The 57,671-nt window shown below is 55.4% G+C and carries 51 protein-coding genes and 1 tRNA gene (1 of these 52 running past the window's edge); 40 read left to right on the forward strand and 12 right to left on the reverse strand.

Annotation, left to right across the window (positions count from 1 at the left end; genetic code table 11):
* The 7 genes from HCR00_RS00005 to HCR00_RS00035 form a co-directional block, all read left to right on the forward strand.
* Positions 1-644: LmeA family phospholipid-binding protein (locus tag HCR00_RS00005; protein WP_167141729.1), on the forward strand; the 644-nt coding region annotated here is incomplete at its 5' end.
* A gap of 32 nt (positions 645-676) precedes the next feature.
* Positions 677-2,059 carry a diaminopimelate decarboxylase gene (lysA, locus tag HCR00_RS00010; protein WP_243854466.1) on the forward strand — a complete coding sequence of 461 codons (1,383 nt, stop codon included), beginning with the start codon at positions 677-679 and terminating at the stop codon, positions 2,057-2,059.
* Positions 2,060-2,112: 53 nt separating this feature from the next.
* The gene (locus HCR00_RS00015; RefSeq protein WP_167141734.1) at positions 2,113-3,426 is read left to right on the forward strand and encodes a homoserine dehydrogenase; all 1,314 of its coding nucleotides are present in this window, start codon (positions 2,113-2,115) and stop codon (positions 3,424-3,426) included.
* On the forward strand, positions 3,426-4,334 hold the full coding sequence (thrB, locus tag HCR00_RS00020) for a homoserine kinase (RefSeq protein WP_166985522.1): 909 nt from the start codon (positions 3,426-3,428) through the stop codon (positions 4,332-4,334). The genes HCR00_RS00015 and thrB overlap by 1 nt, the downstream gene beginning before the upstream one ends.
* Before the next feature lie 120 nt (positions 4,335-4,454).
* Entirely contained in the window at positions 4,455-6,299 is a 1,845-nt protein-coding gene (locus HCR00_RS00025; protein ID WP_167141737.1) for a transcription termination factor Rho, read from the forward strand.
* Between the two features lie 19 nt (positions 6,300-6,318).
* Positions 6,319-7,392, forward strand: a complete 1,074-nt coding sequence (gene prfA, locus HCR00_RS00030) for a peptide chain release factor 1 (RefSeq protein WP_166985516.1) — start codon at positions 6,319-6,321, stop codon at positions 7,390-7,392.
* 39 nt (positions 7,393-7,431) lie between these two features.
* A complete protein-coding gene (locus HCR00_RS00035) occupies positions 7,432-8,802 on the forward strand; it encodes an MFS transporter (protein ID WP_167141740.1) in 1,371 nt (456 codons plus the stop codon).
* 19 nt (positions 8,803-8,821) lie between these two features.
* Here HCR00_RS00035 and epsC read toward each other — a convergent pair whose 3' ends face one another.
* Together epsC and cysK are read right to left on the reverse strand one after the other, a co-directional pair.
* On the reverse strand, positions 8,822-9,394 hold the full coding sequence (epsC, locus tag HCR00_RS00040) for a serine O-acetyltransferase EpsC (RefSeq protein ID WP_166985510.1): 573 nt from the start codon (positions 9,392-9,394) through the stop codon (positions 8,822-8,824).
* A 9-nt stretch (positions 9,395-9,403) separates the two neighbouring features.
* Positions 9,404-10,339, reverse strand: coding sequence for a cysteine synthase A (gene cysK, locus HCR00_RS00045; protein ID WP_166985507.1), 936 nt, complete (start codon positions 10,337-10,339; stop codon positions 9,404-9,406).
* Positions 10,340-10,532: 193 nt separating this feature from the next.
* On the opposite strand from cysK, the gene prmC reads away from it, so the two are divergent.
* The 15 genes from prmC (at position 10,533) to ypfJ (ending at position 23,577) form a co-directional block, all read left to right on the forward strand.
* The gene (gene prmC / locus HCR00_RS00050) at positions 10,533-11,405 is read left to right on the forward strand and encodes a peptide chain release factor N(5)-glutamine methyltransferase (RefSeq protein WP_166985504.1); all 873 of its coding nucleotides are present in this window, start codon (positions 10,533-10,535) and stop codon (positions 11,403-11,405) included.
* A 3-nt stretch (positions 11,406-11,408) separates the two neighbouring features.
* Positions 11,409-12,074: an L-threonylcarbamoyladenylate synthase gene (locus HCR00_RS00055; protein WP_166985501.1), complete on the forward strand. Its 666-nt coding sequence runs from the start codon at positions 11,409-11,411 to the stop codon at positions 12,072-12,074.
* 3 nt (positions 12,075-12,077) lie between these two features.
* Positions 12,078-13,193: an MraY family glycosyltransferase gene (locus HCR00_RS00060; RefSeq protein ID WP_166985499.1), complete on the forward strand. Its 1,116-nt coding sequence runs from the start codon at positions 12,078-12,080 to the stop codon at positions 13,191-13,193.
* 18 nt (positions 13,194-13,211) lie between these two features.
* Complete coding sequence (locus tag HCR00_RS00065; RefSeq protein WP_166985497.1) at positions 13,212-13,673, forward strand: Cg1360 family ATP-synthase-associated protein; 462 nt, start codon at positions 13,212-13,214, stop codon at positions 13,671-13,673.
* Positions 13,674-13,814: 141 nt separating this feature from the next.
* Positions 13,815-14,636 carry a F0F1 ATP synthase subunit A gene (gene atpB, locus HCR00_RS00070; protein ID WP_166985494.1) on the forward strand — a complete coding sequence of 274 codons (822 nt, stop codon included), beginning with the start codon at positions 13,815-13,817 and terminating at the stop codon, positions 14,634-14,636.
* A gap of 61 nt (positions 14,637-14,697) precedes the next feature.
* On the forward strand, positions 14,698-14,919 hold the full coding sequence (gene atpE / locus HCR00_RS00075; protein WP_166985491.1) for an ATP synthase F0 subunit C: 222 nt from the start codon (positions 14,698-14,700) through the stop codon (positions 14,917-14,919).
* Between the two features lie 41 nt (positions 14,920-14,960).
* Positions 14,961-15,527, forward strand: coding sequence for a F0F1 ATP synthase subunit B (locus HCR00_RS00080; protein ID WP_166985488.1), 567 nt, complete (start codon positions 14,961-14,963; stop codon positions 15,525-15,527).
* A 2-nt stretch (positions 15,528-15,529) separates the two neighbouring features.
* Entirely contained in the window at positions 15,530-16,306 is a 777-nt protein-coding gene (gene atpH / locus HCR00_RS00085) for an ATP synthase F1 subunit delta (RefSeq protein ID WP_167141743.1), read from the forward strand.
* 51 nt (positions 16,307-16,357) lie between these two features.
* A complete protein-coding gene (gene atpA / locus HCR00_RS00090; protein WP_166985481.1) occupies positions 16,358-17,986 on the forward strand; it encodes a F0F1 ATP synthase subunit alpha in 1,629 nt (542 codons plus the stop codon).
* 74 nt (positions 17,987-18,060) lie between these two features.
* Complete coding sequence (locus tag HCR00_RS00095) at positions 18,061-18,945, forward strand: F0F1 ATP synthase subunit gamma (RefSeq protein WP_166985478.1); 885 nt, start codon at positions 18,061-18,063, stop codon at positions 18,943-18,945.
* A 23-nt stretch (positions 18,946-18,968) separates the two neighbouring features.
* Entirely contained in the window at positions 18,969-20,417 is a 1,449-nt protein-coding gene (atpD, locus tag HCR00_RS00100; protein ID WP_166985475.1) for a F0F1 ATP synthase subunit beta, read from the forward strand.
* Positions 20,418-20,419: 2 nt separating this feature from the next.
* On the forward strand, positions 20,420-20,683 hold the full coding sequence (locus HCR00_RS00105) for a F0F1 ATP synthase subunit epsilon (RefSeq protein ID WP_167141746.1): 264 nt from the start codon (positions 20,420-20,422) through the stop codon (positions 20,681-20,683).
* Between the two features lie 114 nt (positions 20,684-20,797).
* Positions 20,798-21,634: a YaaA family protein gene (locus HCR00_RS00110; protein ID WP_167141749.1), complete on the forward strand. Its 837-nt coding sequence runs from the start codon at positions 20,798-20,800 to the stop codon at positions 21,632-21,634.
* Between the two features lie 35 nt (positions 21,635-21,669).
* A complete protein-coding gene (locus HCR00_RS00115) occupies positions 21,670-22,638 on the forward strand; it encodes a PP2C family protein-serine/threonine phosphatase (protein WP_243854467.1) in 969 nt (322 codons plus the stop codon).
* Between the two features lie 18 nt (positions 22,639-22,656).
* On the forward strand, positions 22,657-23,577 hold the full coding sequence (gene ypfJ / locus HCR00_RS00120) for a KPN_02809 family neutral zinc metallopeptidase (protein WP_243854468.1): 921 nt from the start codon (positions 22,657-22,659) through the stop codon (positions 23,575-23,577).
* Positions 23,578-23,637: 60 nt separating this feature from the next.
* On the opposite strand, the gene HCR00_RS00125 is transcribed toward ypfJ, so the two are convergent.
* Together HCR00_RS00125 and HCR00_RS00130 are read right to left on the reverse strand one after the other, a co-directional pair.
* Positions 23,638-24,657: an asparaginase gene (locus HCR00_RS00125; protein ID WP_167141752.1), complete on the reverse strand. Its 1,020-nt coding sequence runs from the start codon at positions 24,655-24,657 to the stop codon at positions 23,638-23,640.
* 68 nt (positions 24,658-24,725) lie between these two features.
* Entirely contained in the window at positions 24,726-26,063 is a 1,338-nt protein-coding gene (locus HCR00_RS00130) for an aminotransferase class III-fold pyridoxal phosphate-dependent enzyme (RefSeq protein ID WP_166985460.1), read from the reverse strand.
* 179 nt (positions 26,064-26,242) lie between these two features.
* On the opposite strand from HCR00_RS00130, the gene metG reads away from it, so the two are divergent.
* Genes metG through rsmA form a run of 3 tightly spaced genes read left to right on the forward strand, consistent with a single transcriptional unit; the run spans position 26,243 to position 29,720 of the window.
* On the forward strand, positions 26,243-27,826 hold the full coding sequence (metG, locus tag HCR00_RS00135) for a methionine--tRNA ligase (RefSeq protein WP_166985457.1): 1,584 nt from the start codon (positions 26,243-26,245) through the stop codon (positions 27,824-27,826).
* A 56-nt stretch (positions 27,827-27,882) separates the two neighbouring features.
* Positions 27,883-28,782: a TatD family hydrolase gene (locus tag HCR00_RS00140; protein ID WP_208317293.1), complete on the forward strand. Its 900-nt coding sequence runs from the start codon at positions 27,883-27,885 to the stop codon at positions 28,780-28,782.
* Positions 28,782-29,720, forward strand: a complete 939-nt coding sequence (rsmA, locus tag HCR00_RS00145) for a 16S rRNA (adenine(1518)-N(6)/adenine(1519)-N(6))-dimethyltransferase RsmA (protein ID WP_208317150.1) — start codon at positions 28,782-28,784, stop codon at positions 29,718-29,720. The genes HCR00_RS00140 and rsmA overlap by 1 nt, the downstream gene beginning before the upstream one ends.
* A 19-nt stretch (positions 29,721-29,739) precedes the next feature.
* On the opposite strand, the gene HCR00_RS00150 is transcribed toward rsmA, so the two are convergent.
* From HCR00_RS00150 to HCR00_RS00180, 7 genes are all read right to left on the reverse strand, one after another.
* Positions 29,740-30,600: a metal ABC transporter permease gene (locus HCR00_RS00150; RefSeq protein WP_167141755.1), complete on the reverse strand. Its 861-nt coding sequence runs from the start codon at positions 30,598-30,600 to the stop codon at positions 29,740-29,742.
* Positions 30,597-31,481 (reverse strand): metal ABC transporter permease, encoded by an 885-nt coding sequence (locus tag HCR00_RS00155; protein WP_166985451.1) that lies wholly within the window; start codon positions 31,479-31,481, stop codon positions 30,597-30,599. Before HCR00_RS00155 ends, HCR00_RS00150 begins: the two co-directional genes overlap by 4 nt.
* A complete protein-coding gene (locus HCR00_RS00160) occupies positions 31,468-32,274 on the reverse strand; it encodes a metal ABC transporter ATP-binding protein (RefSeq protein WP_167141758.1) in 807 nt (268 codons plus the stop codon). The genes HCR00_RS00155 and HCR00_RS00160 overlap by 14 nt, the downstream gene beginning before the upstream one ends.
* A 4-nt stretch (positions 32,275-32,278) precedes the next feature.
* A complete protein-coding gene (locus tag HCR00_RS00165; RefSeq protein WP_166985445.1) occupies positions 32,279-33,226 on the reverse strand; it encodes a metal ABC transporter substrate-binding protein in 948 nt (315 codons plus the stop codon).
* 159 nt (positions 33,227-33,385) lie between these two features.
* Positions 33,386-35,206, reverse strand: a complete 1,821-nt coding sequence (locus HCR00_RS00170) for an ABC-F family ATP-binding cassette domain-containing protein (RefSeq protein WP_167141761.1) — start codon at positions 35,204-35,206, stop codon at positions 33,386-33,388.
* Positions 35,207-35,241: 35 nt separating this feature from the next.
* Complete coding sequence (locus HCR00_RS00175; protein WP_166985439.1) at positions 35,242-36,663, reverse strand: amino acid permease; 1,422 nt, start codon at positions 36,661-36,663, stop codon at positions 35,242-35,244.
* A gap of 48 nt (positions 36,664-36,711) precedes the next feature.
* Positions 36,712-38,220, reverse strand: coding sequence for an aminotransferase class I/II-fold pyridoxal phosphate-dependent enzyme (locus HCR00_RS00180; RefSeq protein ID WP_166985437.1), 1,509 nt, complete (start codon positions 38,218-38,220; stop codon positions 36,712-36,714).
* 99 nt (positions 38,221-38,319) lie between these two features.
* Between HCR00_RS00180 and HCR00_RS00185 the strand changes: the two genes are divergently transcribed.
* Together HCR00_RS00185 and HCR00_RS00190 are read left to right on the forward strand one after the other, a co-directional pair.
* Positions 38,320-39,213 carry a LysR family transcriptional regulator gene (locus HCR00_RS00185; protein WP_166985434.1) on the forward strand — a complete coding sequence of 298 codons (894 nt, stop codon included), beginning with the start codon at positions 38,320-38,322 and terminating at the stop codon, positions 39,211-39,213.
* Between the two features lie 3 nt (positions 39,214-39,216).
* Positions 39,217-41,211, forward strand: a complete 1,995-nt coding sequence (locus tag HCR00_RS00190) for an amidase (RefSeq protein ID WP_243854469.1) — start codon at positions 39,217-39,219, stop codon at positions 41,209-41,211.
* Here the strand turns inward: HCR00_RS00190 and HCR00_RS00195 are convergent.
* The gene (locus HCR00_RS00195; protein WP_167141763.1) at positions 41,185-41,685 is read right to left on the reverse strand and encodes a MarR family winged helix-turn-helix transcriptional regulator; all 501 of its coding nucleotides are present in this window, start codon (positions 41,683-41,685) and stop codon (positions 41,185-41,187) included. The two genes, HCR00_RS00190 and HCR00_RS00195, sit on opposite strands and share 27 nt — an antisense overlap.
* Before the next feature lie 87 nt (positions 41,686-41,772).
* Between HCR00_RS00195 and HCR00_RS00200 the strand changes: the two genes are divergently transcribed.
* From HCR00_RS00200 to HCR00_RS00260, 13 genes are all read left to right on the forward strand, one after another.
* Positions 41,773-41,844, forward strand: a tRNA-Gln gene (locus tag HCR00_RS00200).
* Between the two features lie 48 nt (positions 41,845-41,892).
* Complete coding sequence (gene glmU, locus HCR00_RS00205) at positions 41,893-43,338, forward strand: bifunctional UDP-N-acetylglucosamine diphosphorylase/glucosamine-1-phosphate N-acetyltransferase GlmU (RefSeq protein WP_167141765.1); 1,446 nt, start codon at positions 41,893-41,895, stop codon at positions 43,336-43,338.
* Positions 43,339-43,343: 5 nt separating this feature from the next.
* A complete protein-coding gene (locus HCR00_RS00210; RefSeq protein ID WP_167141767.1) occupies positions 43,344-44,324 on the forward strand; it encodes a ribose-phosphate diphosphokinase in 981 nt (326 codons plus the stop codon).
* 241 nt (positions 44,325-44,565) lie between these two features.
* On the forward strand, positions 44,566-45,207 hold the full coding sequence (locus HCR00_RS00215) for a 50S ribosomal protein L25/general stress protein Ctc (RefSeq protein ID WP_166985425.1): 642 nt from the start codon (positions 44,566-44,568) through the stop codon (positions 45,205-45,207).
* A 111-nt stretch (positions 45,208-45,318) separates the two neighbouring features.
* The gene (pth, locus tag HCR00_RS00220) at positions 45,319-45,900 is read left to right on the forward strand and encodes an aminoacyl-tRNA hydrolase (RefSeq protein WP_167141771.1); all 582 of its coding nucleotides are present in this window, start codon (positions 45,319-45,321) and stop codon (positions 45,898-45,900) included.
* 18 nt (positions 45,901-45,918) lie between these two features.
* On the forward strand, positions 45,919-49,512 hold the full coding sequence (mfd, locus tag HCR00_RS00225) for a transcription-repair coupling factor (protein WP_167141774.1): 3,594 nt from the start codon (positions 45,919-45,921) through the stop codon (positions 49,510-49,512).
* A 105-nt stretch (positions 49,513-49,617) separates the two neighbouring features.
* The gene (dhaK, locus tag HCR00_RS00230; protein WP_167141777.1) at positions 49,618-50,616 is read left to right on the forward strand and encodes a dihydroxyacetone kinase subunit DhaK; all 999 of its coding nucleotides are present in this window, start codon (positions 49,618-49,620) and stop codon (positions 50,614-50,616) included.
* Positions 50,616-51,251, forward strand: a complete 636-nt coding sequence (gene dhaL / locus HCR00_RS00235) for a dihydroxyacetone kinase subunit DhaL (protein WP_167141780.1) — start codon at positions 50,616-50,618, stop codon at positions 51,249-51,251. The genes dhaK and dhaL overlap by 1 nt, the downstream gene beginning before the upstream one ends.
* 113 nt (positions 51,252-51,364) lie before the next feature.
* Positions 51,365-53,821 carry a phosphoenolpyruvate--protein phosphotransferase gene (gene ptsP / locus HCR00_RS00240; RefSeq protein ID WP_167141783.1) on the forward strand — a complete coding sequence of 819 codons (2,457 nt, stop codon included), beginning with the start codon at positions 51,365-51,367 and terminating at the stop codon, positions 53,819-53,821.
* Positions 53,818-54,540: a MazG nucleotide pyrophosphohydrolase domain-containing protein gene (locus HCR00_RS00245; RefSeq protein WP_243854471.1), complete on the forward strand. Its 723-nt coding sequence runs from the start codon at positions 53,818-53,820 to the stop codon at positions 54,538-54,540. The genes ptsP and HCR00_RS00245 overlap by 4 nt, the downstream gene beginning before the upstream one ends.
* 5 nt (positions 54,541-54,545) lie before the next feature.
* On the forward strand, positions 54,546-55,856 hold the full coding sequence (locus HCR00_RS00250) for a histidine--tRNA ligase (RefSeq protein ID WP_167141785.1): 1,311 nt from the start codon (positions 54,546-54,548) through the stop codon (positions 55,854-55,856).
* Positions 55,857-55,927: 71 nt separating this feature from the next.
* Positions 55,928-57,208 carry a phosphopyruvate hydratase gene (gene eno, locus HCR00_RS00255; RefSeq protein WP_167141787.1) on the forward strand — a complete coding sequence of 427 codons (1,281 nt, stop codon included), beginning with the start codon at positions 55,928-55,930 and terminating at the stop codon, positions 57,206-57,208.
* Between the two features lie 134 nt (positions 57,209-57,342).
* Positions 57,343-57,671, forward strand: the 5' portion of a protein-coding gene (locus tag HCR00_RS00260; RefSeq protein WP_166985396.1) for an FtsB family cell division protein. 199 nt of this gene lie beyond the right edge of the window; 329 of the gene's 528 nt are visible here — the first part of the coding sequence; its start codon is at positions 57,343-57,345; its stop codon lies beyond the right edge, outside the window.

The raw sequence follows: 57,671 nt of genomic DNA on the forward strand, positions 1-57,671 counted from the left end.
TGCACATACCTGCGACAGTTCCTGTTGAGGTGGATCTCGATGGTTCGCTGACATGGCAGCTGCTGACCGGAAAATTTCGCAATGTGGGTCTGCAGGTGCCAAACTACACCGTTGCTGACGGTGTTACTGTCAACGTGAACGCAACCTTTGCTGGAATCGGAGTAAACCCAACTGCGAGCACGCTAGATAACGGGTGGGCGTATGTGAGTATGACTCACGAACAGTTCCGTGAAATGGCAAAAACCCTGGCCGGTGACTGGGTTGATGACGTTGAATTTCATGACAACCGCATTATCGTGCATAAGTCTTTGACCGCTTTTGGCTCAAGCGTCGATGCGAGTGTTGAGGTGCAACCCTTAGCCGGTGCGGGGCAGACTCTGCTGCTGAACCCGGTGCAGATTAGCGCCGGCGGGATCACAACAACCCCAGAACAGCTGAGCCACCTCTCTGGCGGCCTACTCGGTGAAGTCGCATCCAGCTTCATTGAGCCTTACGATATTTGCTTTATCAACTACATCCCACAGGGTTTGCAGCTGCGTCGCGTAGCTGTGACAGAGAAAGAGGTGCGGGCGAGTTTCCAAATTGATCCGGAGTTTCTCCGCGATCCGCAGAAAAGACAACCCGGCACCTGCGCTGAGCACTAATTTCAACACCAGCCACAACCATGAGGAGCACCATGAGCACCGACCTCAACGCTATCAATCAGGCGATATTCCCCAGCACCGCAGCCCGCAATGCCGAAGGTGAGTTGGAGATTGGGGGAGTGGCAGCAACCGCGCTCGCATCTGACTACGGCACTCCGCTGTTTGTGTTTGATGAGCGAGAGTTTCGTGCCCGCGCGAAGAACACCGTCACAGCGCTGCGGTCTGAGTTTCAGCGTATTGGTGCGGACGCAAAAGTCTACTACTCAAGCAAAGCATTTTTGTGTGTTGAGGTTGCACGCTGGGCGATAGAAGAGGGGCTCCACATTGATGTTGCCAGTGGCGGTGAGCTTGCTGTTGTGTTGGCGGCGGGTATCGACCCGAAGCTTATTGCCATGCAGGGCAACAACAAGTCGCGTGCAGAGCTGCGTGAAGCGATCGAAATTGGTATCGGCAGCATCGTCATTGATAGCGCGCATGAGATTGAGCGGCTGAGTGAGGAGGCTGCGAAGCTTGGCAAGACAGTGCGTGTTTTCTTGCGGGTCAACAGCGGTGTGCACGCAACAACCCACAGTTTCCTAGCAACCGCGCATGAGGATCAAAAATTTGGGGTACCGCTGACGCAGGCAGCTGAGTTGATCGAGCGTATTCGCTCTGATGCAAACATGGATCTGCGCGGTGTGCACTGCCACATTGGCTCTCAAATTCACGCGGTTGATGGATTTGTTGAATCGGCTGCCCGCATGACTGAGCTGGTTGCCGAGCTGAGCAAAACGGGCCCGGTGCCAGAGCTGAATCTCGGCGGCGGTTTTGGTATTGCCTACAATGAGGCTGAGGTAGAGAGCGCGCCAAACATTTTCGAGCTTGCCAAGCAGCTGGCAGATACAGTTGCTGTCGCCTGTGAACGCGCCGGCATTCCGGTGCCGCTCTTAAGCTTTGAGCCGGGTCGTTCAATTGCCGCCCCAGCGGGAGTCACCCTCTATGCGGTAGGAAATATTAAAACCGTTGACCTCACCGTTAGTGACAAGGCAGCTGACCCGGCAGATTTGGGTTATACCGAACGTCGCTACATCAGTATCGACGGCGGTATGAGTGACAACCTTCGCCCGGCTTTCTACAACGCCACCTACACTGCACGCCTCGCAAACCGGACAAGCAGTGCGCCACCCGCCCTGTCTCGTGTTGTTGGTAAACACTGTGAAACGGGCGATATCGTGCTGCACCGCGCGCTTTTGCAGAGTGATATTAGTGAAGGGGATCTGCTCGCGTTTGCGGCAACAGGCGCTTATGGCTGGGTGCTTGCGAGCAACTACAACTATGTGCCGCGCCCGGCAGTGGTTGCTGTGCGAGACGGTGAATCACGCTTGATAGTGCGCGGAGAAACAATTAAAGACTTGGTGGCGCGCAGCGTCTACTAAACTTTTAACATTGACTTTTACCCAAATAAACGAATCAGAAAAGAGTGAGTTTCGTGAGCGAATTGCGCAATCTTCGGGTGGCTCTGTTGGGAAGCGGATCGGTTGGTTCTCAAGTGGCGAGGTTGCTGCTTGAACACAGCGAAGAGCTCTCCGCTCGGATCGGTGCAAAGCTGGAGCTCGCCGGAATTGCCGTGCGCAACCTGGATGCTAAGCGGGATGTTGAATTGCCGCAGGAGCTTTACACAACCGACGCCGAGCGGCTGATCCTCGGCGCAGATATTGTTGTGGAGGTTATGGGCGGTATTGAGCCGGCAAGAACCCTGATCCTTACCGCACTGCAGCAGGGTTCAGATGTGATCACCGCCAATAAGGCTCTGCTTGCGGCGCACGGGGAAGAGCTGCAGGCAGCCGCTGATCGTGTTGGCGCGCAGCTGTCTTATGAGGCAGCGGTTGCGGGGGCGATTCCGATCATTCGACCGCTTTTGAACAGCCTCGCAGGCGACAATATTAAGCGTGCAATGGGGATCGTAAACGGATCAACTAACTATATTCTCGACAGCATGGATCGCTTTGGGCAGACCACAGAGGAGGCAATGCAGATTGCCAGCGACCTTGGCTATCTGGAAGCGGATCCGACCCTCGACGTCGAAGGCTATGACGCCGCACAGAAGGCAGCAATTCTGGCGCGTATTGCCTTCCACACGGAGCTGCCCGCAGACGCAGTTTATCGTGAGGGAATCACGAAGATAACCGCTGAAGATATCGCGACAGCAAAACAGAACGGGCAGACTATTAAACTGCTCGCGGTGGTTGAGCGTGTCGAGCGCGAAGACGGATCTGAGGGCGTATCAGCGCGTGTTTATCCGGCGCTAATCTCCCGTGAGCATCCGCTGGCTGCTGTGCACGGCGGAAAGAATGCGATCTTTGTCGAAGCTGAGAGCGCCGGCGAGCTAATGTTTTACGGTGCGGGAGCCGGCGGTGTGGAAACCGCCTCTGCTGTGCTGGGTGATCTGGTTTCCGCTGCGCGCCGCCATGTAGCAGGCGGGCCGGGTGTCTCGTTTAAGAGTTACGCAAATCTGCCGGTGCTTACGATCGGGGAGATTCTCACCGCATATCAGCTGCGGCTGACAGTTGCCGATCAACCTGGTGTGCTGCAACAGATCGCCGGTGTGTTTGCTGAGAATAACGTCTCGCTTGCGACGGTGCAGCAGAGCCCGAGCAAAGATACTGCAGACGCCGCAACTCTTGTTATCGGAACCTATCGTGCGCGCGAGGCGGAGCTAAAAGCAACCCTAGAAAGAATCGCTGCGCTTGATGCTGTGTTGTCTGTCGACAGCACTCTGCGTGTTGCTGAGGTCTCTGCATAATGCGCAAAGTACGGGTGCGTGTGCCCGCCACGAGCGCTAACTTAGGGCCGGGCTTTGACACATTTGGACTGGGGCTCTCATACGCTGACGAGCACACCGCTGAGGTGCTACCGGCAGGCTCTGAAACAGTTGTGCGGATCAGCGGTAACGGTGCTGGAGAGCTTCCCACCGATGCCAGCAACCTGATGGCAAAGTCGGTTGCGCATGTGTTCAAACGGGTGGGTCGGGAAGTGCCGCCGCTTGAAATTCATGCGCACAACCGGATCCCGCACGGACGCGGTATGGGATCTTCTGGCGCCGCAATTGTTGCGGGTGTGATGATGGCGAAGGGTTTGCTTGCTGGCGAGGTGGAGCTTTCGGATCAGGCTCTGTTGGATTACGCAACAGAGCTGGAAGGGCATCCTGACAATGTTGCGCCGGCTCTTATGGGCGGGTTAACTATTGCTTGGACGAGCGAGAACGGCCCGCGGGCAAAAAAACTTGCTGTGCACAGGAGTATCGCGCCGTTGGTTTTGGTGCCAGATTTTCAAGTCTCAACTAAACTTGCCCGCTCCCTGCAGCCGGACAGTGTGCCCCACGTTGACGCTGTGTTTAACGTTTCGCGCTCCTCACTGTTGGTGGCAGCGCTGACTCAAAGCCCGGATCTTTTGTTTGCCGCGACAGAAGACAAACTGCATCAAAACTATCGTGGCGAGGCTATGCCACGCACCCGAGATCTGGTTGCTGCGCTGCGTGCACAAGGGTTCCCATCGGTAGTTTCAGGTGCTGGCCCGTCAATTTTGGTGTTGAACGAAAGTTCAAGTCAGAGGCTTGAAGCGGTCGATTATGTTACTGAAAACGCGCCCGATTGGCAGCGTTTAGTGCTGGCTGTCGATATTCAAGGTGCTACAGTAGAAGAAGTTGTTTAGCAATTTGCGCAGTCGCGCGGTTAACTGGCTAACACTATTTACTACGGAATAACACGCAGTTTGGAATGTGCTCAGCTGAGCATTTGCGTGATTTACTATCCCGTCTGGAAGGACTGAAAAATGGTTGAAGAAACAACCGAGACCGAAACTCCGAAGCGTCGCAGCCGTCGCGTTTCAACACCAACTGTTGACACAGCGGCCGCAGTTGATGCTGCTACCGCAGCACCAACTGATTCTGCCGCAGTGGTTGAGGAGGCGCCGAAGAAGACTACGCGTCGTCGCACCACTAAGAAGGCTGATGCTGAAGCGCCTGCGGCTGATGCTGCTGTTGTAGCGGAGGAAGCTGCTGTGGTTGAGGAGGCGCCGAAGAAGACTACGCGTCGTCGCACCACTAAAAAGACTGCTGCTGCAAGCAGTGAAGCACCAGCTGCAGAAAACGCCGAGACAGGTGCGGCTCCGGCGCAAAAAGACGCTGACGCGTCTGAAGCAGCCGACGCGGCGGAAAAACCGAAGCGCGGTCGCCGTCGTGCAACTGCAAGCAGCACTAAAGCTAACGCAAAGCAAGAAGAGACGGCGGAAAGCGAGAAAAACGAAGATGCTGTCGAGAGCACCAACACTGTCGAGAGTGCCGCAGCTGATGCCGACAAGCACGGTGATGTAGATAAGTCGAGTGACGCTGCGAAGTTGGGTGACAGTGAGAAACCCGGTGACACAGACGGCGACAATCAAAAATCAGACCGCGAGATGCGCAATGGACGGCAGCGCACGCGGCAACGCGACCGCAAGCGTCGCAACACTGATGACAGCGAAGAGCTGACTGAATCAGACGTGCTGCTGCCGATTGCGGGGATTCTTGACGTGCTCGACAATTACGCATTCGTGCGCACCACCGGTTACCTGCCGGGCGCCACAGACGTGTATGTGTCACTGAGCCAGGTTAAGCGGCACAACCTCCGCAAGGGTGACGCAATAGTTGGTGCCATTCGGCAGCCACGTGAGGGTGAAAACGGCGGCCGTCAGAAGTACAACGCACTTATTAAAATTGATACCATCAACGGCCAGTCTGTTGAAGAGGCGGCAAGTCGCGGTGAATTCAGCAGCCTGACTCCGATATCGCCCGATCAGACCGTGGTAGCCAGTTCTGCAAACAACTCCGTTGTGTCCCGGTTATTTGACCTGTTTGCACCCCTCGCTCTCGGTCAGCGTGGGCTCATTGAAGCACAGAGCGGTACTGGAGCAACTGAAACACTGTTAGAAATTGGGAAGAGCTTCGGCGCTGCATCACCAGAAACTCACGTTATGCACGTCTTAGTGAGTGCGCGACCTGAGGAAGTAACAGAACTCAGCCGTCGTGTTGACGGCGAGCTTATCGCCGCAGCCGCAGATAGCCCGACCGACGATAAACTCACTGTTGTTGAACTCGCTCTCGAACGCGCCAAGCGACTTGTGGAGCTCGGTCACGATGTTGTGCTGCTGATTGACCGTTTGTCTGATCTTGCTATTGCACACGAGTCAGCGTTGATGATGGGCAAAAATTCAACCGCTCTTATGATCGGTGGAAACCCCACCTCACCCGGAAACCAGTTGATCCGGCAGGTGTTTGCGACCGCTCGCAACGTTGAAAACGGCGGTTCCCTGGCAATTTATGCTGCGGTGGATACGCTGAGCGCCTTCGGAATCGACCTGCCAAGTCTCGCCAACTGGCAGATCAGCCTCGATGAAGGTCGCGCACTCCTAGGTAACTTCCCAAATATTAGTGTGTCGCGCGCTAAGGTTCGCGGTGCGGCCGCTCTGCAGGGTGAAAATGTGTACCACACCGTAAAGAGCGCAATCAAAGCCGTGTCACCCGCAGAAGGGCCCGGAGATGCTTTCTTCGGAGATCCGACAGCTGACATCGAGCTCACCGATATTGTTGCAAACGCGAAGACTCTTGACGACGCCCTGATCGCGCTCGCTAAGCGTTAATTAGGTAACAGGAGAAAGCATGTTTGAACAGGTTGAAGTGCTCCTGGTAGAGCACGCTGACTTGCAGGAGCAGCTTGCCGATCCGGAGCTGCACGCAGATCAGGCGCGCGCAAAAAAGGTTAATCGCCGCTACGCTGAGCTGTCAAAGATTAAGGCCGCTTACGAAGCTTGGCAGCAGCTGGGGGACGACCTCGAAGCCGCTCGTGAGCTTGCTAAAGAAGATTCAGCCTTTGCTGATGAACTCCCAACACTCGAGGAGGGGCTGGCAGAGGCACAGGAGAGGGTGCGCCGGCTCCTCATTCCGCGTGATCCGGATGACGCTCGCGATGTGATTCTTGAAATTAAGGGTGGCGAAGGTGGCGCGGAGTCGGCACTGTTTGCGGCTGATTTGCTGCGCATGTACACCTACTACGCAGAGTCAAAGGGTTGGAAAACTGAGATTTTAGAGCGCGACGAGAGCGATCTTGGCGGTTTTAAAAATGTGCAGGTTGCAATTAAGGGCAACGCGAGCGATCCGAGCCAGGGTGTGTGGGCGCATCTGAAGTTTGAGGGCGGTGTGCATCGTGTGCAGCGTGTGCCCGTGACCGAAACCCAGGGCCGTATCCACACGTCAACAACCGGTGTGCTCGTGTTTCCAGAGGTTGATGAACCCGAAGAAATTGAGATCAACCAGAACGACTTAAAGATCGATGTTTTCCGTTCTTCAGGCCCCGGTGGGCAGTCGGTTAACACAACCGACTCTGCTGTGCGAATCACGCACCTGCCAACCGGCATAGTGGTTTCGATGCAGAATGAGAAATCACAAATTCAGAACCGTGAAGCTGCGATGCGTGTTCTCCGTGCGCGCCTGCTTGCCGTGCAGCAGGAAGAAGCTGAAGCCGCAGCAAGTGCGCACCGCAAGAGTCAGATCCGCACCATGGATCGATCTGAGCGTATTCGCACCTATAACTTCCCGGAAAACCGGATTGCAGATCACCGCACCGGCTATAAGGCATACAACCTGGATCAGGTTATGAACGGTGCGCTCGGGCCGGTAATCGACTCATGTATTCACGCAGATGAAGAGGCTCGCTTAGCGGATCTCGGAAACTAGAATTAGGAGGGGCAGTTGTCTATACGTAATAAACGCCGGATGGCAATGTTTGTGTGGGTAATCGGCCTCTTCGGCTACGTTTGTGCGGTTATTAACCGCACCTCGCTAGCATCCTTGGGTTTGGAAGCGCAGCATCATTTCGGTATTGAAGCAACTGCGCTTTCTTCGTTTGTGGTGCTGCAGCTTGTTGTCTATGCGGGGGCGCAGATTCCTGTCGGAGCGTTAATTGACCGCTTTGGATCGGCTCCCGTGATGGTCGCCGGCCTGTTTTTTATGACGGTTGGGCAGACAGTGATGGCGCTCGCCGATACCTTGGGTGGTGGGTTGATCGCGCGCGGTCTTGTTGGTGTTGGTGACGCCGGAATTTTTGTCGCACTCGTGCGGCTGATGGCGAACTGGATGCCGCCACAGCGCATGCCTGTCGTGACGCAGATGACGGGTCTTGTGGGGTTGAGCGGTCAGTTTGTTTCAGTGACTCCGCTGGCCCTGGTGGTCAGCGGATTTGGCTGGCAAACGGGGTATCTGGCGTTAGCGGCTGTCACTGCAGTGGCTGCCGCCGCATCGTTCACCCTGTTACGCGAGTTTTACGGTGGGCTAACACTGTTTGAACGAGCTGTGCTGGGTCGTCGTGTGGATACGCCCGAAACTGAGATCCTGGAAAACGCTGACGGGCGCGTGCGTGACGCTTTGGGAGATCTTACGCCAGTGACAGAGCCGATCCCGATTGTAGGGCGGCGTGGAACAGCCTGGAAAACCTTTATTGGTGTGGTGCGCAGGCCCGGGGCGCGGCTCGGATTTTGGGCGCACTTTACTCCGGCGGCTGCCTTGAATAGTTTTTTACTGCTCTGGGGAACACCGTTCTTAAGAGCAGGGCAGGGATTGAGTGCGCCTGAGGCCGGTGGAATTTTAATGACCGCCATCACAGTGGCGATGATCTCAGGGCCGTTCATCGGCATGTTTACATCTCGATATCCTAAGCTTCGAGTGCCGTATGTTTTTGTTCTTACGCTCTTGATTGCGATCGCTTGGCTGACTGTTTTGCTGCTACCGGGTGGTGCCCCGCTGTGGCTTTTGCTTCTGACCGCATTTTTTACCGGCCTTGGGGGGCCAAGCTCTCTTGTTGGTTTGGAGGTTGTGCGTTCGCACGTGCATCGCCGTCAGCTGGGCCTGGCAAGCGGATTTGTTAATGGAGGCTCGTTTATGGGTGGTCTGCTTATGATCCTGTTTATTGGGTTGCTGCTCGACTGGCAGGGCGCTGGTTCCCCTGAAACCTATAACCATGAGGCTTTTCGCAATGCGATGTTGAGCCAATTCTTGGTCTGGGGGATCGGCCTAGTTGGTATTGCGGTTGAGTTTCCGAAAGCTCGCCGCGAGATTTGTCGCCGTCGGGGTGACGGAATACATCCTTGAGATATGCTTTAAGAGCAAACTAGATCTCATAGAACCCCGGCTCATTGGGGTATTCGTATGTGGGTGCGGCAGGGGCGCCACGACGGGGGCGGACACGAGCAGGAACGCCCACCAGAGTTGAAAACTTCGGGGCATCTCGCACGACAACAGCATTCGCGCCGATCGCTGAATCTGATCCAATGGTGATATTTCCCAGCACTTTTGCGCCCGCCCCGACAACCACGCGATCACCGAGTGTTGGGTGGCGCTTACCGGGTTCGAGGCCTGTTCCGCCGAGGGTGACCTGATGGTAAAGCATTACGTCATCGCCGATAACGGAGGTCTCACCGATCACTACCCCCATACCGTGATCGATAAAGAGACGCCGCCCAATGACCGCGCCGGGGTGAATTTCTATGCCGGTTAAAAATCTGGCAAGCTGCGAGTTCAGTCGGGCGAGTGGCTTTAGGCGGTGTTGCCAGAGCCAGTGGGAGATGCGATGCGCCCACACCGCGTGGGTGCCGGGGTAGAACATGAAAACACCGAGGCTGGAACGCGCCGCAGGGTCGCGATGCTTCGCAGCCTCGATGTCTTCTTTAATTGTGCGAAACATTAAGAGTGATTAAACGTCGAGGTTTTCGTATAGCACTGTTGAGAAGTAGCGCTCACCAAAGTCTGGCACGATAACGACGATCTTTTTGCCAGCGTTCTCAGGTCGCTTTGCAACCTCAAGCGCTGCCCAGACCGCTGCACCGCCGGAAATACCGGCGAGAATGCCCTCATCGGTGCCGAGTGCGCGGCCTGTTGTGAGCGCGTCATCGAGCGCAACATCGATAACCTCGTCATAGATCTTTCGATCAAGCACCTCGGGCACAAAGTTTGCGCCGAGCCCCTGGATTTTGTGAGGGCCCGCTTTCCCCTCGGTTAAGAGCGGAGAATCCTTAGGCTCAACTGCGATTATCTGCACATTAGGATTGTGCGCTTTTAGTGCCCCGCCAGCACCGGTGATGGTGCCACCTGTTCCAATACCCGCAACAAAGATATCCACTGTGCCGTCGGTGTCATTCCAAATTTCTTCGCCGGTGGTTGCGCGGTGCACTGCCGGATTAGCCTCGTTCGCAAATTGGCGTGCCAGCACTGCTCCCTCAGTCTCAGCTGCGATCTCTTCGGCTTTTGCAACCGCACCCTTCATGCCGAGCGGGCCCTCTGTGAGCACTATCTCAGCGCCGTAAGCGCGCAGCACCTTACGGCGCTCAACACTCATTGTTTCAGGCATGGTCAAAATCACGCGGTATCCACGCGCTGCGCCGGCCATCGCGAGCGCAATACCGGTGTTGCCGCTGGTGCCTTCAACAATTGCGCCACCCGGTTTTAGTGCGCCAGACTTTTCAGCGGCGTCAATGATCGCGATGCCGATGCGATCCTTAACACTGCCTGCTGGGTTGTAGAACTCTAATTTTGCAAGCACGGTTGCCTGATCTGCGCCAGCCAGATGGTTTAGCTTTACAAGTGGGGTGTTACCGAAAGCTTCGGTAATGTTTGCAAGTTCACGAGCCACTTTGGGTCTCACTTTCTGAATAAAAATTTTTGTTAAAAGACTTTAATTTTGAAAATTTATGCGAGCGCTAAGACAACATCGCTGCGCGGTAGGAGTTTCAAACACAATTAAAAACTTTAGCAAAAGTTATTTGTCAGTTTCACTTTAGTTATGAATTGTCGGTGGATTTTCAGTTTCGGATACAGTTGGGAGGGTGATCGAAATCTCTGTCGCGCTGCGCGAAACCGCCAAAACGCTTGCAAACGCCGGTGTCGACAGTTTCCAGGCCGAGGCTGAACTGCTGCTCGCAGAGCTGCTCAACACATCGCGGGGTGGGGCGCAGGTGGCAGCGCTCACCGGGAAAACACTGGATGAGGATCAGGCGGAACAGCTTGGCATATGGGTTGCAAGACGCGCCGCCCGTGAGCCGCTGCAGCATATTCTCGGCAGCGCACCGTTCATGGACTTTGAAGTCGCGGTGGGGCCGGGCGTTTTTATCCCCCGCCCGGAAACCGAACAGGTTATCGCCGCAGCAGTGCACTTCAAGCAGATGTCAGCAGGATCCCAGCCGGTTCGGCGGGCACTCGATCTTTGTGCGGGATCGGGTGTTATCGCACTCGCGCTTGCCAGAACATACCCGCAGGCAGAAGTTCTTGCAGTAGAAAAAGAGACGGCAGCACTCCACTGGGCAAAACAAAACATAGATAGTCTCGGCGGTAACAGAGTGCATCTCATGCAGGCCGATATCTGCGAGCTGACAAGCGCTGAGCTGGGGGAGCCCTTCGACATAATTGTCTCGAACCCACCGTATGTGCCGGCAGACTGCATTCCGCAACAGGCTGAAACAGCTAAGCACGATCCCGCTAGTGCGCTGTATTCAGGATCAGACGGCCTGACACTGATCCGCAAACTTATCCCCTTAGCTGTTACAGCGGCTGCACCTGGATGCGTTATCGCAATAGAGCATACGGAAGAGCAGGGGGCAGCAGTGTGTGCGCTATTAACTGCGGCTGGTTGGCTTGACGCGCACACTGTGAACGACCTGAGTGGGCGGCCGCGCGCGAGCCTCGGTCGTTTAGAATTGTGAGTTATGGCAGAGGTTTTTGATATAAAAGACGCCACGCGCTTGCTTCCCGCTGTTCGCACAGCTCGCAACGCAATCCGGCGTGGTGAACTAATTGTGCTGCCAACAGACACCGTGTACGGCGTAGCAGCTGACGCCTTTAACCCTGGGGCGGTGCAGGATCTGCTCGCTGCTAAGGGGCGCACTCGCCAGTCACCGCCGCCCGTTTTAATCCCGAACCTGGGCACTCTGCACGCGCTCGCAGCTGAAGTTAGTGAGTCTGTTGCGAAGCTCGCAGAGGCATTTTGGCCGGGCCCGCTGACTCTGATTATGGTTGCTCAGCCCTCGCTGAGCTGGGATCTGGGGGAGACGCGCGGCACAGTTGCGCTGCGAATGCCAAATCATGAGCTGACCCTGCAGCTGCTGTCGGAAATTGGGCCGCTCGCTGTTTCTTCTGCTAATATAACCGGTGAACCGGCCGCGCAAACAGCAGCTGAGGCTGAGGCTATGCTCGGCGAAAGCATTACCGTATATCTCGAAGACGGCCTCGTCAGTGGTGACGGCACCCCCTCAACAATTCTCGATGTGACCGGTCTGCACCAAGCTAACGGCGTGATTCGCGTGCTGCGCGATGGCGCCCTGAGCAGAGAGCAAATCGAGGCAGTGCTGCCGGAAGCGACACTCATAGGGTAGCGCTTGACCTGGTTTGCTGTTGTTTTAGCGGTTGCGGCGGGAGTGAGTTTCTTGCTCTCTTTTGCTGTGCTGAAACTCGCGCATAAATTTCACCTTGTATCAGCCGTGCGCGGCCGCGACGTGCACAAGCAACCAACCCCTCGCCTCGGCGGAGTAGCGATGTATGGCGGGTTTCTTGTTGCCTTTATTTTTGCCTATTTTACTCCCGCGTTGCGCGGTGTAATCCACGAACCAAGAACCATTATCGGTCTGCTTGCGGCGGCTACAATCGTTTGTTTTGTCGGTGTGCTCGATGATCTTTTTGACCTTGACTGGATGGTGAAACTCGGTGCGCAGTTTCTTGCCGCCGGCGTGCTCGTTTGGCAGGGGGTGCAGTTTCTCTCGCTTCCGCTTGGGGACACCCTGCTGATTGGAAGCCCCGCGGTGAACATGCTCATCACAGTGTTTTTGATCGCGCTGACAATGAACGCCGTGAATTTTATTGACGGTATGGATGGGCTTGCCGCGGGTTTTGCGATTATTGCTGCCGCTTCGTTTTTTATTTATACGCGGATCCTGGCTGCTCAGACGGGAGAGAGCTCGGCGGTGAATCTGGCGAGTCTCATCGTTGCGATCCTGGCGGGTGTTTGTCTGGGGTTTCTGCCCTATAACTGGCATCAGGCAAAGATGTTTATGGGAGACACAGGCGCACTGCTGATAGGGCTGTTGCTCGCCGCAGCAACGATTACAGCGACCGGGCAGCTCAACCCTGCCGCGCTCTCACCAAAACTGGTGATCGCAAGTTACATGCCAATAATTCTGCCGATCCTGCTCATGGCGCTACCGCTGGCTGATATGACGCTCGCGGTTATTCGCAGGTTGCGCGCGGGGCAGTCGCCGTTTACCGCGGATCGGAAGCACCTGCATCACCGATTATTGGATATGGGACATTCGCCGGTGCAGGTTGTGATGATCTTCTACCTCGGCTCGGCGGTGCTAGCGGCAACAAGCTTGTTGGTGTTTACCGCTAATAGTTTGCTTGTGCCGCTCTTGGTTTTCTTGTTTGGATCGGCCCTCTGCCTTGCTGTTACCCTGGTGCCGGCACGGCGCGCGCGAGGCCTACTCAGCAGGAAGCAATAGCCGATTAATATTCGTAGTATGACTAATTCAGAGACCGAGTCTGCCACAACTCACATGCCTGCGTCACAGCCAGTTCTGATGCGCATAATTTGGGCAACACTGTTGGGGGCTCTGCTGCTGGCAATTGTTGCTGGCGCAATTGCCTACTTTACTGTTGGCGTCACAGGTCTGTGGGCGGCACTTGCTGCTGCCGCTTTGGTTGCTCTTATGATGTCGCTGTCGGCGGGCAGCATGGCGTTTGCAAACCGTTTTGTGCACACTGAGAGTTTCGTGCCCGTTTTCTTTGGCAGCGTGCTGGGCACACTGCTTGTGAAAATGATCGCATTTTTAATTGCTCTTTATTTTTTGCCAAAGCAGGAGTGGGTGCACTCAGTGACCCTATTTTTCGTGCTTGTGGTAGGTCTTTTGCTCTCGCTCGCGCTGGATATGTGGCTAATTTACAAAGCCCGTATTCCAAACGTCAGTGATGTGCAGGTTTAGTGCTAAATAAAGGTGCGCGTGACCGGTAATCTTTGGTATTATCGACGGAGGTACCCCACCACGATTGCCTTGCGGGTAATTCGGGTTGCTTTGGGTGTAATTGTTCGCTGATGCGTCTAGAACGCATTCTGAGACAGGAGAATGGCGCTGTTTACTAACGCTGTGCAACTCGTAAGCAAGGTGCTAGTCGCGGCAGATACGGAGTTCCACGCTCCGAGCCTCGAAGAGTTCTTCCCTCCAGCGGTGCTGTTTGAGGGAACACCGTTCGAGATCAACCGAATTATGTTGATCCGTTTCTTCATGACCGCTCTGGTGGTTTTGATCTTCGTGCTCGGCACCCGTAACCTCAAGCTAGTGCCAACCCGTGGCCAGTCAGTAATTGAGCTTGGTCTGGGCTTTGTGCGTGAGAACATTGCTGAAGAAATGCTCGGCAAAAAAGACGCTAAGCGCTTCCTGCCGCTTTTAACCTCAATGTTCTTTATTATTCTTGCGTTCAATATCACCGGTATCGTTCCCGGCTTTAATATTGCGGCCTCATCAGTTTTCGGTTTGCCACTCGTGCTCGCGCTGATAGCGTACGTTGCTTTCATTTACGCGGGTCTCAAAAAACACCCAGGCACTTTCTTGCGCAACTCACTGTTCCCGCCAGGGGTGCCGGTGTGGCTCTACCCGATTGTGACCCCGATCGAGCTGCTCTCGACTTTTATTATCCGCCCGATCACCCTTTCGTTGCGTCTTCTAATGAACATGATTGTGGGGCACCTCTTGCTTGTGCTGCTTTTCGGCGCAACCCACTTCCTATTCCTCGGGGCAGACGGCTGGCTGAAGGGCCTCGGTCTCGGAACCCTCGCCGGCGGCCTTGTATTTACACTTTTTGAGATACTTGTTGCTTTCTTGCAGGCATACGTCTTTACAGTTTTGACCGCGGTTTACATCCAGCTTGCGCTGGCTGAAGACCACTAATCAAATACCAACATGAGACCCAGCAAAGGCTGAGTCTCACAACCGGAAGGAAACACGAAACGTGTCAGTTCTTGCTGAAATTTCAGGCAATATTGCAACCGTAGGTTACGGTCTTGCAGCGATTGGCCCTGCTATTGGTGTGGGCATCATCGTCGGTAAGACGGTTGAGGCAATGGCACGCCAGCCAGAGATGGCCGGCCGTCTGCAGGTGACCATGTTCATTGGTGTTGCGTTTGCTGAGGCGCTTGCGTTCATCGGCATCGCAGCAGGCTTTATCTTCTAATTTGCAGATCACCATAATTTCTGGTCTCGAAAGGGACACGCATGATTAACACATTTAACGCGCTCGTCAACGCAGCACCTCGGGTTGCAGCAGGTGACGCGCCGCATCCGTTGATTCCTGCTACTTATGACATCATTTGGTCTGCAGTCTGCTTTGCAGTTGTGCTCTTCGCCTTCTGGAAGTTTGTGCTTCCAAAAATGCAGCGTCTGCTTGATGAGCGAGCAGCAGCTATTGAAGGTAACATCGCGAAGGCTGATGAGGCGCAGGCTAAAGCTGAGGCAGCCCTCCAGGAATACACAAACCAACTTGCCACCGCTCGTGCAGAGGCTGGTGAGATTCGTGAGGCTGCGCGGGTAGACGCAAACAAGATCGTGGCGCAAGCTAAAGAAGACGCGATTGCCGAACAGGCGCGTATTCAGGCTGCTGCTCAGGCACAGATTGAAGCAGAGCGCCAGAGCGCTGTTGTTTCACTGCGTCAGGAAGTTGGCACACTCGCTATCGATCTAGCTTCAGGTGTAGTTGGTGAATCACTGCAGGATGACGCTAAGGCTAATGCGTTGGTTGATCGCTTCCTGGCTGATCTCGAGAAGAGTGAGACGGTAGCTTAGCAATGGGTAGCGCATCACGCGAAGCATTAGCAAAAGTAGTAAAACTGTTAGACGGCCCGGTTGCGGAGGCCGCCGGTGCAGAGCTACTGTCTGCTGCCGAAGAACTGCGCAGCAATCAGCAACTTAGCGCAGCTCTAATCGATAACGCTGCTTCTGTTGCAGATAAGGCAACGCTGGTTAGCCGCGTTTTCGGCGGCTTTAGTGGGAGCGCCCGCAGCGTGCTCATTGAAGCAACCGGTGAGCGTTGGTCTAACGCCGCTGAGTTTGCAGCCGGTATTGAAGAGCTGGGCATTCGAGCTGTTGCTGCTACCGATCGCGACCTCAGCGATGAACTCATTGCAGTCGCTAACGTAGTCGATAGCAGCCACGATCTCGAGCTGAACCTGGGCAGCAAACTTGCAGACCCAACCGCCAAAACGGCTGCCGCAAAGCAGCTTTTTGGTAATAAAGTTTCTGCTGGTGCTTTGACCGTGGTAACCCATCTGGTGAGCAACCCAGCGGGTGGTCGTCTCAGCCCTGCTCTGCGTGAGGCAGCGCGTGTTGCTGCTGATCAGACAGGTGCCACACTGGCTACCGTTACCGCAGCGGCTCCGCTTGATGCCGAACGCCTGGAGCGTCTCGGCCGAGCCTTGACCCGTATTGCTGGTCGTCAAGTCAAGATCAGCACCATCATTGACCCGACCCTGGTTGGTGGGCTCCGCGTTCAAATTGCCGATGAAATAATCGACGGCAGCGTGAGCGCGCGACTCGACGACCTTCGACTTCAGCTGGCCGGTTAAGGCAGCACAACCACGACCCGATTATTGCGGGTCGAGACTAGAGGAAACGAAATGGCAGAACTCTCAATCAGCCCCGATGAGATTCGCGATGCGCTGAAAGATTTCGCAGCATCATATGAGCCTGCGGCGGTCGAGAAGACTGAGGTAGGCACCGTTGTTGACGCTGCAGACGGCATCGCACACGTTGAGGGCCTTCCTAACGTAATGGCTAACGAACTTGTTCGTTTCGCCGACGGCACCCTGGGCCTTGCACAAAACCTTGAAGAAAACGAGCTTGGCGTCGTTGTGCTCGGTGACTTTACCGGCATCGAAGAGGGTCAGCAGGTTACCCGCACCGGCGAGGTGCTCTCAGTTCCGGTTGGTGAGGGCTACCTTGGGCGCGTTGTTGATCCGCTCGGTAACCCGATTGACGGCCTCGGTGAGATCACCGGTGTAGAAGGACGTCGTGCGCTCGAGCTGCAGGCTCCTGGCGTAATGCAGCGTAAGTCAGTGCATGAGCCGCTGCAGACCGGTATCAAGGCTATCGACGCAATGATTCCAGTAGGCCGTGGTCAGCGTCAGTTGATTATCGGTGACCGCCAGACGGGTAAAACCGCGATTGCAATTGACACCATCATCAACCAGAAAGCTAACTGGGAATCAGGTGATGTAAACAAGCAGGTGCGCTGCATTTACGTTGCAATCGGTCAGAAGGGTTCAACCATCGCTGCCGTAAAGGGTGCGCTGGAGGAAGCTGGCGCGATGGAGTACACCACCATCGTCGCTTCGCCCGCATCTGATCCTGCTGGCTTTAAGTACCTCGCGCCTTACACCGGTTCTGCGATCGGGCAGCACTGGATGTACGGCGGCAAGCACGTGCTTATTGTGTTCGACGATCTTTCAAAGCAGGCTGAGGCATACCGTGCAGTGTCCCTGCTGCTGCGCCGCCCACCAGGCCGTGAAGCATACCCAGGTGACGTTTTCTACCTGCACTCACGTCTGCTAGAGCGTTGTGCAAAGCTCTCTGATGAGCTCGGCGCTGGCTCAATGACCGGTCTGCCAATCATCGAGACCAAGGCAAACGACGTATCAGCGTACATTCCGACCAACGTAATTTCTATTACCGACGGCCAGATCTTCCTGCAGTCAGACCTGTTTAACTCAAACCAGCGTCCGGCAGTAGATGTGGGTATTTCGGTTTCTCGTGTTGGTGGTGACGCACAGGTTAAGTCGATTAAGAAGGTTTCAGGTACTTTGAAGCTTGAGCTCGCACAGTACCGTGCACTCGAGGCCTTCGCTATGTTCGCTTCAGACCTTGATGCTGCAAGCCGTCGTCAGCTTGAGCGTGGTGCTCGTCTGACCGAGCTCCTGAAGCAGCCGCAGTACTCTCCGTACTCGGTTGAGGAGCAGGTGGTTTCTATTTGGGCAGGCACCAACGGCAAGCTTGATGAGGTTCCTGTAGCGGATATCCTCCGCTTCGAGCGTGAGTTCCTCGACTACCTCGGGCGCAACTCAAACGCACTGAGCACTCTACGCGAGACCAACGTGCTTGAAGATGAAACTGTTGCTGAAATCAGCGCGCAGATCGATAAATTCAAGAGCGAGTTCCGCACCTCTGAAGGCAAAAGTCTGAACGAGAAGTTCGACGCGATCGATGCCGATGAGATTAAACAGGAACAGCTGGTCGTAAAGAAAAAGTAAGTTTTGTGTGGGAGGGGTAACTAAGCTCCCTCCCACATCTAAACTAAGTAGTCAAAACAAAGCACAGGAGAGACATGGGAGCGCAACTTCGGGTCTACCGCCAGAAAATTCGTTCTGCGCAGACGACCAAGAAGATCACCCGTGCGATGGAGCTCATCGCGGCGTCTCGCATTCAGAAGGCGAAGGCTCGTGTTGAAGCCTCTACGCCTTACGCGAAAGCGATTACCCGCGCAGTGTCAGCCGTTGCAAACCACTCAAACCAGGATCATCCGCTGGTGACTGAGGCCGAAAATATTGTCCGCGCTGCGGTCGTGATTTTCACCTCGGATCGCGGTCTTGCTGGCGCCTTCAACTCGCAAGTACTCCGTGAAGCAGAAGAGCTGGCTGAGCGTCTCCGTGGTGAGGGCAAGGAAGTTGTCTACTATCTCATCGGCCGTAAAGCTGTTGGATACTTCAGTTTCCGTAACCGTCCCGCGGTGCGCACCTGGATTGGTGAAACTGAAAACCCAAGCTTCGAACTTGCCAAAGAGGTGAGTGATGCGGTGCTGGAAGCTTACGCCACTGACGCTGCGTCCGGTGGTGTGCAGGAGATTCACTTAGTACACAACCGCCTGATCAGCATGGTGAGTCAGTTGCCGCAGGTTGTGCGTCTCTTGCCGCTTGAGCTGGTTGAGGGAGACTCGGATGAGAGCAGTCTAGATCCGCTGTACGCATTTGAGCCGGATCCAGAGACCGTGCTCGATGCTTTGTTGCCCGCCTACATCGAATCTCGTATTTTCAATGCGATGCTCGAGTCTGCCGCTGCGAAGCACGCAGCAACCCAGAAGGCAATGAAGTCTGCAACTGATAACGCAGACGCTCTGATCCGTGACTACACCCGACTTGCTAACAACGCTCGTCAGGCTGAAATTACCCAGCAGATTTCTGAGATCGTCGGCGGCGCTGACGCGCTGTCATAAGCCCACTAAGAAAGCATAAAGAAATGACTAATACTGCAGAGCAGACCCAGACTGTGGGTCGTATTGCCCGCGTAACCGGTCCCGTCGTCGACATCGAGTTCCCGCACGACGCGATCCCAGGTGTTTACAACGCTCTGGAAACCACCGTTAGCCTCGGTGAGGGGCAGGAAGAATTTAAACTCGTTCTCGAGGTTGCACAGCACCTCGGTGACAACCTGATTCGCGCGATTGCTTTGAAGCCGACCGATGGTCTCGTGCGCGGCCAGGAAGTGCGCGATACCGGTAGTCCAATCACCGTGCCAGTTGGTGACGTCACCAAGGGTAAGGTGTTCAACGTAACCGGTGATGTGCTCAACCTGCCTGAGGGTGAGACTCTTGAGGTTACCGAACGTTGGAGCATCCACCGCGAGCCACCAGCTTTCGATCAGCTTGAGTCAAAGACACAGCTCTTCGAGACCGGTATTAAATCTATTGACCTGCTAACCCCGTACGTGCAGGGTGGCAAGATCGGTCTGTTCGGTGGTGCCGGTGTTGGTAAGACCGTGCTTATTCAGGAGATGATCCAGCGTGTAGCGCAGGATCACGGTGGTGTGTCGGTGTTCGCTGGTGTTGGTGAGCGCACCCGTGAGGGTAACGACCTGATCCACGAAATGGAAGACGCCGGTGTGTTTGACAAGACCGCACTCGTGTTCGGTCAGATGGACGAGCCACCTGGCACCCGTCTGCGCGTTGCACTGTCAGCGCTGACCATGGCTGAGTACTTCCGTGACGTGCAGAAGCAGGACGTGCTGCTCTTTATCGACAACATCTTCCGTTTCACACAGGCCGGTTCTGAGGTGTCAACGCTGCTTGGTCGCATGCCATCTGCTGTGGGCTACCAGCCTAACCTTGCTGACGAGATGGGTATCCTCCAGGAGCGCATTACCTCTACCCGCGGTCACTCAATTACCTCACTGCAGGCAATTTACGTGCCGGCTGACGACTACACCGATCCGGCACCAGCGACCACCTTCGCGCACCTTGACGCAACCACTGAGTTGTCACGTGAAATTGCGTCTAAGGGCTTGTACCCGGCGATTGATCCGCTGACTTCAACCTCTCGTATTCTCGACCCACGCTACTTGGGTGAGGATCACTACCGCGTTGCAACCAGCGTGAAGCAGATTCTCCAGAAGAACAAAGAACTCCAAGAAATCATCGCGATTCTCGGTGTTGATGAGCTGTCTGAAGAAGACAAGATTACCGTTGCACGTGCGCGTCGTATCGAGCAGTTCCTGTCACAGAACACATACATGGCGAAGAAATTCACCGGTGTTGAAGGTTCAACCGTGCCGCTTAAGGAGACCATCGAGTCGTTCGATGCGATCGTTAAGGGCGAGTTTGACCACGTGGCAGAGCAGGCATTCTTTAACGTCGGTGGTATCAGCGACGTTGAAGAAAAGTGGGCAAAGATTCAGAAGGAGAACGGCTAATCATGGCCCTTCTGCACGTTAGCGTTGTAGCCGCGGATCGCGAGATTTGGGTCGGTGAAGCTAAGCAGGTTAGCGCAAAAACCAGCGAGGGTGAAATTGGTATCCTCGCAGGGCACGAGCCGGTGCTTGCGACGCTCGCTCACGGCGAAGTGCGCGTTACCACAGCCAACGGTGAAAAGATCGTTGTTGATGCTGAGGGGGGCTTCTTCTCAGTAGATCACGATCAGGTTCAGGTGGTTGCGGGGCGCGCAGCTCTCGTCGCCTAGTCACTCTAATTACTTCAAAAATCCGTCGTTGCTTATCCAGGCAACGGCGGATTTTTGTGTGTGCCGAATATAAAGCACGGGTGATCGTTAGTGCGCGCTCCATAAAATATAAGAGTGTTAGTTCTTTTACCACCATCAGAGACTAAGAACACTGCTGCACCCGACGCTCAGGTGCCGGACAGTGCCATTATTGCCGCAGCTTTACAAACCGCAAAGTTAGAGCCCACCCATAGGCGAGTAAAACGTGCGCTGGTGCAACTGACTAAACAGCCGGATAGCGCAGCGCATAAAACCCTTAAATTGAAGCCTGGCAAAGCCGCCGAAGAGGCCTTCGCAGCTAATCGGCAGCTAACAGCTCGGGCGCACCCAACACCACTAATGCCAGCTATTTTGCGATACACAGGTGTTGTTTATGACCACCTTGATTTTTCTTCGCTCAACCAGGCTGCAAAAAAATGGGTGAGTGACAGTGTTGCGATCCAGTCTGCTCTTTACGGGTTGACGCCTGCGGCAGAGCCGATAGCGAACTACCGTCTCAGCGCAGGAAGCGCCCTCCCGGAGTTAGAGGGAAGCCTAAAACGTGTGTGGCGAGAAGCACATGCGCAGCTAAACTGGCCCGCCGTCGAATTCGTGCTTGATTTGCGTTCTAACGATTATGTTGCCCTAGCACCGGTGCCGGAGAATGTAACGCTTGTTACAATTCGCGTTGCGCAGCGTTCGGCAGCGGGGGAGATAAAAGCACTGAACCACTTTAATAAAGCAGCAAAAGGTGCTCTAGTGCGGAAGCTGGCTGAAACAGGCGCCAGTTTTACCACGATCGCTGAATTTGAGCAGTGGATTAGAGACAAGAGTGGTCTTGAGATTAAGGCAGACGGAGAGGGCGCTGGTTTAGACCACAACCAGCACATATACACGTTGATCACCGAGTTGGGGGCGCCGCAGCAGAAGTAGTGTGCGGCTGAGGCGAAACCGCTAGAATAGTGTAGTTGATTCAGCTTATTAAGGGGAGCGAGATGACCGGCAAAGGGGAAAACGGCAGTCGAAGAAAACTGCGTTACCGTCCCGACAGCGATGTCACCATTGAACTCTCCTGGTTCGGTATTACCAACGTTGGCATGCGGCGTGAAAATAATCAGGACGCATTTGTTGTTGCGCCCCCTATTTTTGCCGTTGCCGATGGTATGGGCGGTCACGCGGGCGGAGAAATTGCGAGCGCAGCGGTTGCGCGGCAGTTGTTTAAACTCGGTGGCCGGCAGCAGCTCACCCGCGACGATATTACCGAACAGCTAACACTGGCAGTTGCTGATATTGCGGTTGAAGCTGGTGAGGCAGCAATGAGTGCCGGCACCACTGTTACCGGTGTCTATTTCGGTGAGGTTGCAGAACACCCGAGTTGGACGGTTTTTAACATCGGTGACTCTCGTGTTTACCAGTATTTCAAAGGATCGCTGGCGCAGGTTACCACAGATCATTCTGTCGTGCAGCATCTGGTTGATACAGGCGCGATCACCCCTGCGGAAGCTGAGGTGCACCCCCACGCGAATGTTGTGACCCGTGCGGTTGGTCTCAACGAGGCTCCGATACCAGATTCTGTAGAGCTTGCGCTGATTCCCGGCCAGCGGATTTTGATCTGCTCAGACGGTTTGACTAAAGAGCTCACCAATCTTGGTTTGCAGCACTATTTGGCAGAGGCTGAGAGTGCTGAGGCGGCCGCTACTGTGCTGATGGAGCAGGCGCTCGAGAACGCTGGGCGAGATAATATCACCCTGATCGTTATTGAGGTGCACGCCGTTGGTGATATGCGCGACACTTCAGATGTGTTGGTTGAGCTTCCGACTGAGAACGATGAGTCTGATGAATCTGACGCACAGCCCGATAGCGCTGCAGAGGCAGCCGCAGACGCTGAAACAGCGACGGAATCACCCGCACAAAATACCGCAGCCGAGAATTCTTAAATAGGCGGTGCAGAGACAGTGGCGTTTAACGACAACTCATCTTTTGATTCGCGAAGCGTGCGTCGTCGTTCTGGCGGAGGCGGGTTTCGCCCCTCTGGTCGGGGGGCCGCGATTGGTGGTGGCGGAGGCCTGCTGCTCTTAATAATCGGCTTCCTGTCAGTTCAGTACCTGGGAGTCGATGTCACGCAGCTTTTAAATGGCGGTGCCAGTTACGGCTCAAACTCGTATCAGCCCGCCTACCAGGATGAAGATTTTTCATGCACCGGGGCTGAGGCAAACAGCAACCAAGATTGCCGTTTTGAGGGTGCTGCCTATACCTTAGAGCAGTATTGGGCGAAAAGCGCTGCACAGGTTGGTGTGGAATCGTATCACGATCCAAAAACTATCCTCTACAACGGTTCAACCTCCAGTGCCTGTGGTGCTGCTTCAAACGCTGTCGGTCCGTTCTACTGCTCTGCAGATGAGAGTATTTACATCGACGGTAATTTTTTTGAGATTTTAAAGCAGCGTTACGGTGCCCAGGGCGGGCCGCTCGCCGAAATGTATGTTCTCGCGCATGAGTGGGGTCATCACATTCAGCATTTGCAGGGTGTTTTGCGTCAGGTGGATCATCGTGACGTAGGCCCAGACAGTGGTATGGTGCGTCTTGAGCTGCAGGCAGACTGCTATGCCGGTGCCTGGATGGGAGAAGCTTCCCAAGTTGAGGATGCCTCAGGAAATCGCGTTTTATACCCACCGACCGAAGCGGAGTTGCTGCAGACGGTTTCAGCGGCGCAAGCGGTGGGCGATGACAACATCCAGCAGCAGTCGGGCATGAGCGTTGAGCCGGAAACATTCTCGCACGGCAGCAGCGAACAGCGTGTACGTTGGTTAATGCGTGGGTATGAGAACGGCGCAACCTCCTGCGACACTTTTGCGGTTGCGGGCAATCAGTTATAGCGTTTAAACGCTACCTGTTTTGTGACCGTGTAGTGTCGGGAGCGCTCGCTGACGCTAAATTTATCGCGCGCTGAGCTTCGGGATTGAAACTCGGATATCCCCGACTTTTTGACCGCCACCGGTGATGGCCAGTGGCATTGCTGCAAGCGCAGCAGCCAGCTGCAGCCGGGTTACCGCTCCTGCATAGGTCAGGAGTGACAGTGCCACCGCGCGTGAGGCGCGACTGTTGCCGTCGAGAATTTTCACCGCAGCAACTGTGCCATCGGCAGCAGCCATAACGCTCACGCCTTCGGCGCCAAACTTTGCAAAAACAGGCGCATGCTGCATAGCGATGGTGTCCATACCGTTTGGCCCCTCAACCATTTCCGGATATTGCATACCAGCCTGCAGCAGTGCACGCATTGTGCGATTAATTGGGAAAGGGGATTTCGGATCAGCGGTTGCCATGCGACGATACCCCCGTGCAAGCCCTGCAAGTGACAGCCCTAAAACAGGCGCGCCACAACCGTCAACAGCGATTGGAGACGGGTTTTCAGCGGTCATGCGCTGCACAGTGGCAATGATGTGCTGCTGTAGCGGATGCTCCGGATGAGTGTATTGGATCACCGGCCAACCCGCAGCGAGGCAGGTGCGCAGCATCGCAGCATGTTTGCCTGAACAGCAGTGATTTATTGGGCTCGGCTGGTTACCGTGAGCGATCATGCGATGTTTCGCCGCTGTGTCTGCCGGCCAGTCTGGTGGACACAGCAGGTGTGACTCGCCGAGACCTGCGTCTGCCAAAATTTCCCGCACAGCTGAGGTGTGGGTTGGCGTGCCACTGTGGCTTGCAAACGACAGCGCAGTTTGCCGAGCATCGGGCAAGCTGAGCCCGGCCTCGTGCATTGCGAGCGACTGTAAAGGCTTTAACGCGGAACGGGTGAGGATTGTGGCGTTTGGGTCGCCGAGCGTCACTACTACGTCACCGGCGGGCGATAACACAATCGCTGATCCCGCGTGCCGTGACTCGATAAAGCCGCCGCGTGTGGTTACCGCGAGTTCATCGGCGGCAGAGACAGCAAAGGTTCCGGCGTTTTTTGGCATATTAATAATTCTAACGAAAACTGCTCCGCCCCCTTTCTCGGGAGCGGAGCAGTTTAACGCACTAGTCTTTAAGCGGTTGCCGCTGTGAGAGCCTCATCGAGAACGTTTAGAACATCCTCAATAAGCTCATTTGAGAGGGTCAGTGGTGGCAGGAAGCGGATAATGTTTCCTGACAGACCTGCGTTAAGCAGCAGCACACCCTTCTGGCCGGCTTCAGCAATCACCTTTGTAACTACGTCAGCGGCAGGCTTGAGGGTGCCAGGCTCAGTCAGCTCAATTGCGAGCATTGCTCCCTTACCGCGCACCTCTGCAATGCTTGGGTGCTTTTCCTGTAGCTTGCGCAAGCCTCCACCAAGCTTCTCTTCGATACGCTTAGCGTCTTCCAGCACGCCGCCAGCTTCGATCTGTTCGAAAACTGAGATCGCTGCAGCACAGGCAACCGGGTTGCCTGAGTAGGTGCCACCGAGGCTGCCGGGGCCGGTGCAGTCCATAATTTCCTGGCGACCGGTAACAGCTGAGATTGGCAGACCACCGGCGATGCCCTTAGCAGTCAGCACGATGTCTGGCTCTAGGCCGAACTGTTCTGATGCGTAGACGGTGCCGGTGCGGGCGATGCCAGACTGCACCTCGTCTGCGATGAAAACAACGTTATTTTCACGGCACCACTTAGCAAGAGCAGGAAGGTAGCCGTCAGCTGGCACAGTGAAACCACCTTCGCCCTGAATCGGCTCTGCAATGAGACAGGCGAGGTCACCAGCGGTGATTGCCTTCTCAATGTATTTAATAGTGCGTGCCGCTGCTTCTTCACCTGACAGGCCATCGTGTAGCGGGTATGAGTTTGGCACACGGTGGATGTCACCAGCGCGTGGACCAAAGCCCGCTGAATATGGCACTGCTTTGTGGGTCATAGAAGAGGTCAGCATAGTGCGACCGTGGTATGCGCACTCGAGCACAGCAACACCGTTCTTGCCGGTGTACTTACGTGAGATCTTTACAGCGTTTTCAACTGCCTCAGCACCAGAGTTGATGAGCAGAGACTTTGTTGGGCCCGGCACAGGTGAGTGCTTTGAGAGGTACTCAGCCACACGCACATACTCTTCGTAAGGGCTGACGGTAATCAGAGTGTGGGTGAAGTCGTCAAGCTGCTTCTTAGCTGCTTCGCGCACGCCCTCATTGCCGTGGCCGATGGTCACAACGCCGATACCTGAACCCATATCGACAATTTGGTTACCGTCTACGTCAACGAGAATCGCGCCCTCGGCGCGCTCAATGAAAGCAGGCAGTGCGGTGCCGATGCCGGTTGAGAGTACGGCATTGCGGCGCTCCATCAGTTCCTGTGATTTAGGCCCTGGGATTGCGGTTACTACACGTCGTTCCTGAACGACTGGTTCTCGTTTTTCTGTCATGTTTCACATCATACTCCTGATTTAAGAGAGCAAAATACACCCTAATTTGTGGAAAACGTACAATAATTAGCCGCCACTGTTTTTCGATTCAACTTAGATTTTCGCGGCCTGATCCCACCCGCTGTAAAGATTGCACGTCAGCGCGCACACCCCGCCCACCACGCCGTAGAATAGAAGCTATGTCTTCTCCGTCGCAGTACTTTACAACGCCTATCTTTTACGTAAATGATGCACCACATATCGGGCACGCCTACACCGAAGTGGCTACCGATGTGCTTGCGCGCTGGAATCGACAGCGCGGCACAGACACCCGACTGCTGACCGGCACAGACGAGCACGGGCAAAAAATCTTGCGCACCGCCTCAGCCCACAACACCGATCCGCAAGCGTGGGCGGATAAGCTCGTTCGTGAGGCGTGGGAGCCGCTTTTAGCTGAGGTCAACATCTCAAACGACGATTTCATTCGCACAACAGACGAACGCCATGAAAAGGGTGTGCAGGCATTCTTACAGAAACTGTACGATGACGGCTATATCTACGCCGGTGAATTCGACGGTCTCTACTGCGTCGGCTGTGAAGAATTTAAAACGAAGACCGACGTTGCAGAGGGCACCGGTGCGTTTGCTGGCGAGCAGGTCTGCAAGATTCACTCTAAGCCGCTTGAGCTGCTGCAAGAGAAGAACTACTTCTTTAAAATGAGTGCCTTTCAAGATCGACTGCTTGCGCTATATGAAGAGCGCCCCGATTTTGTGCAGCCTGCCAGCGCTCGTAACGAGGTTGTGGCGTTTGTGCAGCAGGATCTTGCAGATCTTTCTATCTCACGCACCAGCTTTGACTGGGGTATTCCAATTCCGTGGGATAACTCGCACGTCACCTACGTGTGGTTTGATGCGCTGCTGAACTACATCACCGCGCTCAACTATGGCACAGAAGATGAGTCACTTCTTGAACGCTACTGGCCAGCCAACCATATCGTTGGAAAAGATATTTTGCGCTTCCACGCAGTAATCTGGCCGGCAATGCTGATGGCTGCTGGGCTGGAGGTGCCAAAGCACGTATTCGGGCACGGTTGGCTTTTGGTTGGCGGCGAGAAAATGTCAAAATCTAAACTCACCGGCATCGCCCCAAATGAGATCACCGAAACTTTTGGCACTGATGCGTTCCGCTACTACTTTATGCGCGCCATCAGCTTCGGCCAGGATGGCTCTTTCAGCTGGGAAGATATCGCTGCTAGGTATCAGGCTGAACTAGCAAACGGTTTTGGTAATTTGGCTAGTCGTGTGCTGGCGATGAACGCAAAATACTTTGACAGTGCCCAACCAGAAAGCGCAGAATCAGCGGCGGCGGATCGCGCGATTGCCGAACTTGTTGCTGATGTTGTTGCGCGTGCCGAAGCTGCCATTGACCGATTCGCAATTCATGAGGCGCTGGCTGCGGTGTGGGAGATCGTTGACGCGCTGAACGGGTACATTACTGAGCAGGAACCGTGGGTGCTCGCAAAAGATGCGGCACAGCGGGATCGTCTTGGCACAGTGCTCGCCACCGCAACTGAGGGGTTGCGCGCGCTTGCTGTGCTGTTAAACCCGGTGATTCCGGTTGCCGCCGAAAAGCTTTGGGTGGCGCTCGGCGCAGCCGACGCCATTGGTGCGCTCAACGAGCAGCCGCTTGGTGAGGTTGGAAATTGGGGTCAGCTGCCAGCTGGCACCAAGCAAACTCAGCTGGAGGTGCTCTTCCCGCGCGTTGAGATTAACGAGGCTAAATAAGCGTGTGTGAAAATCACGACTCTGGCGTTTTTAGCGGGCTGCGCGATAGCGGGAAAATTACGGCTGCGGCAGAGTTTGCAGCAAATCAGATTCGTTTCTGGGGAGACGCTGAGCGTAAATGGGAGTGGCCAGCCGATCCAGACACTCTGCCGGTATCGGTTGTCGATAACCACTGCCATTTAGACTTTGCGGCAGGGCCTGAGGCACTGCACCCCTTTGCGGCGCTCGACCGTGCTGAAAGTGTTGGAGTGGGGCGCATTGTGCAGGTGGGCACAGATCTTGAAACTTCTGTCTGGTCTGCCAAGTTTGCCGCAATAGAGCCGCGAGTGTTGGCCGCGGTTGCGCTGCACCCAAACGACGCACCCGATGTCGCTGCGCAGGGCAAATTAGAATTTCAGATCGGCGAGTTAGACCGGCTAGCAGCTCAGCCGCGTGTCCGGGCGATCGGAGAGACCGGGCTAGACTACTTCCGCACACAAGAAAACGGGCGCAGCGCACAGGCCGCCTCTTTTGAAGCGCACATCGCACTCGCTAAGAAGCACGAGATTGCCCTGCAGATTCACGACCGTGATGCGCACGATGATGTTGTAGAGACGCTCTTGCGTGTTGGTGCTCCTGCGAAAACTGTTTTCCACTGCTTTTCTGGGGATGTGGAACTTGCGCGCATCTGCAACGATAACGGCTGGTATATGAGTTTTAGTGGCACGGCCACATTCAAGAATGCGCCCTACCTGCGTGAAGCCTTTGAAATTGCCGATAAGGCGCTGGTGTTGGTTGAAACCGATTCGCCGTTCTTAACACCTGAGCCGGTGCGCGGGCGCCCTAATGCCCCGTATTTAATGCCGCACACTGTGCGCCGGCTAGCCGCGGTGGCAGATCTGCCGGTAGCTGAAATGTGTGAAATTTTTAATCGCAACACTGAGGCTGTTTACGGCTCTTGGAAAGCGGGGCTCTAGTGTCTGGTGAGAGTTCTCAAGGGCTGTTAAGCCCTGCTCTGGTGCGAGAACTCGCCTCTCAGTTTGGGGTGACCCCGACAAAGAAACTCGGGCAAAATTTTGTGCACGATGCGAACACAGTGCGCAAGATTGTGCGGATCGCGGGTGTTAAAGCCCACGACACCGTGCTTGAGGTGGGGCCGGGGCTCGGCTCTCTCACACTCGGCCTGACCGAAACCGGAGCTAGTGTTACCGCTATTGAACTGGATGCGGTGCTTGCCTCCCAGATTGAAAACACTGTTGTGAGGCTGCAACCTGAGGCGAAGTTTCGTGTGATTCACGACGACGCGCTGCGAGTGACGGAGCTGCCGGAGCAGCCGAACATCCTCGTTGCTAATTTGCCCTACAACGTCAGCGTGCCAATTCTGATGCACCTGTTGGAGACCTTCCCTTCGATTCAGCGAGTGCTGGTGATGGTGCAGCTTGAAGTGGGGGAGCGGATCGCGGCTGCACCCGGCTCCAAAGCCTATGGTGCGCCCAGCGCTAAAGCAGCCTGGTACGGCCCGTGGCAGCTTGCCGGCACCGTCTCTCGCAAAATTTTCTGGCCGGTACCGGGGGTTGACTCGGTGCTAGTCGGATTCACAAAACTTGCTGCGCCGCGCGGTTCTGCAACTGAGAAGTGGCTCACCTTCGAGATCATTAACGCCGCTTTTGCGACGCGGAGGAAGATGCTGCGCCAGTCTCTCCAGGCGGTGCGTCCCGCTCTCGTAAGTGATACATGGGCTGCACAGTCTGACGTACATATTCCTAATGCACAAGCTACTGCTGCGCAGTTTGTGAGCGCAGATGCGATTAGCGCACTATTAGAAGAGTGCGGTATCGATCCAACATCTCGGGCCGAGCAGCTCGCTGTTGCAGACTTCCACCGCATTGCAATTGCTGCTCTGCACAAGAACTAGACTCACATATTTTAGAGCGCTAACTGCGAGCTCTGGAACTGCGCGTTTTGCGTAGGTGCCATCCGAGTGCCGCAAAAAATGCGATACCGTACGTGAAGGCGATCGCCGCGCTGGTTGGGAGATTGAGGTAGTAAGCGATCCAAAAACCCGATTGCGCGATAACAACTGCGACTCCGAGAGCATACAGCACAAGTAGTTTAATTGTGTGTGTCAAAAGTCTCGCGATTGCAGCGGGGGCAACGGCCATTGTGATCGCGAGAATAGACCCTGTTGCAGCAAATGCGGCTGTCACAGTGATTGCGGTGAGCAGCATCAACACACTAATCGCTAAACCGGGTCGGAGGGAGCGCGTTAGCGCAAAGTTGTAGTCGAATACGGCGGCCATGAGATGCCGTCTGGCAAACCAGGCAAAAATAAGGTTTATCAGCAGCAGACCCGCCAGCACCCAAGACTGTCGCGGGCCAAAACAAGAGTCGCCTAAACAGAATTCTTCGAACGCAACTAGGTTTGGATCCCCAACCAGGATGGTGTGCCCGTCTAAGTGTAAGTTTCTGGCAAACGCGGTCACCAAAATAACACCCACAGCCAGCAGGGCGGGGGCGATCATGCCCTGTGATGCGCCCTCAGCGAGGAGACCCGAGCGTGCCAGCGCTGTGTTGGCAATAGTCACAATCAGTGCCGACAGTGTCGCAAGCATAAAGAGCAGCGGGGAGCTGAAGTCGTGTGTGAGCAGGTAACCGATGACTATTCCCGGCAGCAGGGAATGGCTGATGGCGTCGATGAGCATAGCTCGGTTGCTGAGCGTGAGGTACACCCCGGGCACTGCGCAGGCGAGGGCGGCAAGACAGGTGAGAATTGAAACAGAGACGGTGAAGCTCATAAGCGACCTCGAAGAGCTTTAGCGATAAGACCGCGCTGCGGCGCAAAAGCGATCGAAAACAAGAAAATTAGAGTGAGCAGCAAAACCACTAGGGGGCCGGTGGGTAGCGCGAAAACGGCGATAGAAAGATAGCTGCCGAAAAGAGCGGCGCCGCAGGCGAACGCAACAGCAGTGACGGTTGTGCTGCGCAGAGTTTTACACCACTGTCTGGCAGCAGCTGGAGCGATCACAGTAAAACCAATAATAAGGAGCAGACCGACCGCGCGCATACCGGCAACGGTTGCTGCTGCGAGCAGTAAAAACAGTAGCTGATCGTAGGTGGCTAGTTTGATGCCACGTGTGGCACTGAACTGTCTGTCAAAGGTTGTTAGCTGGAAGGCGCGCCAGTTTATAGCGAGTGTGCCAAAGAGTAGCGCGGCGATAACGGCGCTGAGAATGATGTCAGCCTGTGTTAACTGCCCAGCAGAGCCGAAAAGATAGGAGGTGATGCCGCCCTTCTGCGCAAAATTTCCCTGCTGGATATAGCCCAACAGCAGCATGCCCCCCGCAAACATAACAGTTGCTATGAGTGCCATTGCCGTGGTTTCTGTGATGGGGGTGAGTTTTGCGATGCGGTGCCCTAAATATGCGCCTAACAGGCCGGTAATCAGTGCACCGGCGGTCAGTAGCGGCAGCGACCTGGCATCAGTGACAAGGGAGGATCCGATAATAAAGGCGATGAGGGTGCCTGGAAGTGCGGAATGGGCGACTACGTCACCGAGCGGAGCTTGCCGTCGCAGGTAAATCAGAGTGCCAACCGCCGCGCTTGATGCAGCAGCAAGCGCAACACCTATCACAACAGTGAGGTAGGTGTGATTCGTTAAGAACTCAATGAGCGTCATCGTGATTCAGAATGTTTGTATCACCAGATGCAATAATCCGGATAGCGCCCGTCGCGGTTGAAACACCGGCGGCAAGCTCTGCTGAGAAAGGAATTTCAAAGGTTTCTGCAATGTTAGCCGGCGTCAAAATTTCTGCTGTGGGCCCGAAGTGCTGCACTGTTTTATTCATAAGCGCGACATGGCTGAAGTATTTTGGTGCGGTGTGCAGATCGTGATGCACAATTAAAACCGTCGTGCCAGACTCTTGAAACTCTCTAAGCGCTCGCATAATAAAGCGCTCGCTCGGTGCATCAACCCCTGTGAAAGGCTCGTCAAGCAGGAGCAGCTCGGGTTTTGCAACTAGCGCGCGGGCGACAAACACCCGCTGCCGCTGCCCACCAGAGAGCTTTCCGATCGGTTTATCCTGGATTTTTCCAATTGCGGTGCGCCATAGCGCATCCTCGAGTGCGGCCGCTCGATCCGCCCGTTTTTTTAGATGCGGAACACCGAACGTGCCCATTTCCACAACATCTTTTGCCGTTGCAGGAAAATCCCAGTCGACGCTTTTAAGCTGCGGCACATACCCGACGCGCCACGGTGCCCTGCGCAGCGGTGCCCCGAAAAACAGTGCCCTGCCACGCGATGGTTTTTGCAGACCAAGTGCTGCTTTTAAGAGCGTCGATTTACCGGCTCCGTTGGGGCCGAGCACCCCCGTCATGGAGCCTGCGGGAACTGTTAAATTTGCTTTTTGGAGCGCATGATTACTGCCATAGCTAACTGACAAATTTTCGATAGTGAGTGGGGCAGTGCTCATCTTTCTAGCTTAATGCCGTTGCTATCGCTCGTGCATTGTGCAACAGCACTTCTGTGTAGCTATCAACTTCAGGTGCTGCACCCAGGGTGTCTGCGAACAGCTCATCGCGCGCAATTACAACGCGCCAACCTTTGGATTTCACCGCTTCCGCCAGGCTCTTAATCGCCTGCGGGTTTGCCTGATTATCGTGGAAAATTTGTGGAATCTTATTTTTTGCGATTAGTTCTGCAAGCTCATCAATCGCGGTTGCGCTTAGGCTTGCCTCGGTTGAAATAAAGTCTGTTGCGCGCACATCGAGGTTATAGGTGCGCCCAAAATAGTTGAATGCATCGTGCCCGGTAACCAAGATTCGCGGCTCTGGAACCGCTGCCAGAAGCGTGCTGGCCTCAGCGTGAGCGGTTGCTATTTCAGCGTTGTAGTCTGCGGCGTGGGTGCGGTAGGTGTCTGCGTTTGTCTCATCAACCTGAGCTAATTTATCGGCGATTGCGGTAACTACGAGCTGCCACAGTTCGGGATCGTTCCAGATATGCGGATCGTAAACCTCGGGAGCTTTTTTCGCCTGCTCAGAGCCTGTCGACTCGACTGGGATAAGCGTTGTGTTTCCCTCTTCTAACAGAGCTTCTCCCACCGCAAATTGTGAGTCGCCGAGACTCTCTAACTGCCGCACCATCTGCGCTTCTAGGTGTAGACCGTTCCACAGCACCAGATCTGCGTCACGCATATTTTCGATGTCTTTGGTTGTTGGTTGGTAGGTGTGCGGATCGCCGCCGGGGCCAACCATAGTTATGACTTCAGCCTCCGGCGCAATGTTGCTGACCGCGTCTGCAAGGTATCCGGTCGTTGCGAATATTTTCAGATGCTCATGCTGTGCTTGTGTAGTTGCTGTTGCGCAAGCGCTCAAAAACAGAGCGCCCGCTAGGGCACATACTGCGAGCAGACGTGCGCGTGTCATATTTTTTAGTGGTGCGGTGTGAAGTCTCATAAGTTTCACAGTAGGCCTGTTTTTAAGTTTCGGATAGTGGTTGTTGCAAAAAGTTTTCAATAATTTTACAGACGCCGGTCACAGGCAGTTTTATTCGGCAGAAATTCTGGTTTAGTCTGAGCAAGCTAGCTATCCGACGGCCTCGCTAAGTTCTAGCCAGCGCTCTTCTGCAGCGCTGATCTCGTTTTGCACCTCGGTTAGTTCAGAGGTAATCTCAGCAAGCCCAATGAAGTCTGTCTGGTCGTGGGCTGCCAATTTTTGGTGCAGAGCGGCAACCGCGGTTTCAAGCTTTGAAATTTTGCGCTCCAACGCAGCAAGCTCTTTTTCAGCTGCGCGCAGCTGAGCACCTGAGAGTTTTTTGGAGGCATTAGCGGTGGTGCTCGGTGCTTGAGAAGCAGATTTTGTCTGTTTAGAAGAGACGTTTTCTAATCCTGCGGCGGTTGTTTCGCTGGCGCGCAGCCGCAGATATTCGTCGACTCCGCCGGGGAGGTGACGCAGCCGGCCGTCAAGAATTGCGTACTGTTGATCGGTGACCCGCTCAAGCAGATATCGGTCGTGGCTCACAACGAGCAGGGTGCCCGGCCACGAGTCGAGCAGATCCTCCATCGCAGCGAGCATGTCAGCATCGACATCATTGGTTGGCTCGTCCAAAATTAAAACGTTTGGTTGCTCCAGCAGAATCAGTAAAAGCTGCAGCCGCCGTTTTTGCCCACCCGAGAGACTGGCCACTGGGGTTGAGAGTTGCTCTCTGCGAAAGCCCAATCTTTCGAGCAGCTGTGACGGTGTCAGCTCTTTTCCGTCAACCTCGAACACTGTTTTGTATCTGGCCAGCACTTCGCGCACTCTATCGTTCCCGATTTCGGCGAGCTGACTAAAACGCTGATCTAAAATGCCGATATTTACAGTTTTGCCGTGCTTCACTCTGCCAGTGGTGGGCTTAAGAGTGCCAGAAATTAGCGATAGCAGAGTTGATTTACCGGCGCCATTCGGCCCTAAAATGCCGGTGCGTTCACCGGGTGCGATATTCCAGGTGATGTCGCGCAAAATTTGACGTTCAGGGCCAAAGCTCACTCCCGCATCCGTTAGACGCACAACGTCTTTACCGAGACGCGCCACAGCCATTTTCTGTAGCTGCACTGTGTCTCTGAGCGGCGGCACATCAGCGATTAGAGCGTTAGCCGCATCGATCCGAAATTTTGGCTTTGAGGTGCGCGCAGGGGCGCCGCGCCGCAGCCAGGCTAACTCTTTGCGCAACAAATTTTGCCGTTTTTGTTCAGTCGCAGCCGCGATCCGGTTGCGTTCGACGCGCTGCAGCACATAAGCGGCGTAACCGCCTTCAAAAGGCTCAACGAAGCCGTCGTGCACTTCCCATGTGGTGTTGCACACCTCATCAAGAAACCATCTATCGTGGGTGATAACAAGCAGGGCGCCTTGCGAGCGCGGCCAGCGATTTTTTAGGTGCTCTGCGAGCCATGCAATGCCCTCAACATCGAGATGGTTTGTGGGTTCGTCGAGCGCAAGAATGTCCCACTCGCCAACCAGCAGGGCCGCTAATGCGACGCGACGGCGCTGCCCACCCGAGAGGTTTGCGACCGAGCCTTGCCAGTCTAAATCGCTCACGAGTCCATAAATAATATCGCGCACGCGAGCATCACCCGCCCACTCATACTCTGGCCGGTCGCCAACAATGTTTTCTGCAACCGTTGCGTGTTCAGTGAGCTGATCTGTTTGTGACAGCACCCCGAATCTGACACCGCCGCGCTTGGTTACCCGCCCTGAACTGGGTTGAAGCTCGCCAGTAAGCATCGCTAAAAGCGAGGTTTTACCGTCACCGTTGCGGCCGACGATGCCGATCCGATCACCCTCTGCGATACCGAGAGTTACACCCTCGAATACCCGTCTAGTTGGGTATTCGAGGGTGATATTTTCAGCTCCAAGAAGATGCGCCATAAAGCCAGCCTATCGGCTCTGCTTTACCATCTTCATTACCGCTCGTCTTCGGTTACCACCGGTACTGAGCGGGTCAGTGGGCGTCCCGCTTTAGTCAGGACGCTCTTACGCCACAGCCACAGGCCGGTGAGAATCACAAACCAGAGCGGCGCAATCAGGGCTGGCACGCGGGTGGCGTCACTGAGCAGCAGCGTGAAGTAGATGAAGACGAAGAATACTAGAATCAGCCACGGCATGACCTTGCCAAGCGGCATCTTAAAGTCAGATTTCTCGTGCCGCTCAGGGTGCTTCATGCGATACGCGATGTAGCTGCAGACGATTGAACCCCAGGTGAAGAGGATGAAGGTCGAAGACACTGTTGAAATCATTGTGAATGCTTCCATCACAGTGCCGCCGATTGCCATCAGTGGGATGCTCAAGAACACCAGCAGACCGGAGAAAATTGCTGCGCTCTGCGGGATGTTGTTCTTTGAAACCTTTGAGAAAATCGCTGGTGCGTGCCCGTCACGTGACAGGCCAAAGAGCATGCGGGTGCCTGAGTAGAGGCCTGAGTTTGCGCTTGAGGCGGCAGAGGTTAGCACTACGAGGTTGATTGCGGCGGCGGCGAGACCGAAGCCTGCAAGTGACAGGGTCAGCACGAAGGGGCTTTTATCGCCAGAAAGTTCGTTCCAAGGAGTGATCGAAAGGATCACTGCGAGAGCGCCGATATAGAAAATCGTGATGCGCATAACGATTGAGTTTACGGCCTTCGGCAGAGTCTTGTGTGGGTTCTTTGTCTCAGCAGAAGCAGTGCCAACCAGCTCAACGCCGATGAAGCCGAAGATACCCATCTGGAAGCCTAAGAGGAAGCCGTGCAGGCCGGTTGGGAACAGGCCACCGTGCTCCCAGAGGTTGCGCACAGACGCCTGGGTGCCGCTCGGGCTTGTGAAGCCGGTTGCGATGAGATAAATACCAACAGCGATAAGGCTAAGAATTGCGACAATCTTAATGAGCGCAAACCAGAATTCAGTTTCGCCGAACCACTTCACCGGCTGCAGATTGAGTAGCAGGAGGAGAGTTGCGGCGATAACGGCTGGGATCCAGAATGGAATATTTTCGTTGAAGTACTGCACATAACCGACGATGGCGACAATATCGGCGATACACGCAACGATCCAAGAGAGCCAGTATGTCCAGCTGACAAAGAAGCCGGCCCATGGGCCGAGCAGGTCTTTAGCGATGTCGCCAAAGGTGTGATAGTTCAGATTGCTAAGAAGCAGCTCACCGAGCGCTCGCATGATGAAGAATACAAAGAAACCAATCACCATGTAAACAAAGAGGATCGCGGGGCCGCTGACGCTGGCGAGACGGCCTGAGCCCATAAACAGGCCCGTGCCGATAGCGCCGCCGATGGCGATGAGTTGGAGATGTCGATTACTGAGTCCGCGCTGCAGATCTGCTTGTTGAGTTTCTGACATAAAATTCCTTATGTTTTCGTCTTCTTTAACGTGTTATTTAATAGCTGTCTAGCCGAGGATTTCTTGATCGTGTGCCACCACCCGGAAGGTGTCGAGTGCGGGGTCGCTTGCGCCGCGCACGTAACCGCTTTCGGCGGCCGCAGTGCCTCGCAGATACATGATCGCTTCCGGAGTCAAACGTTCACCCGGGAGCACGTTTGGCACACCCGGAGGGTAGGCGGCCAGCGAGTCTGCTGAGATGCGACCGGCTGCTTCTTCCCAACTCACGAGCTCATTGGGAGCGAAAAATGCCTCATCAAGTGGCATAACGCTCTCGAGTTTGTCGGGCATCGCAAGTAGGCGTTCTGGTTCTTCATCGCTCGGTGGGAGGGACTCAAGCGCTTTAATAAAGCGGTCGACATCTGGCGGAGACGCAGCACCGATAAGCAGCAGGAGTGCCGCCGGCGTGGCTAGCTCACAGTAGATAGCGTGGTCGCGGATCAGCTCATACTGCAGTTGAGTTCCGGTGATACCTGCGCCGCGGGTGTCAATGGCGATTTTAAGCGGATCGTACGCGAAAGCATCTGGCATGCCCTGTACATCAGGGGTGGCGTCACGGAAGCGCCAATCCTCCTTTATATATTTGCGGATCCGCGCTGCTCCGGCGAGTGCTGCGCCTATTTGTTTTTCGCCGTTCACAGCGATGTTGCGACGGGCCTCATCCAGTGAAGCAAGCAGTAGCGCGCTAGTGCTCGTTGATTGGTAGGATCGCACAACACGATCAACGAGTGATTCGAGCGCCTGCGCGTGCGGGCCGTGTCCGAGCTGGATCATGCCTGTCTGGGTGAGTGAACCGACACTCTTGTGGGTTGAGGAGATAACAAGGTCGGCCCCCAGCTGCACAGCGTTCAGCGGTAGCTCAGGGTGCAGACCAAGGTGTGAGCCCCAAGCCTCATCAACTATTAAAGGTACGTTGTGGCTGTGGGCGATATCGGCGATTGCCGCAATATCTGCGATCGCGCCAAAGTATGAGGGGCTGACGAGGTAAACCGCCGCTGCCTGGGGGTGTGTTTGCAGCGCGGTTTCGATCTGTTCGGGTGTCACGCCGTGTGAAGCGCCGAGCCCGGTATCAACGGAGCCGTACACGAAGTGCGGTGTGAGCCCGACGTGAGTTATGCCATCAATCACGCTTGAGTGCACACTGCGCTGCACAATAAACTCACGGCCGAGACCGCGCACAACGTTTGTGGCGATATGGTTGCCGCCGGAAGCGCCGTTCGTAATAAACCACACGCGGCTTGCGCCCCAGAGCTCAGCGGCAAGTTCTTGCGCTTCTAGGAGTGGGGTTTTGCGGCCTGGGTTGTTGAGAATCCAAGTGTTCTGATCGATGCCGCTAAAGAGCATCGGGAAGTCAAGTTGCAGAGCGTGCTCGCCAACGAGGGAGGCGACACCGGGAGCGTTTTCTGCTTTGCCGGAGTGCCCAGGAACGTGCAGCCGCTGCCAGGGGTGGCTGGCGAGGCGGCGGATCGCGTCTGCGTGGGGTGCGGTTGTTTGCGCGGCGGAGAGAATTCGTTTCACAGACTATGAATAGCACAGCTTTATCAATATACGCAATATCAGTATTTTGTAAGTATTTATATACTGTGTATATGGCTTGAGGCTTGCTATTCTTAGAGCATGTTGACCCTGCAGCAGCTTCGTGTGCTTATTGCTGTCTCTGAAGCTAAAAGCCTGAGCGGCGCCGCTCACGATCTCGGCTATGGTCTGCCAACGATAATGCATCACATTGAAGCGTTGGAGGCCGAGCTGGGCACTGAGCTGGTCAACCGCACTCCCCGGGGCACTACAGTAACTGCCGCCGGTGAGATTATGCTGCGTGAGGCAATCAGTATTCTCGCCCGTCTCAACAGCGCAACGCAGCAGATCCGCAAGCTCACCGAAAACGGGCGTGCGACTATGACGATCGGGTTGTATCCCTCTCTCGGCGCACAGCTGATTCCCAAGCTGATTGTTGAATTAGAAAAACTGCGCGAGCTGCAGATCGAGATAATTGAGGGCGAACCCAGCGAAGTGCTCGCAATGCTGGAGGACGGCACAATTAATCTTGGACTCATTTACGAGTTTGACGCAGACCCGCTGCCGATAAATCGCAGTCGATTCTTTATCGATGAGCTGATTAATGAGCCGTTTATGGTTGCTGTTGGTGAGTGTCACCCGCTCGCCGAAGCAACTGAGATTGACTTCGCCGAGATCCGGGATGTGCCGTGGATCATGAGTCGCTCTGACACTGAAGCGAGTGATCGTGTGCTGCGGCACGTCTGCTCAACGCAGGGTTACAGCCCTACCGCTCTTGTGCGCACTGATGATATTACGATGATTCACGGCCTTGTGAGAGCAGGTCTCGCCTTTGCCTTAAGCACCGAAGCCTCTTTCGGTGCCCTTGAGGGGGTGCGCATGCTGCCCGCAAAGCAGTCGCTCGGGCAGCGCCGCACAAGCGTCATCCACAACCGTATTGAAACTTTTGAAGCGATTAAACCAGCTGTCCGTCTATTAAAAGAAATTGTGAGTTAAATTGTGAGTGCTGAAATTAATCTCTACGAAATCTCTATCGACGAGCTGCTGCTGAACTATGCACACGGGCTGCTCAGCCCGGTGCAGGTGCTTGCAGCGTATATGCGCCGAATCGCAGAGTTTGATCACGGCGGAGCAGCCCTCAATTCGATTATCGTATTCAACCCGGAGATGTTCGCCGCTGCGCGTGAGTCGCACGAACGCTGGGCGAACGGCACCGCTCGCCCCCTAGAAGGTGTGCCCTACACGATTAAAGACTCATATATGGCAGAGGGCTTGACAGTTGCCAGTGGTTCACCGGCGTTTCAGGGGCTGGTTGCGCAGTGGGATGCCTTCACTGTTGCACAGCTGAAAGCCGCAGGCGCCGTGTTGATTGGTAAGACAAACATGCCGCCGATGGCAGACGGGGGTATGCAGCGCGGTGTTTACGGGCGGGCAGAGAATCCATACAATCGCAACTATCTCGCAGCTGCTTACGCTTCCGGCTCTTCAAACGGATCAGCTGTTGCCACAGCAGCAAATTTTGCGGTGTTCGGGATGGGAGAAGAAACCGTTTCCTCAGGTCGCAGCCCAGCCTCAAACAACGGTTTATGCGCCTACACTCCGAGCTGGGGCGTGCTGTCTATCCGTGGCAACTGGCCGCTGTTTCCAGCACGCGACGTGGTCGTGCCGCACACCCGTTCTATGGCAGACATGCTGCGTATTTTGAACACACTGGTCGCTGATGACAGTGAGACACGCGGCGATTTTTGGCGGCACCAAAACGTTATCGACATACCGAAACCGAGCGCACACCGTCCGGCAGATTACGCTCTCCTGTTTGACAGTGAGGCACTGCAGGGTAAAACCTTCGCTGCGCCGCGCATGTACCTCGGTAAAGATCCGAACTTCCCAATGCCGGTGCGCGAGAGTGTGCTAGAGCTCTGGGCCGAAACCGTTAAACGCCTCGAAGAATGCGGGGCAACCGTGGTTGAAACCGACTTCCCGCTCATTGAGCAGTATGAGGGAGACAAACCCGCAGGTGAGAATGTTGCGCGCCTCGGTGTGCTCCCAGACGGCTGGATGGACACCGAATTTAATCACTTCCTGGCATTCGGTTGGAATGACTTCCTGCTGGCGAACGGTGATCCAAACATTCCAGACCTTACTGCGGTCGACCCAGACACGATTTTCCCGCTCTGGCCGGGCACTCTGCCCGACCGCTATGAGGAGGTTGAAGACTACGAAAATCGGTATCGTGCGGTTGTAAAGTATGCGCAGGAGGGGCTTGCGGATCCGCGCGAACGAGCAGATTTTGCTGACGGTTTACGCGCGCTTGTGAGGCTTCGTGAAGAACTGTTTGAAAGCTGGCTCGCCGCTAACGGCTATGACGGAATCGTGTTCCCTGCAAACGCAGATATCGGTGCCGAAGACTCTGAGCGGGAGCAGGCGGCGAATGATCACACCTGGCTTAACGGTGTGCTCTTCTCCAATGGCAATTACGCGCTGCGTCACTTTGGCATCCCATCGGTAACCGTGTCGATGGGGGCAATGTCAGACACAGGAGTGCCCGTCGGAGTTACTTTGGCTGGCCGTGCCTACGACGACATCGCGCTGTTGCAGTATGCGACGCTACTAGACGGATACAGCATACGCCCAACTCCCGCTACGGCACCTAAATTACCGGGTGATAGCCTGCAAAACTGTGAGGGCGTCGAGTTTGCTTTGCGAGAGGTTTACGCTGCCTCCTTTGAAGTGCGTGATGCTGACGCAGCCTGGGAGGTTATCGCCCGCGGTAAAACCAACATTGCAGAGGCTGAGATTCGTGTGCAGCTGGCAGCTGCTGCGGCTACTGCTAAAGCTTCAGAGCAGGGAGACTGGGAAGTGCAGGTGCTGGTGGAAAAACCAGATTATGGCCTGAATCCAGCTTTCGGCGCCCTTGTTGGTGTTGTTGAAGCGCAGGGAGCTAACGGTGCATACGCAGCAGAGCTGCTACTCGTTAGCACTGACGACAACTGACAGCTTCGTTAGGAGGGTTGCGAGACGGTCGCGCTCTGCACGGGTCATTCCGCTCAGCAGTGCCGCTTCGGCGGCGGTGAGGTTTTCTACCGCACGGTCAACCAAATCACGTCCGGTAGCGGTCATCTCAACGAGCACGCCACGGCCATCGTCCGGGTTTTGGGTGCGCACAACCAGGCCCCGCCGCACCATGCGATCGATACGGTTTGTCATGGTGCCGCTGGTGACCATAGTCTCGCTCACTAAAACCTTGGTGCTGACGCGGTGCGGAGCGCCGGCGCGCCGCAGCACGGCTAACACATCAAACTCCCAGAGTTCGAGACCAGCATCCTCGAACGCTGCCCCGCGTGCGCGATTGAGCTGTTTGGCCACGCGGTGCAGGCGCGAAAACACTGCTAGGGGGGAGAAATCAAGGTCGGGTCGCGACTGACTCCATTCCTGGAGGATGCGGGTGACCTCGTCTGCTTTTGTCATAAGAATAAAGTTTGCCAGAAATTTCACGCTACGAAATGTTTCTGGCAGAATAGAACGCGGTGACAGCCGCACCGCGGTTGCCACTGTTCCGCCTTAGTGTAACGGCAGCACAGCAGCCTTTGGAGCTGTTAGGTCCAGGTTCGAATCCTGGAGGCGGAGCGATCAGCAACAGCTGATATAACCTATTCGCTTGAGGCAGGTACTTAGATGCGTGATGGCCGGGCAGTAGCGGTTGTGATTTTGGCCGCGGGTCAGGGTACGCGAATGAAATCTTCATTGCCGAAAGTGCTGCACCCGATCGGCGGTCGCGCTTTGATCGAGCACGTGCTCACAACCGCCGAGGGCCTAAACCCAGAATATATTGTGGCGGTTGTGCGACACGAAAAAGAACGGGTTGCTGCAACCATTAGCGCATTCGCGCCAGACGTTCTAATTGTTGAGCAGGATGAGATACCGGGCACCGGACGTGCTGTTGAGAGCGCTCTTGGTGCGCTCCCTGAACACTTTCAGGGCGATGTGGTCGTGCTCTCCGGAGATGTGCCGTTAATTGACGTTGCCACACTTGAGAACCTGCTCGCTGGGCACAGCGAAGCGGGCGCGCAGATGTCTATTTTGTCTGCTATATTCGCCGATCCGAAAGGCCTGGGGCGCATTATTCGCGATGAGAGCGGCGACGTTATTGGCATCGTGGAAGAAAAAGACGCAAGCGTCTTAGAGCGCCAGATAACCGAAATTAACGGCGGAATTTATGTTTTCGACACCGCCGCGTTAGCTGCTGCGCTGCAAACTATCGACACCAACAACGCGCAGGGAGAAAAATACCTGACCGACGCGGCCGCGAAGATTCTTGCAAGCGGCGGTAGGGTGCTCGCGCACGCAACCGACGACAGCTGGGTTATTGCGGGCGTCAACGATCGCGTGCAGCTTGCGGCAGCTGGCACAGAGCTCAACCGCCGCACTATCGAGCAGCATCAAAGAAATGGTGTGACCTTCACAGACCCGGCCGCAAGTTACGTAGACGTTACTGTGCAAATTGCAGCCGACGCTGTTATTGAGCCCGGTTCGATACTGCGCGGTAACACAGTTATTGAATCCGGTGCGGTTGTGGGGCCGGCAACAACTCTCGCAGACACATTTGTTGGCGCGGATGCGCTCGTGCTGCGCTCAGAGGTGCACGGCGCAACAATCGCTGCGAATGCGACAGTCGGGCCATTCTCATACATCCGCCCGGGCACCACCCTCGGCGTCGCAGGTAAGATCGGCGCCTTTGTGGAATCAAAAAACACACAGATTGGTGACGGGGCGAAAGTGCCTCACCTAAGTTATGTGGGAGACGCCAGCATCGGAGCAGAAGCTAATATCGGCGCTGGCACTATCATCGCCAACTATGACGGCGTAAACAAACACCGCACCAATATCGGGGAGAGCGCCCGCGTTGGATCGAAGAGTGTGCTTGTTGCGCCGGTCACAATTGGAGCAGGAGCTTACACAGCGGCAGGAGCCGTTGTGCGTAAGGAGGTTGCGCCGGGCGCGCTCGCAATGAGTGTTGCCGCGCAGCGTAATTTTGAGGGGTGGGTGGCAGCTAACCGCCCAGATACTACTTCAGCAAAAGCCGCAGCAGCAGCAAATATTCCCAAAGATGGAGAGCGTTAACTATTATGAGCGGAATTGAAAAGGCCGGGCAGAAGAAGCTTGTTCTAGTTACGGGTCGCGCCTACCCTGAGCTTGCACACAACGTTGCAGCTGAACTGGGCGCAGAGGTGCTAGAAACCGAGATTCGCACTTTTGCGAGCGGCGAGATTTACGCACGTTTTAATGAAAGCGTGCGCGGCACCGACGCGTTTGTGTTGCAGTCGCACATCGACCCCATCAACGAGAATGTGATGGAACAGCTGATTATGGTCGATGCTCTAAAGCGCGCCTCAGCTAAACGCATTACCGTTGTTGTGCCGTTCTATCCATACTCGCGGCAGGACAAAAAAGGTCGCGGCCGTGAGCCAATTTCAGCCCGTCTGATTGCAGATCTCTTTAAGGCGGCAGGCGCCGATCGGATTATGTCGGTCGATCTGCACGCCGCGCAGATTCAAGGCTTCTTTGACGGTCCGGTGGATCATCTGTTTGCGATGCCGGTGCTGCTCGAGCACTTCCGTGCCCAGTTTAAGGATCGCGACGACCTCACCATTGTGTCACCAGACATGGGTCGTGTGCGCGTGGCTGACGTGTGGAGCGATCAGCTTGGTGCGCCGCTGGCAATTATTCACAAGCGTCGCGACCCGAAGGTAGCAAACCAGGTCAGCGTGCATGAAATTGTGGGTGACGTGAAGGATCGCTGGTGCCTTATGGTTGACGACATGATTGACACCGGTGGCACAATCGCAAAGGCAGCCGAGGCGCTTGTAAAGAACGGCGCGCGCGGCGTAACTATTGCCGCAACCCACCCGATTTTCTCTGGCAAGGCACCTGAGGTGTTAAACGCGCCGCATATTAACGAGGTGGTTGTGACCGATACTCTGCCTGTTCCAGCAGAAAAACATTTCGACAACCTCACCGTGCTGTCAATAGCACCGCTGCTGGCCGCAGCCATTCGTGAGGTGTTCGAAGACGGCTCAGTAACCTCAATGTTTGAGGGCGCAGCTTAAGCAGAGTGGCTCTATGTAGCGTGCTGCGGGTGCGCTGTATCTGTTAATACGGTATGCTTATACGGTACTTCGGCGAGGGAGGCTGGTGCGCGTAGCGGATCTGTCGCAGCGCAGCAAAAATCAGCACTCCGTTATCGACGCGGGCGCCCAGACTTTCTGGTTTCCGTGTGTCTCGACGAGAGCACAAACACAGTTTGGGCAAACACCATCCTCGGTGCCGCCCGTTAGTAAGGAGTAAATTATGAGCAATGCAAGCAAGCTCGACGCAGTTGTGCGCGAGAGCTTTGGTAAGGGTGTAGCGCGTAAGCTACGCGCAGCCGGTCAGACCCCGGTTGTTGTTTACGGCCACGGGATCGACCCACTGCACCTGACTGTAGAGACCCACCCGCTGAGCCTAATCGTGCGTCACAAGAATGCGCTCGTGGAGCTCTCATTCGAGGGTGGCAAACAGCTCGCACTTGTGAAGGATGTGCAGAAGGATCCAGTGCGTCAGATCATCGAGCACGTTGATTTTGTTGTTGTCTCTAAGGGCGAAACCGTTGAGGTTGAAGTTCCTGTGCACGTTGAGGGCGAGCCATTCGCAGGCACCACCGCGCTGCAGGAGACCAACACAATCCTGGTGAGCGCACCAGCAACCGATATTCCAGAGGCCTTCAGTGTTAGCGTTGAAGGTGCTGAAGAAGGCACTCAGATTCTCGCTGGCGACGTTGAACTGCCTAAGGGCGTTGAGCTTGTTGGCGATGCTGAAGCGCTTATCGTGCAGGTAGCTATCCCTGTGGTTGAGACTGAATCAACCATTGATGAGCTTAATGAGACTGAAGAAGCTTCTGATGAAGAGTCTGCTGAAGAATCTGCAGAAGACTCAGAGGAAAGCGCTGAGTAAAGCATTCTTTAAACGAGACCCGCAGGTATTTCTGAGTAAATGCCTGCGGGTCTTTGGTCTTGTTGCATACAAAGGTCAAGATCCGGCAGTAAATAAGAAAGCAGTGATCCCGTGAGCGATACATGGTTGATAGCTGGGCTCGGAAACCCCGGTGCCCGCTATGAGGAAACGCGCCACAACATCGGCGAAATGGCGGTGCAAGAACTGGCTCACCGTATCGGAGCTCGTTTTGCCTCACATCGCACAAACAATCAGATCGCGGAGGGTTGGGAGAGGCCGGGCGGCGCAAAACTTGTGCTTGCGAAACCGCACAGCTATATGAACACCAGCGGCGGGCCGGTGGCTGCCGCTGCAAAGTACTTCAATATCGCACCCGCACGCATTATCGTGCTGCACGACGAATTAGATATTCCCTTTGACACGGTGAGACTTAAAAACGGCGGTGGGCACGGCGGTCACAACGGCCTGCGGGACATCGCAAAAGCTTTAAACACTCCAGACTTTAACCGTGTGCGGATCGGCATTGGCCGCCCACCCGGGCAGATGGATGTCGCTAATTTTGTGCTCTCGCCGTTTACAAAAACAGAGCGGGCAAACCTCGGAGCGCTCATCGCTGACGCTGCGGATGCCGCACTTGAGATCATAAACAACGGCCTGACCGCAGCACAGCAAAAATTTCACGGTCGTGTCTAGGGTCAGGAGAAGCTTGAGATGAGCATTGCCAGCATTACAAATATTCTGCAGCACGACACCACCTTCAAGGCTGCGCTAGCAGCCGCCACAGAAGACACTAATTTTGCGCTGTTAGACGGGCTGAGAGCACCGCTGCTTGCGGCAATTTATAAACGCAGGATCCAACAGGGCAAACTTGGTCCGCTCCTATTAGTGGCGGCGACCAGTCGTGAAGCAGAGCAGCTGAGACTGTCGTTAACAGCTCTCTTGCCAGAGGCTGAAACTGTTGAACTGCCGGCTTGGGAAACACTGCCGCACGAGCGGTTGAGCCCGTCGCGCGAGACGGTTGGCAAACGCATGGTTGCGCTAAACAAACTGCGTAAGCACAACGGAAAAACCCCTCTCGTAGTGGTCGCGTCTGTGCGCGCTATTTTGCAGGCAATCTCACCGGCCGCGGCAGACGCAGAAGCTTTGCGACTCGTTAACGGGGTTAGTGTGGGCGGGCCTAACGGCTTTGCTGAAACTCTTGTGCAACTCGGCTACGACCGTGTTGATATGGTGACAAAACGTGGCGAGTTTGCTGTGCGCGGCGGTATTGTTGACGTTTTCGTGCCGGCGGCAGAATCAGCGGTGCGCATTGATTTTTTCGATGATGAGGTGGACGATCTGCGCCAGTTTGCAGTGACAGACCAGCGCAGCGCAGCCTCAATCAAACATCTAGATATCTGGCCAGCGCGTGAACTGTTGCTGACTCCTGACGTGCGCTCTCGTGCGGGTGCTCTGCGCGCCACCATGCCACAACAGTCAGAACTGTTAGAAAAGATTGCCGCGGGAATCAACGCAGAAGGCATGGAGAGTTTGCTGCCGTATCTGGTTGAGCGGCAGTACGCACTAACTGAACTGCTGCCAGAAAACAGTTGGGTCACTGTTGTCTCCCCAGAAAAGGTGGTGGCGCGAGCTGACAGTCTCGCTGAAACGAACGCTGAGTTTCTTGCCGCTGCTTGGTCTGCTGCGGCAGGGGAGGGGTCTAACACAGTTCCTGTCATGCCCGATGGCGATCATTCCGGTATGTTCACGCTTACCCAGGTACGTGCGCAGGGGGTGCACACCGTCTGGCACACCATGGCAACCTTTGCAGACTCCGCCCAGAGTGTAGAAGCAACACCGCTTGAAACAAGCGTAGGAAGCGATCCGGCAGAACACACCGCGGGACTCATCAAAACCTGGCTGCAGGACAATAAATATGCGGTTGTTGTGGCAGGTTCCACCGGCGCTGCCGACCGCGCCACAGAAATTCTGCTTGAGTTCGGACTGCCGGTTGAGAAAACACCTGCGCTGCCCGACGATCCGCAAGAAAAAATTGTGTATGTGGCGATCGGAGAAGCAGTATCCGGTTTCGCCAGCGCTGGCAGCGGCTTACTATTAGCCACCGAAACTGAACTTTTTGGCAGACAGCTCAGTCAGCAGCAGATGCGCGGAAACAAACCACTGCGTCGCCGCGGAAAAAACGTGGTTGATCCGCTGCAGTTGAAAGCGGGTGACTATGTTGTGCATGAGCGGCACGGTATTGGCCGCTTCATAGAGTTGACACAGCGTGAAATTCCCGCCGACCAACCGGGTGAGAAACCGCAGAAGCGCGAGTATTTGGTGCTCGAGTATGCGCCGAGTAAACGGGGCTTGCCAGCCGATAATCTTTTTGTTCCAACAGATCAGCTTGGGCAGCTATCGCGTTATGTTGGCGCAGAAGCACCGAAGCTTTCAAAAATGGGCGGCAGTGACTGGGCGAGTGCGAAGAAAAAAGCACGCAAGGCGGTGCGCGATATAGCGATCCAGCTTGCGAAGCTTTATGCCGCACGATCGCAGGCCAAAGGGCACGCGTTCTCTCCCGATACACCGTGGCAGAACGAGCTGGAAGAAGCATTCCCGTACGTTGAAACGCAGGATCAAATGGCCGCTATTGAAGCGGTGAAACGGGATATGGAAAGCTCAAGACCGATGGACCGTTTAGTGTCTGGTGATGTCGGTTTTGGGAAAACCGAAATTGCTGTGCGTGCAGCATTTAAGGCCGTGCAGGATAATAAACAGGTTGTTATTCTCGTGCCAACAACGCTGCTTGTAAAACAGCACTTTGAAACTTTCCAGAACCGTTTTGCCGGTTTTCCGGTGCGGTTAAAAGCACTCAGCCGTTTTCAGACAGATAAAGAAGCCAAACAGATTCTTAGCGACCTAGCCGCAGGCAGTATCGACGTGGTTATCGGCACCCATCGCTTGCTGAGTGAAAACGTTAAATACAAGGATCTTGGTCTTGTAGTTATCGATGAGGAGCAGCGTTTTGGCGTTGAGCACAAAGACGCCTTAAAAGCGTTGAAGGCGAATGTCGATGTGCTCGCAATGAGTGCAACCCCGATTCCTCGCACGCTGGAGATGGCGGTGACCGGAATTCGGGAAATGTCGACCCTGGCGACAGCGCCTGAAGATAGACACCCGATTTTAACGTTCGTCGGGCAGTTTAATGAAGCCCAGGTGGCGGCGGCGATCCGTCGTGAAATGCTGCGTGAGGGGCAAATTTTCTTCGTGCACAATCGGGTCAGTTCGATCCATCGCATTGCGAAGAAAATACAGGATTTGGTGCCGGAAGCACGTGTTGCTGTCGCGCACGGCCGGATGGCACAAAACGAGCTAGAGCAGGTGGTTGTTGACTTTTATGAGCGCCAGTATGACGTGCTGGTGACGACAACCATTGTTGAAACCGGACTGGATATCGCAAACGCGAACACGATCATTATTGACGGTGCAGAAAAATACGGTCTCAGCCAGTTGCATCAGCTGCGCGGTCGCGTGGGGCGCAGCCGGGAAAGAGCGTACGCCTACTTCCTTTACGATCCGGCGAAACCGCTGACCGAGGCTGCCTATGAGCGTCTGGACACTATCGCTCAGCACAACGAGCTTGGTGCAGGTATGCAGGTGGCGCTGAAAGACCTCGAACTGCGTGGTGCTGGCAACCTGCTTGGCGGAGAGCAGTCGGGGCATATTGCGGGTGTTGGATTCGACCTCTACCTGCGTATGATTGGCGAGGCGGTTGACACCTTTAAGGGTGAAGATATTAAAGAAAACGTTGAGCTGGTGATTGAAATTCCGGTGGATGCGCGCATTCCCGATGAGTTTATTGACTCGGAGCGGTTGCGTCTTGAGGCCTATCAGAAGCTTGCGGCGGCGGCGCACCCGAACGCTGCCGAGGGCGCAATTGATCTCGTGCTCGAAGAGTTGACAGACCGCTACGGTGCTGTGCCAGAGCAGGTTGCTGAACTGGTTAAGGTGACGCGTATACGTAAAACCGCTGCAGCCCTGGGGGCTACCAAAGTGCTTGTGTTAGACGGTGTGCTGCGGATCGAGGCGGTCACCCTGCCAGAGTCACGCCAGCTGCGCCTTGTGCGCCTCTATCCTGGGGCTGAATATGATGACAGTCGCGGCCGGATGACTGTGCCGCTCCCGCGCGGTCTGCAGAAGGGCTACGTCTCGCAGTGGGATGCACCGCAACTGTCGCCCGATGAAGCCTTAGACGGAGACCTGGTTGCCTGGATTGCGAGAGTTTTTGAAAATATTTTCGCACCCCCAAAAACCCAGACAGAATAGCTTTGCGCAATCGCCGTGTGCAACAGTTTTTCAGCAACTTAGCGGGAAAATGGAAGAGCGCTTTCGTTTTTGCGAAAAGCGAGAACTTACCGATTGGAGAGCCGCATGAAGAAACTCATAAACGATCCGGAGCAGGTTGTTGCCGAATCTCTCGCGGGTGTTGCCGCGGCGCACGATAGTGTGCGAGTGGATTTTGAACATCAGATTGTATACCGCGCTGCGGGGCCAAAGCAGGGCAAGGTTGGCGTGATTTCTGGTGGTGGCTCAGGTCACGAACCACTGCACGGCGGCTATGTCGGTGAGGGGATGCTGGACGCCGCTGTTGCCGGCCAGATGTTCACCTCACCAACCCCAGATCAAGTTGCCGCCGCGATTAAAGGCGTTGACGGCGGAGCTGGTGTGCTGCAGATCATTAAAAATTACACTGGCGACGTCATGAACTTTGAAATGGCAGCAGAGCTGGCAAACGCTGAAACCGGTGTTGAAGTTGCCAGCGTCATCGTGAACGACGATGTTGCTGTTGAAGACTCAAGCTTTACAGCCGGTCGCCGTGGCGTTGGCCTCACCGTGCTTCTCGAAAAAATTGTCGGCGCTGCCGCCGAAGCCGGGCAAGACCTTAAGAGCGTGAAGAAACTCGCCGAAGAGGTTATAGCTAACGGCCGTTCGATGGGCGTGGCTTTGACAAGCTGCACAGTGCCGCACGTCGGCCACCCAACTTTTGAACTGCCAGAAGACCAAATGGAGATGGGAGTTGGCATTCACGGTGAACCCGGTCGTCGCCGCGTTGCATTAGCGCCGGCAGCTGACATTGCCAAGGAGATGGTGGATTCCATCCTTGAAGATCTCGATTTCCAAGGATCGGAGACCATCGTGATGGTGAACGGTCTCGGCGCTACGCCACAGATTGAGCTGTACCTCATGTACGGTGAGGTAGCGAAGCTGCTTGCAGAACGCGGTGTTAAAGTAGCGCGCAACCTTGTAGGTAACTACATAACAGCACTGGATATGGCCGGGTGCTCGCTCACGATCCTGAAAGCAAACGATGAGATTCTGAAGCTGTGGGACGCACCCGTAAAGACACCAGCATTAAGGTGGGGCAAGTAATGACTGAGACGGTTTCAATTGCACAGCTCACAAACTGGCTCAACACATTTCGTGACACAGTTGGTGAAAATAAAGAGTATTTAACCAATCTAGACGCAGAGATAGGTGACGCCGACCACGGCTCCAACATGGCTCGCGGCACGACAGCTGCCGCAGATAAGCTTGCCGCTGACAACCCAGATACTGTTGCAGCGCTTGGCAAAGCCTTCGGCATGACCCTTGTAAGCACCGTCGGTGGTGCAAGCGGCCCACTGTTTGGCACTTTCTTCCTACGCTTTGGCGTTTCAGCCGGAGAGGTTACCGAACTTGATGCGGGCGCCCTTGCAGCAGCGCTGCGTGCAGGAGCTGAGGGTGTTGTAGCCCGCGGCAAAGCCGAGCTGCAGGATAAAACCATGGTTGATGTCTTGCTTCCCGCTCTCGACGAGCTAGATAAACAACTGGCAGACGGCGCTGCGCTTAGCGACGCGCTCGCGGCGGCAGCTGATAAAGCTGAGACTGCGCGTGATGCAACCGGGCCGCTAGTTGCGAAAAAGGGGCGAGCAAGCTATCTGGGAGATCGCAGTATCGGGCATATTGATCCCGGTTCAGCCTCAACCGCATACCTCTTCCGTGCGCTGGCAGACAGCGTCGCCTAAGGTAAACAACTCGGATTCACCCTGAAACCTACTGTTTTCGCAGACTGGTCGAGTTTTTAAATCCTTGATCAGTCTGCGAACTCGGTGGTAGAGATTCAAAGGACAGGATCAGTATGGCCGTTGGTATCGTCGCCGTTTCACACAGTTTGCCGCTTGCAGAGGCAGCTCGAGATCTCGCCCTGCAGATGATTTCGGGAGAGCAGCCCCCGCTTGCGCTTGCCGCTGGGACGCCAGAGGGCGAATTTGGTACCGATGCGGTTGCTGTCGCCGAAGCGATTGCTGCGGTGGACAGCGGCGACGGAGTGCTTGTGCTCGTTGATCTCGGATCAGCGATCCTGTCAGCCGAGATGGCGCTTGAGTTTCTGCCCGATCCTGACCTGGATGTGCGAATTATCTCGGCGCCGTTTGTCGAAGGTCTGCTGGCTGGTGTAGTGCGCGCTGCTACCGGTGGAAGTATCGATGAAGTGGCAGAGGAAGCACGCGCCGCCCTGATCCCGAAACAACAGCAGCTTGGCGATACCGCTGAGCAGCCGACTGTGAGCGTTGATACCGCAGCGACTGATGAAGTGCGGCGCACAGCTACGATTGTTAACGCTGCGGGGCTGCACGCGAGACCTGCTGGCCGCATCGCTGAAGAGCTTGCGCAGTTTAACGCGAGCGTCACTATCCAAAAAGCAGGACGCGACGCGGTGAGCGCCCGTAGCCCACTGATGGTGGCTGGTCTCGGCACCCGCGGTGGTGACACTGTCACACTCAGCGCAAACGGAGCAGACGCAACTGCGGCGCTCGACCATCTCGAAAACATGATCGCGGACGGCTTTGGCGAGCTAGTTGAAAATCTCGTGGAGCAACCGGCTGCTGCGGCCGCGGGTGCCGATCCGCAACCTGTTGACGCTCGAAACCACAGCGCGCCAACTAGGCCTTTGGGCGTGAGCTCTGGACGAGTGCTCGGGCCTGTGGCGCGCATGGCTGCGCCGGTGAGCGAACCAATAGCACACGGCACTATCGCTGAAAATGAGCGTGCAGCCGAGAAGCAACGAGTTATTGAAGCTGTGACACAGGTGACGGCGGAGTTAGAGGAGTTAGCCGCGACGGCGACGGGCACCGCTCAGGAGGTTTTAGCTGCAACCGCTAAACTTGCGGCGGATCCTGTGATCATCAGCGAAGCCGGCGCAAAAATTATCGATCAGGGCAGGCCCGCAGCAAACGCTGTGTGGGATGTTTTGCGCGATATCGCCCGGCAGTTTACGGCCGGCGGAGGCGAGCTCGCTGAGCGTGCCAGCGACGTGAGAGATGTGCGTGCGCGCATTGTGGCGAAACTGACCGGGCAGCAGCTGCCCGGCATCCCGAACCTGAAGCAACCATTCATCCTGGTGGCACATGATCTAGCGCCGGCTGACACCGCAACGCTCAACCCTAAGACCTGTCTTGGTATTGTGCTCGGATCAGGTGGCCCGACCTCGCATACAGCTATTTTGGCGCGTGCACTTGGCATCCCGGCGGTGATTGATGCGGCAGCATTTGCCGAATTGGAAGACGGGGAAGAGATTGTTATAGACGGGGAGACGGCTGAGGTAATCAGACAGCCAAACGATAGCGACAAACTGGATGCGCGCACCGCACCACAGCTTTTGAGCGACCTTCCGCCTTTTGCAGGGCCGGGTCGTTTGGCATCTGGCGAGACCGTACAGATACTCGCGAACGTTGGGAGCAGCAAGGATGTTGCCGCAGCGGTCGAACGTGGCGCTGAGGGTGTTGGTTTGTTCCGCACAGAATTCTGCTTCCTAGGCAGAGAAACAGCGCCGAGCCTGACTGAACAGGTGGCGGCGTATGCAGAAGTGTTGCAGGGTTTTAAAGGCCGAAAAGTCGTTGTGCGCACACTCGATGCCGGCAGCGATAAACCGCTTCCGTTTGTAACTCCCGCAGCTGAAGAAAACCCTGCGCTTGGTGTGCGCGGCTACCGCACAAGCTGGAACTATCCAGATGTGTTGACCACACAGCTTGCCGCGATTGCGCAGGCAGCAACTCAAGTGCCAGAAACTGATGTGTGGGTGATGGCGCCAATGATTGCAACGCTTGAAGAGACGCACAGCTTTGTCGAAGAGGCGCGCCACGCAGGCTTAAAACACGTCGGCATTATGGTTGAAACCCCAGCAGCCGTTGGCTTGGCTGACCAGATCGCTGAAGTTGTGGATTTTGTCAGCGTTGGCACTAACGACCTCGCGCAATACACTATGGCCGCAGACCGAATGGCCACCGACCTCGCCCATCTTAATTCTCCGTGGCAACCCGCTCTTTTGCGACAGCTGCGCGCGCTTGGCGAAAACTGCGCTGACACAGCTGTTTCGATCGGAGTTTGCGGGGAATCCGCGAGCGATCCGCTGCTCGCAGGGGTGCTTGTCGGGCTTGGGGTAAACAGCCTCTCAATGACAGCTAATGCCGTGCCGGTGGTTGGCGCAGCGATTGCCGGTTACACTATGGAACAGTGCCAGCAGGCGGCCGCAGCCGCTTGCAATGCTGAAAGCGCAGAGGCTGCAAGACGCGCTGTGAGAGAGATTCTCGCAGCGTGAGCGCAAACTCTGCAACCGGGGTCATAGGGATTGAGCGCGCCCGTGCCGTTGTGCGTCAGATGGTCTCCCCGGGTGGCTGTCCGTGGCACGCTGAGCAGACCCACACATCGCTGCTTAAATATCTGATCGAAGAGACTGCGGAAGTTGTTGAGGCGATTGAAGCAGGTGAATCCGCTGAGATTGTTGCAGAAGAACTTGGTGATGTCCTTTATCAGGTGCTCTTTCACACCGAGATTGCAGCCCAGGCAGGGGAGGGCTACAACCTAGATTCAGTTGGTGAGGCGCTCGCCGCAAAGCTCATCGCTAGACATCCGCATGTGTTCAGCGATCGCGGTTATATGTCGAGTGAGGAGCTTAAGACAGAGTGGGAAAATCTGAAACGTGATGCCACCGCTCACCGCGCGGTGCGGGGCGTGTTTGACGGGATCCCCAGCGCGATGCCGACTCTGGCCAAAGCAGCAAAAATGATGAATCGGATCGCGCACCATCAAGATGCTGCAGTGCGCAGGTCGCTGACAGCATTTCTCACTGCAGCAGAAGCCGATACGACAGACAAAAAACAGGCGAGCAATACCACCGGGAAAGAGCAAGCAATAAACGAACGCGACTTCGGGAAAGAGCTTTTGCGTTTGGTGCAGGAAGCAAACGCAGACGGTGTAGACCCCGATGCGGCGCTGCGACAGACTTTGCGAGAACTAACCGAGCGCGTGGCAAGATAGTTAGTATGGCTCAACAGGTGAATCCACCGCGTGGGATGCGCGATTTTCTTCCGGCTCAGAAACTAAAACGCGAGCGCGCGCTCGCAATCATCCGTGAGGTGTATGCGGCGCACGGTTTTGATGAGATTGAAGCTCCGGTAATTGAAGACTATGCTCGGCTGCACGCAGGTCTCGGGGGTGATAATGAGAAACTGTCATTCTCCATTCTGAAGCGCGGGCTGCGTCAGGAACAGCTTGAGAATGCTGTCGCAACAGGCGCAGGTGATGTGCTCTGTGATCTCGGTTTACGATTTGATTTAACAGTGCCGCTGGCCCGCTACTACGCAAGCAACCGAGCAGATTTGCCGGCAACCTTCCGGGCGGTGCACATCGGGCCGGTCTGGCGAGCCGAACGCCCGCAGAAGGGTCGCTACCGGCAGTTTGTGCAGGCCGATATTGATATCATCGGTGAGCCTGGCCTGCTCGCTGAAGCAGAGCTAATCACTGCTACAAGCGCCGCACTAGCCCGGCTTGGGCTCGCTGGGTGCGTCATCCGTATCAACGATCGCAGGTTGCTAGCTGCGCTCCTTGACTACTGCGGGTTCAACGCTGCAGACTCGGATCGAGTTCTGATAACGATTGACAAGCTAGACAAAATCGGGGTGCAGGGAGTTATTGATGAGTTGCGCGGTTTTGGCGCTGAGTTTGTGACACCTGCGGTAAAACTGGAACACATACTGAACTCTTATAGTGAAGCCGCTTGTGCGGGGGATATTGCGCTCACCGAGTCTGGTATTGCAGCAGTGCTCCCTAACGATTTAGCGCCGGAGGTAACCAGCGCGCTCATCTCCCTCGGTGAGATGGTAGCGCCGGGGCTCCCCGCGGGCGTACGACTAGCTTTCGATCCGACGCTGGTGCGGGGCATGGGATACTACACGGGCACAATTTTCGAGATCGCGCATCCAGGCTCTGGCAGTTCGGTCGGCGGTGGCGGGCGCTACGACGGTATGATTGGCCGCTTCCTCAGCCAGTCGGTGCCCGCTGTTGGATTCTCCATCGGCTTTGAGCGCATTATCGATCTGATTGATCTGCCACCAGCTGCGGATCAACGTGCTGTTGCGCTGATCGCTGATAAGGCGGTGGATCCGGCAGTGCTTTTGCGGATCAAGGCTGAGCTTATCGCTAGCGGTGCCCGGGTGCAGATCGCTACACGCACCAAGAATGTGCGTCCGCTGTTGGATCGTTTCGAGCTTGACGGTTTCACAGAGTTTGCAAACGTGCGCCCGGAGCACACGTCGATGCACGATCTTGATTTTAAAGTTTTTGCGGAAAGTTAAAGCAACCGCTTCGTTACACTTATAGTTAGACCGGGATTGGTCGGCTATCCACCATGAAGGAGTAAAATTCAGTGGCTTATGTAGATGCAGTATTTGCCCGTGAGATTCTTGACTCACGCGGAAACCCAACCGTTGAGGTTGAGGTCGTGCTCTCAGATGATTCAGTCGGCCGCGCTGCGGTGCCGTCGGGTGCTTCAACAGGTGAGTTTGAGGCATATGAGTTGCGTGATGGTGACAAGGATCGCTACCTTGGCAAGGGCGTGCAGAAGGCTGTGGAGGGTGTTTTTTCAGTCCTCGGCCCAGCCATTGAAGGTCTGCCAGCCGACGACCAGCGTTTGATCGACCAAACCCTGATTGAAGCAGACGGCAGTGACAACAAAGAAAAAATTGGCGCTAACGCAATTCTTGGCGTCAGTCTTGCTGTTGCCGCTGCGGCCGCTGAATCGGCCGATCTGCCGTTATTCCGCTACATTGGTGGGCCAACCGCTTGCACTCTGCCGGTGCCGCTTATGAACATCATCAACGGTGGTGCGCACGCTGATACCGGTGTTGATATTCAAGAGTTTATGATTGCTCCGCTCGGCGCTGAGACCTTCTCAGAGGCGCTGCGTTGGGGTGTTGAGGTTTACCACTCTCTGAAGAAGGTTCTGCAAGAGAAGGGTCTCAACACCGGGCTTGGTGATGAGGGTGGTTTCGCGCCAGACCTGCCAAACAACGCTGCTGCGCTCGACCTAATTCTTGAAGCTATTACGCGCGCCGGTTACCAGCCAGGCACCGATATTGCGCTAGCCCTCGACGTTGCGTCAAGCGAATTCCACGAGAACGGCACCTACACCTTTGAGGGGAAGGCGCGCAGTGCGGCCGAAATGATTGAGTACTTCAAAGATCTGGTAGAGAAGTACCCGCTTGTTTCGATCGAGGATCCGCTCGACGAGAACGACTGGGACGGCTGGGCTGCTCTCACCGAAGAACTCGGTCATAAGGTGCAGCTTGTGGGTGATGACCTCTTTGTCACCAACCCGCAGCGTCTGGGTGACGGTATTGCATCAGGTGCGGCAAACTCACTGCTGGTGAAGGTGAATCAGATCGGCACTCTAACCGAGACCGCAGATGCGATTAAACTGGCGCAGCGCAACCAGTACACCACCATCATGTCGCACCGTTCAGGTGAAACCGAAGACACCACCATCGCAGACCTGGCGGTTGCGTTTGAAACCGGTCAGATCAAAACCGGTGCACCCGCCCGCAGTGACCGCGTTGCGAAATACAACCAGTTACTGCGCATCGAAGAGGAGCTTGGTGAGTCAGCTGAGTACGCTGGCACGGAGGCTTTTCCGCGCTTCGTAGGTTAATTTTTAGAGGACGGTTCTAAAATGGTGGGGCAGACTGACGCAGTTTGCCCCACTTAATTTTGAATACAGCGCACACTAAAACTAGAACGTAAGTATCCTTAATCCCAAAAGCAAAACAAAGGTAGCGATCCCCTATGGCCGAAAACCGTATTTCCCGCTGGGGTGGCTATGTGCGCGACTGGGCAGCGAGTTTGCGTTTTGGCGGCATGACAATTTTGCTTTTTGTGATCATCGTGAGTGGTGTGCTCGTGATTGGGCCGCAGGTTAGTGTTTACGTGAACCAGCGGCAGGAAATTGCGCAGCTGCAACAGCAACTCACCAAGCTGAAAGAAGAGCAGGCTCGCGAACAAAAGGCCTTTGAGGCCTGGAACGACCCAAGCTATGTGCGTGCTGAGGCGCGCAACCGACTCTCTTATGTGCTGCCGGGTGAGACACAACTGAGTGTCATTATGGATATTGACCT

The organism is Canibacter zhoujuaniae, assembly GCF_011752005.1.
Classification (GTDB): Bacteria; Actinomycetota; Actinomycetes; order Actinomycetales; family Microbacteriaceae; genus Canibacter; species Canibacter zhoujuaniae.

What these genes read in the sequence shown, in the direction of transcription:
- lysA (WP_243854466.1), top strand. Translation starts at nt 677, where the DNA reads ATGAGCACCGACCTCAACGCTATCAATCAGGCGATATTCCCCAGCACC.
- thrB (WP_166985522.1), top strand. Translation starts at nt 3,426, where the DNA reads ATGCGCAAAGTACGGGTGCGTGTGCCCGCCACGAGCGCTAACTTAGGG.
- HCR00_RS00025 (WP_167141737.1), top strand. Translation starts at nt 4,455, where the DNA reads ATGGTTGAAGAAACAACCGAGACCGAAACTCCGAAGCGTCGCAGCCGT.
- prfA (WP_166985516.1), top strand. Translation starts at nt 6,319, where the DNA reads ATGTTTGAACAGGTTGAAGTGCTCCTGGTAGAGCACGCTGACTTGCAG.
- HCR00_RS00035 (WP_167141740.1), top strand. Translation starts at nt 7,432, where the DNA reads ATGGCAATGTTTGTGTGGGTAATCGGCCTCTTCGGCTACGTTTGTGCG.
- epsC (WP_166985510.1), bottom strand. Translation starts at nt 9,394, where the DNA reads ATGTTTCGCACAATTAAAGAAGACATCGAGGCTGCGAAGCATCGCGAC.
- HCR00_RS00055 (WP_166985501.1), top strand. Translation starts at nt 11,409, where the DNA reads ATGGCAGAGGTTTTTGATATAAAAGACGCCACGCGCTTGCTTCCCGCT.
- HCR00_RS00065 (WP_166985497.1), top strand. Translation starts at nt 13,212, where the DNA reads ATGACTAATTCAGAGACCGAGTCTGCCACAACTCACATGCCTGCGTCA.
- atpB (WP_166985494.1), top strand. Translation starts at nt 13,815, where the DNA reads ATGGCGCTGTTTACTAACGCTGTGCAACTCGTAAGCAAGGTGCTAGTC.
- HCR00_RS00080 (WP_166985488.1), top strand. Translation starts at nt 14,961, where the DNA reads ATGATTAACACATTTAACGCGCTCGTCAACGCAGCACCTCGGGTTGCA.
- atpH (WP_167141743.1), top strand. Translation starts at nt 15,530, where the DNA reads ATGGGTAGCGCATCACGCGAAGCATTAGCAAAAGTAGTAAAACTGTTA.
- atpA (WP_166985481.1), top strand. Translation starts at nt 16,358, where the DNA reads ATGGCAGAACTCTCAATCAGCCCCGATGAGATTCGCGATGCGCTGAAA.
- HCR00_RS00095 (WP_166985478.1), top strand. Translation starts at nt 18,061, where the DNA reads ATGGGAGCGCAACTTCGGGTCTACCGCCAGAAAATTCGTTCTGCGCAG.
- atpD (WP_166985475.1), top strand. Translation starts at nt 18,969, where the DNA reads ATGACTAATACTGCAGAGCAGACCCAGACTGTGGGTCGTATTGCCCGC.
- HCR00_RS00105 (WP_167141746.1), top strand. Translation starts at nt 20,420, where the DNA reads ATGGCCCTTCTGCACGTTAGCGTTGTAGCCGCGGATCGCGAGATTTGG.
- HCR00_RS00125 (WP_167141752.1), bottom strand. Translation starts at nt 24,657, where the DNA reads ATGCCAAAAAACGCCGGAACCTTTGCTGTCTCTGCCGCCGATGAACTC.
- HCR00_RS00130 (WP_166985460.1), bottom strand. Translation starts at nt 26,063, where the DNA reads ATGACAGAAAAACGAGAACCAGTCGTTCAGGAACGACGTGTAGTAACC.
- metG (WP_166985457.1), top strand. Translation starts at nt 26,243, where the DNA reads ATGTCTTCTCCGTCGCAGTACTTTACAACGCCTATCTTTTACGTAAAT.
- HCR00_RS00150 (WP_167141755.1), bottom strand. Translation starts at nt 30,600, where the DNA reads ATGAGCTTCACCGTCTCTGTTTCAATTCTCACCTGTCTTGCCGCCCTC.
- HCR00_RS00155 (WP_166985451.1), bottom strand. Translation starts at nt 31,481, where the DNA reads ATGACGCTCATTGAGTTCTTAACGAATCACACCTACCTCACTGTTGTG.
- HCR00_RS00160 (WP_167141758.1), bottom strand. Translation starts at nt 32,274, where the DNA reads ATGAGCACTGCCCCACTCACTATCGAAAATTTGTCAGTTAGCTATGGC.
- HCR00_RS00165 (WP_166985445.1), bottom strand. Translation starts at nt 33,226, where the DNA reads ATGACACGCGCACGTCTGCTCGCAGTATGTGCCCTAGCGGGCGCTCTG.
- HCR00_RS00170 (WP_167141761.1), bottom strand. Translation starts at nt 35,206, where the DNA reads ATGGCGCATCTTCTTGGAGCTGAAAATATCACCCTCGAATACCCAACT.
- HCR00_RS00175 (WP_166985439.1), bottom strand. Translation starts at nt 36,663, where the DNA reads ATGTCAGAAACTCAACAAGCAGATCTGCAGCGCGGACTCAGTAATCGA.
- HCR00_RS00185 (WP_166985434.1), top strand. Translation starts at nt 38,320, where the DNA reads ATGTTGACCCTGCAGCAGCTTCGTGTGCTTATTGCTGTCTCTGAAGCT.
- HCR00_RS00195 (WP_167141763.1), bottom strand. Translation starts at nt 41,685, where the DNA reads ATGACAAAAGCAGACGAGGTCACCCGCATCCTCCAGGAATGGAGTCAG.
- glmU (WP_167141765.1), top strand. Translation starts at nt 41,893, where the DNA reads ATGCGTGATGGCCGGGCAGTAGCGGTTGTGATTTTGGCCGCGGGTCAG.
- HCR00_RS00210 (WP_167141767.1), top strand. Translation starts at nt 43,344, where the DNA reads ATGAGCGGAATTGAAAAGGCCGGGCAGAAGAAGCTTGTTCTAGTTACG.
- HCR00_RS00215 (WP_166985425.1), top strand. Translation starts at nt 44,566, where the DNA reads ATGAGCAATGCAAGCAAGCTCGACGCAGTTGTGCGCGAGAGCTTTGGT.
- mfd (WP_167141774.1), top strand. Translation starts at nt 45,919, where the DNA reads ATGAGCATTGCCAGCATTACAAATATTCTGCAGCACGACACCACCTTC.
- dhaK (WP_167141777.1), top strand. Translation starts at nt 49,618, where the DNA reads ATGAAGAAACTCATAAACGATCCGGAGCAGGTTGTTGCCGAATCTCTC.
- dhaL (WP_167141780.1), top strand. Translation starts at nt 50,616, where the DNA reads ATGACTGAGACGGTTTCAATTGCACAGCTCACAAACTGGCTCAACACA.
- ptsP (WP_167141783.1), top strand. Translation starts at nt 51,365, where the DNA reads ATGGCCGTTGGTATCGTCGCCGTTTCACACAGTTTGCCGCTTGCAGAG.
- HCR00_RS00250 (WP_167141785.1), top strand. Translation starts at nt 54,546, where the DNA reads ATGGCTCAACAGGTGAATCCACCGCGTGGGATGCGCGATTTTCTTCCG.